Source organism: Nocardia sp. NPDC059236 (genome assembly GCF_042754085.1).
Taxonomy (GTDB): domain Bacteria; phylum Actinomycetota; class Actinomycetes; order Mycobacteriales; family Mycobacteriaceae; genus Nocardia.
Genome location: NZ_JBHZAF010000003.1, coordinates 276,509 through 334,179, shown reverse-complemented (window position 1 = coordinate 334,179; position 57,671 = coordinate 276,509). Strand labels below are relative to the sequence as shown.

Here is a 57,671-nt window from a genome sequence, read left to right as displayed (position 1 = left end):
GCCCTGGGCGGCGACTCCATCGTCTCCATCCAGCTGGTGTCGCGGGCCAAGGCGCGCGGCGTGGTGTTCAGCCCGCGCGACGTGTTCGAGCAGCGCACGGTCTCCGGTCTGGCCGCCGTCGCGGAAACCGCGGACGGCCAGGGCGATTCGACCCCGCAGCTGACCGAGCTACCGGGCGGCGGCGTGGGCGTCATGCCGCTGACCCCCGTCGTGCGCTTCATGGCGGGCCGGCCGGGCGAGTTCGGCCGCTTCAACCAGACCATGGCGCTGGAGCTGCCGATCGGCATCGATCGCGCGGGCATCGCCGCCACCGTCGGTGCGGTCATCGACCGCCACGACATGCTGCGGGCGCGCCTGCGCCGGGTGCCGGACGCGGACTGGATCGTCGAAACCGCCGCTCCCGGAACGATCGACGCGGATGCGCTGATCGATCGCACCGAGTTCGACGCCGGCGTCACCGACGCGCAGCTGGTCGAGATCGCCACGGCTGCACTGGATGCCACCCTCGGCAAGCTGGATCCGGCTGCGGGACAGGTCATCCGGTTCGTGTGGCTGGAGCCGTCGGACGCCACGGCGAGCCGTGAATCGGGCACCGCTCGTGCTGGGCGTCTCGTCGTCGCCGCGCACCACCTCGTGGTCGACGGCGTCACCTGGCGAATCCTGGTGCCGGACTTCGTCGCCGCCTGGGGTCAGCTGTCCGCCGGACAGACCCCCGAACTGGTCGCGCCCGCCACCAGCATGCGCACCTGGGCGCACGCCCTCGAGCGTGAGGCCGCCACCGACGAGCGCGTCGCCGAACTCGAATTCTGGCGCACGGTCGTCGAGGGCCCGGACCCGCTGCTCACCGAGCGCGCCATGGATCCGGCCGTCGACGTCACCGCCACCATCGAGAAGCACCGCGTCGAGCTGTCGGCCGAGGCCACCAAGGCGCTGCTGACCACCGTGCCCGCGCTGTTCCACGGTGGTGTCAACGACGGCCTGCTGACCGCACTCGCCTTGGCGGTGGCCAAGTTCCGTGCCGCCAAGGGACTCGGGGAGAAGTCTGCCCTCGTCCGCCTCGAGGGCCACGGCCGTGAGGAAGAGGTCGTGCCCGGTGCCGACCTGTCCCGCACGGTCGGCTGGTTCACCGCCATCTTCCCGGTGCGCTTCGATCTGTCCGGCATCGACGTGGACGCCGCCCTCACCGGCGGGCCCGCCATGGGCCGGGCCATCAAGGCCGTCAAGGAGCAGCTGCTCGCGGTGCCGGACAAGGGCATCGGCTACGGCCTGCTGCGCTACATGAACTCCGACTCCGCCTCACAGCTGCCCAAGCAGCTGCCGGGCCAGGTCAGCTTCAACTACCTGGGCCGCGTCAACGAGGGCGATGTGCCGGAGGCGCTGCGCGGCTTCGGCTGGATCCCGGCTCCCGAGCTGGCGGATCTGGCCGGCGCCTACGACGGCGACATGCCCGCCATGGCCCCGATCGACATCAACGCCATCGTGGTCGGGGAGAAGCTGACCGCCAATATCGGCTACCCGAGCACGCTGATCGGTGCGCAGGAGATCGCCGAATTCGCGGCGCTGTGGACCTCGGCGCTGGAAGCCGTTGCCCGGCATGCCGATTCCGCTCAGGCGGGCGGGCACACCCCGTCCGACTTCGGTCTGGTGCGCGTCACCCAGCGCGATATCGACGGCTGGGAGAATCAGTACGGCGCGCTGAACCAGGTGTGGCCGCTGTCCGCGCTGCAGGCCGGTTTGCTGTTCCACGCGCAGCTGGCCGCCACCTCGGTCGACGTGTACACCGCGCAGGCGGTGCTCACCCTCGAGGGCCGTGTCGACGCCGACCGGCTGCGGTCGGCCGCGCAGGCGCTCATCGAACGCCACGAAATCCTGCGCACCGCCTACGTGAACGACGCGTCGGGTGTTCCGGTGCAGGTGGTCATCGACGGCGTGCAGGTGGCGTGGACCAACCACGACCTGACCGATATCGCCGACGAGGACGCCCGCGCGGCACGTGCGGCCGAGATCATCGCCGCCGACCGCGTACAGCGCTTCGACCTGACCGCGCCGCCGCTCATCCGCTACACGCTGGTGCGGACCGCCGCGAACAGCTACCAGCTGGCCGTGGCCAACCATCACATCCTGCTCGACGGCTGGTCCATGCCGCTGCTCATGCAGGACCTGCTGGTGCTGTACGCCACGCACTCCGACACCGCGGTGCTGCCGCCGGTGCGCTCCTACCGCTACTTCCTGGAATGGGTTGCGCAGCAGGACCGTCCGGCCTCGCTGGCGGCGTGGCAGCGGTCGCTGCACGGCGTCTCCGAGCCGACCCTGCTCACCCGCCCCGACGCGGGCCGCGAGATCACCGCCCTGTCCGGCGAGTACTTCTTCGACCTGGACGAGGCCGCGACCGCGCGCCTGACCGCGCTGGCCGCCGACCTCGGCGTCACCCCGAACACCGTGCTCCAGGTCGCCTGGGGCATCCTGCTCGGCCGCCTCACCGGCCGCGAGGACGTGCTCTTCGGCACCACGGTGTCCGGTCGCCCGGCCCAGCTGTCCGGCGTCGAGTCCATGGTGGGTCTGTTCATCAACACCGTGCCGGTGCGGGTCGCCTTCGACCCGGCCGAGCCGGCGAGCGCGCTGCTCACCCGCACCCAGGGCGAGCAGGCCGACCTGCTCGACCACCACTACGTGGGCCTGGCCGACATCCAGACGGCCGCGGGCATCGGCGGACTCTTCGACACCCTGGTCGTCTTCGAGTCCTATCCCGTCGACGCCGAGGGCATCCGGTCCCAGGCCGCCGATATCGACGGCATGGCCGTCACCGGCCTGGACGCCGCGGACGCCACCCACTACCCGCTGACCCTCATCGCCCAGCTCGACACCCGCCTGCGCATCCGCGCCGGCTACCTGCGCGACCTGTTCGACGAGGACACCGTCCACCGCATCGCCGACCGCCTGGTGCGCGTGCTGACCGCCATCACCACGGAACCCGCTGCGGCCGTGGGCGATATCGAACTGCTGGACGCACCCGAACGCGAGCTGGTCGTCGAGCGCTGGAACGACACCGCCTTCGACGTCGAGGCCGTGCTCACCGAGCACAAGGCCGAGGCCGCGACCCTGGTCGCGATGTTCGAGGCGCAGGTGGAGCGGACGCCCGACGCGACCGCGCTCAGCTTCGAGGGGTCGAGTCTGTCCTACGCCGAGTTCGCCGACCAGGTGCACCGCCTGGCGCGCTGGCTCATCGAGCGTGGTGTCGGAGCGGAATCGTTCGTGGCCCTGGGTATGCGGCGTTCCATCGACCTGGTCGTCGGCATGTACGCCGTCACCGTGGCTGGTGCCGCCTACGTGCCGCTGGATCCGGATCACCCGGCTGAGCGCATCGAGTACATCCTCGAGACCGCCGACCCGGTGACCGTGCTGACCTCCGGCGAGGACCTGCCGATCGATACCGCGCAGGTTCGCATCGACATGCTGGAACTGGCCAGCTACTCGGCCGCTCCGCTCACCGATGCGGATCGCCGTGCGCCGCTGCGGGAGTCGAACAACGCGTACGTGATCTTCACGTCCGGTTCGACTGGTCGCCCGAAGGGCGTGGCGGTGCCGCACTCGGCGATCGTGAACCGCCTCGTCTGGATGCAGGCGGCCTACGGGCTGACCGCCGACGACGTCGTCCTGCAGAAGACTCCGGCCACCTTCGACGTGTCGGTGTGGGAGTTCTTCTGGCCCTTGCAGATCGGCGCGACGCTGGTCGTGGCCAAGCCCGAAGGCCACCGCGACCCGGCGTATCTCGCGGATCTCATTGCCCGCGAAGGTGTGACGGTCACCCACTTCGTGCCGTCCATGCTCGCGGTGTTCGTGGCCGAGGAGGCCGCCGCGCGCTGCACCAGCCTGCGCAAGGTCTTCGCCTCCGGTGAGGCGCTGTCGCCCAAGCCCGCGCACAAGCTGCGTGAACTCACGGGCGCGGAGCTGCACAACCTGTACGGCCCGACCGAGGCCGCGGTCGACGTCACCTTCCACCAGGTCGTGGACGCGGACATCGATACCGTGCCGATCGGCCGCCCGGTGTTCAACACCGAGGTGTACGTGCTGGATTCGCGTCTGCGGCCGGTTCCGGTGGGTGTCGCGGGTGAGCTGTACCTGGCGGGCGATCAGCTCGCGACCGGGTATGTCGCGCGCCCGGACATCACGTCGGATCGCTTCGTGGCCAACCCCTTCGGGGACGGCGAGCGCATGTACCGCACCGGTGACCTGGTCACCTGGACCGCGGACGGCGAGCTGGAGTACATCGGCCGCACCGACTTCCAGGTGAAGCTGCGCGGTCTGCGCATCGAGCTCGGCGAGATCGAATCCGCGCTCACCGCACTGGATTCCATCGCGCAGTCGGTAGTCGTGGTGCGCAGCGACGTGCACACCGGCGATCAGCTGGTCGCCTATGTCATCCCGGCGGCGGGCCACACCGTGGACGTCGAGAAGGTGCGCCTGGAGATCGGCGAGAGCCTGCCCGCGTACATGGTGCCGTCGGTCGTGATGGCGCTCGACGAGTTCCCGCTCAATGCCTCCGGCAAGCTGGACCGCAAGGCGCTGCCCGCACCGGTGTTCGAGGCCGCGGTGTTCCGCGCTCCCGTCACCCCGGTCGAGCAGATCGTGGCCGGCGTGTTCGCCGAGATCCTCGGCCTGGAGCGGGTCGGCCTGGACGACGACTTCTTCGCGCTCGGCGGCAACTCGCTCATCGCCACCCAGGTGGCGGCGCGCCTGTCGGCCGCGCTGGACACCCACCTGGGTGTGCGCGAGATCTTCGAGGCGTCGACCGTGGCCGCACTGGCGGCGCGCGCCGAAACCCATTCCGGCGCGGGCACTCGCCAGGCGCTGATCGCGCAGCAGCGGCCGGAGCGGCTGCCGCTCTCGCTGGCTCAGCAGCGCATGTGGTTCCTCAACCGGTTCGATCCCGAATCGGCCGTGGACAATATCCCGGCGGCCGTGCGCCTGTCGGGTCTGGTGGACCGCCAGGCCCTGCAGATCGCCGTCGCCGACGTGCTGGCGCGGCACGAGTCGCTGCGCACCCGCTACCCGGAGATCGACGGCCAGGCGTTCCAGGAGATCGTCCCCACCGCACAGGTCATTCCGGACCTGACGCCGGTCGAGGTCTCCGAAGCCGAGCTGCCGCAGGCGCTCTCGGAGCTGGTGCTGAGCGGCTTCGACGTCACCGTGGACGTGCCGTTCCGGGCCCGGCTGTTCGAGGTCAGCCCCACCGAGCACGTGCTCGCGCTGGTGGTGCACCACATCTCGGCCGACGGCTTCTCCATGGGCCCGCTCACCCGGGATGTCATGACCGCCTACGGCGCTCGCGTCGAGGGCGGCGAGCCCGGCTGGCAGCCGCTGGATGTCCAGTACGCGGACTACGCGCTGTGGCAGCGCGCGGTGCTCGGCGACGAGACCGACGCCGAATCCGTGATCTCCCAGCAGATCTCGTACTGGCGCGACTCGCTGCGCGGCCTGCCCGACCAGCTGGACCTGCCCGCCGACCGGCCGCGTCCGGCCGTCGCGTCGGGCCGTGGTGCGACGCACGTCTTCACCGTCGATCCCGACACCCACGCCAAGCTGACCGAACTGGCCCGCACCCGCGGCGCCACGCTGTTCATGGTCATGCACTCCGCCCTGGCGGCGCTGCTGTCGCGGCTGTCGGGTGAGGCGGACATCGTGATCGGCACCCCGGTCGCCGGTCGTGGTGAACGCGCCCTCGACGACCTCATCGGCATGTTCGTCAACACCCTGGTGCTGCGCACCGAGGTGGACGGCGGCGCCGGCTTCACCGAGCTCCTGGACACGGTGCGCGCCACCGACATCCAGGCCTTCGGCCACGCCGACCTGCCCTTCGAGCGCCTGGTCGAGATTCTCAACCCGGCCCGTTCGCAGGCGCGGCACCCGCTGTTCCAGGTCATGCTGTCGTTCCAGAACACCGGCATCACCGAACTGGAACTGCCCGGCCTGACCGTGAGCGCCGTCGATCTCCCGATCGATACCGCCAAGTTCGACCTGCAGCTGGTCCTCACCGAGCAGCTCGGCACCAGCGATGTCGCGGGCAACGGCCACGGCGCGACCCCGTCCGGCATCACCGCCGAACTCATCTACGCCACCGACCTGTTCGACGCGGCCACCATGGAGCGTTTCGCCGACCGGTTCGACCGGCTGCTGAAGGCCATTGCCGCACAGCCGGAACGGGCCATCGGCGATATCGACCTGCTGATCTCCGGCGAGCGCACCCGGGTGCTGCGCGACTGGAACCGCACCACCGCCGACGTCTACTCGGTGCTGGCGGAACTGACCTCGGGCACCCTGTCGGGCGAGACCACCGCCGAGGGCGAGATCGTGCGCAGCGCCTCCGGCGACGCGGGCGAGACCCTGGTCGCGCTGTTCGAGGCCCAGGCCGAGCGGACCCCCGAGGCGACCGCGGTCAGCTTCGAAGGGACAGGTCTGTCCTACGCCGAGTTCGCCGGACGGGTGCATCAGCTGGCCCGCAAGCTCATCGAGGCCGGGGTCGGCCCGGAGAGCCTGGTGGGCTTGGGCATTCGCCGTTCGGTGGACCTGGTGGTCGCGATGTACGCGATCGTCGAGGCCGGTGGCGCGTACGTGCCGCTGGACCTGGACCAGCCCGCCGACCGCATCGACTACGTGCTCGAGACCGCTCGGCCGGTGTGCGTGCTCACCACCGAGCGGGACGGATTCACCCACGCGAGCGTCCCGGCCGTCGCGGTCGACACCGTCGACCTGTCGGGTTACTCCGACGCCGTGCTGACCGACGCGGATCGCAGTGCGCCGCTGCGGGCTTCGAACACCGCCTACGTGATCTTCACCTCGGGTTCGACCGGTCGCCCGAAGGGTGTGGCGGTGCCGCACTCGGCGATCGCGAACCGCCTGGTGTGGATGCAGGCCGAGTACGGCCTGACCGCCGCCGACGTGGTGCTGCAGAAGACTCCGGTCACCTTCGACGTGTCGGTGTGGGAGTTCTTCTGGCCCTTGCAGATCGGCGCGAAGCTGGTCGTGGCCAAGCCCGACGGGCACCGGGATCCGGTGTACCTGGCCGAGACCATTGCCCGCGAAGGCGTCACGACCGCGCACTTCGTGCCGTCGATGATGGCCGTGTTCGTCTCGGAACCGGCCGCCGCGGACTGCACGAGCCTGCGCCTGGTCTTCGCTTCCGGTGAGGCGCTGCCCGCGACCACCGCCCAGCAGCTGCGCCGGGTCACCGGCGCCGCCCTGCACAACCTGTACGGCCCGACCGAGGCGGCCGTCGACGTCACCTATCACCAGGTCACCGACGCCGACACCGAGACCGTGCCGATCGGCCGCCCGGTGTTCAACACCCAGGTGTACGTGCTGGATTCGCGCCTGCACCCGGTCGCGCCGGGCATGGCGGGCGAGCTCTACCTGGCGGGCGTGCAGCTGGCGCGCGGCTACGTGGCGCGCCCCGACCTGTCGTCGGATCGCTTCGTGGCCAACCCGTTCACGCCGGGCAAGCGCATGTACCGCACCGGTGACCTGGTCACCTGGACCGCGGACGGCGAGCTGGAGTACATCGGCCGCACCGACTTCCAGGTCAAGCTGCGCGGTCTGCGCATCGAGCTCGGCGAGATCGAGGCCGCGCTGACCGCCCACGAGTCGGTCGCCCAGGCCGTCGTGGTGCTGCGTTCCGATGCCCGCACCGGTGACCAGCTGGTCGCATACGTGGTTCCGGCGCAATCGGCTTCGACCGAACCGGTCGCCCTCGGCGCGGACGCCCTCGACGTGGAGGCCGTGCGCGAGCACCTGGCCGCGCAGCTGCCGTCCTACATGGTCCCCGCCGCCTTCGTGGCCCTGGGCGCGTTCCCGCTCAGTGCCAACGGCAAGCTGGACCGCCGCGCGCTGCCCGAGCCGGAGTTCGCCGCCCGCGAATTCCGTGCCGCCGCAACGCGTGCCGAGGAGATCGTGGCCGGCGTCTTCGCCGAGGTGCTCGGACTGGCGAGCCCGGTCGGCGCGGACGACGACTTCTTCGAGCTGGGCGGCAACTCGCTGATCGCCACCCAGGTCGTCGCGCGACTGGGCGCGGCGCTCGACACCCGCATTCCCGTCCGCGCTCTGTTCGACGCCCCGAGCGTGGCCGCCCTGGCCGCGCGGGTGGAAGCGCAGGCGGGCACCGGTGGCCGCCGCGCGCTGGTGGCCCAGGCCCGGCCGGACGAGATCCCGCTGTCGCTGGCCCAGCAGCGCATGTGGTTCCTCAACCGCTTCGACACCGCCTCGGCCGTCAACAACATCCCGCTCGCGGTGCGCCTGACCGGCGACCTCGACGTGGACGCCCTGCTGGCCGCCGTCGGCGACGTGCTGGAGCGGCACGAGGTGCTGCGCACCGTCTACCCGGAGAACGCCGAAGGCCGTGGCGTGCAGGTCATCCTGCCCGCCGACCAGGTCCGCCTGGACTCGGCCGCCAATGCCGGCATCCACGGCGGCGGCACCGGCCTGGCCCCGGTCGAGGTGGCCGAGGCCGACCTGCGCGAGCGCATCGTCGAGCTGGTCCTCACCGGCTTCGACGTGACCGCCGCGGCCCCCGTACGCGCCGGACTGTTCCGGGTCTCGGATGCCGGGCAGCCCACGCACGTACTGGTTTTCGTGGTGCACCACATCTCCGGCGACGGCTGGTCGGTGCGCCCGCTGGCCCGCGACGTCATGGTCGCCTACGCGGCCCGCGCCACTGGTGAAGCGCCGCATTGGGCGCCGCTGCCGGTGCAGTACGCCGACTTCGCGCTGTGGCAGCGCGAAACCCTCGGCGACGAGGACGACGCGGACTCGCTGATCGCCCAGCAGGTCTCCTACTGGAGCAGCGAACTGGCCGGGCTGCCGGACCAGATCGACCTGCCCTCGGATCGCCCGCGCCCGGCGGTGGCGTCCAATGCCGGTGGGGTGCACGAGTTCTCGATCGACGCCGACCTCTTGGCCGGACTCAACGGCCTGGCCCGTGAGCACGGCGCCTCGCTGTTCATGGTCGTGCACGCGGCCTTCGCGGCCCTGCTGGCGCGCCTGTCCGGCGGCGAGGACATCGCCATCGGCACCGCGGTCGCGGGCCGTGGCGAGCAGGTGCTCGACGATGCCATCGGCATGTTCGTCAACACCCTGGTGCTGCGCACGGCCGTCGACTCGGGGGAGAAGTTCGCCGAGCTGCTGGCCCGCACCAAGGACACCGATCTGGCCGCCTTCGGCCACGCCGATCTGCCCTTCGAGCGCCTGGTCGAGATCCTCAACCCGGCGCGCTCGCAGGCGCGGCACCCGCTGTTCCAGGTCATGCTGTCGTTCCAGAACACCGGCGCGGCGACCTTCGCCCTGCCCGGGCTGGAAGTGGCGGGCGTGCCGCTGGACGTGGTCACTGCCAAGTTCGACCTGCACCTCAACCTGCGCTCCGCCTCCCCGCGCTTCGAGCGGGCCGACGGCGACGGCATGACCGCCGAATTCGCCTACGCCACCGACATGTTCGACCCGGCCACCATCGCCGCCTTCGGTGAGCGCCTGGTGCGCCTGCTGTCGGCCGTGGTCGCCGAGCCGACCGCGCTGGTCGGCGATATCGAGCTGCTGGACGCGGCCGAGCGCCGCCAGGTGCTGCGCACCTGGAACGCCACCGAGTACGACGTCAAGCGGGTCGCCCTGGGCGGCAAGAAGATCGAGGCCGAGGTCACCCTCGCGTCGATGTTCCAGACCCAGCTGAAGCAGACCCCCGACCTCACCGCGCTGGTGTTCGAGGGGACGAGTCTGTCCTACGGCGAGTTCGCCGCTCGCGTGCACAAGCTGGCCCGCCACCTCATCGCCGAGGGCGTCGGACCGGACACCTATGTCGCCCTGGGCATGCGCCGCTCCTTCGAGCTGCTGGTCGGCATGTACGCCGTCACGGTCGCCGGTGGCGCGTACGTGCCGCTGGACCCGGACCACCCGGCCGAGCGCAACCAGTACGTGCTCGACACCGCACAGCCGGTGTGCGTGCTCAGCACCCGCGGGGACCGGTTCGAAACCACCACGCGCACGCTGCTGATCGACGAGCTGGACCTGTCGGGCTACTCCGACGCCCCGATCACCGACGCCGACCGCACCGCCCCGCTGCGTGGCGACAATGTCGCGTACGTGATCTTCACGTCGGGTTCGACCGGCCGCCCGAAGGGTGTGGCGGTGAGCCACACGGCCATCGTCAACCGCCTGGTGTGGATGCAGACCGAGTACGGCCTGTTCGACGACGATGTCGTACTGCAGAAGACTCCGGCCACCTTCGACGTGTCGGTGTGGGAGTTCTTCTGGCCCCTGCAGATCGGCGCGGCCCTGGTCATCGCCAAGCCGGACGGTCACCGCGATCCGGGCTACCTGGCCGACCTGATCATCGAGACCGGTGTCACCACCGCGCACTTCGTGCCGTCGATGATGTCGGTGTTCGTGGCGGAGGAGAAGGCCGCCGAATGTGTTTCGCTGCAGCAGGTCTTCGCCTCCGGTGAGGCGCTGCCCGCGCCGACCGCGCAGAAGCTGCGCGAGCTCACCGGTGCGCGCCTGCACAACCTGTACGGCCCGACCGAGGCGGCCGTCGACGTCACCTACCACGAGGTGGAGGACACCGACACGCTGTCGGTGCCGATCGGCGCGCCGGTCTTCAACACCCGTGTGTACGTGCTGGATTCGCGCCTGCACCCGGTCGCCCCGGGTGTCGCGGGTGAGCTGTACCTGTCGGGCGTCCAGCTGGCGCGCGGCTACGTCGCCCGCCCGGAGCTGACCGCCGATCGCTTCGTCGCGGACCCGTTCCACGACGGCGAGCGCATGTACCGCACCGGCGACCTCGTCAAGTGGACCGGTCGCGGCGAGCTGGAGTACCTGGGCCGCACCGACTTCCAGGTGAAGCTGCGCGGTCTGCGCATCGAGCTCGGCGAGATCGAGGCCGCGCTCACCGCCATCGACGCCATCGCCCAGTCGGTGGTCGTGGTCCGCAGCGACGAGCGGCTCGGTGAGCAGCTGGTCGGCTATGTCATCCCGACCGCCGGCCACAGCGTCGACCTCGACGCCGTGCGCGCCGAGCTCCAGGACGGCCTGCCCGGCTACATGGTCCCGACCTCCTTCGTGGTACTGGACGCCTTCCCGCTCAATGCCTCCGGCAAGCTGGATCGCAAGCGGCTGCCCGCGCCGGTGTTCGAGGCCAAGGTCTTCCGCGCCCCGTCCACCCCGATCGAGGAGATCGTGGCGGGCATCTTCTCCGACGTGCTCGGCGTCGGACGGGTCGGCCTGGACGACGACTTCTTCGAGCTCGGCGGCAACTCGCTGATCGCCACCCAGGTCACCGCCCGCCTCGGCGCGGCCCTGGACACCCAGCTCGCGGTGCGCGATCTGTTCGAGGCGTCCACGGTCGCGGCGCTGGCCGCGCGGGTGGAGCGCAATGCCGGTTCCGGCCGGCGTCCGAGCCTGGTCGCCGGCGAGCGGCCCGCGCACCTGCCGCTGTCCCCGGCGCAGCAGCGCTACTGGTTCCTCAACCAGTTCGACACCAGCACCTCGGCGGTCGACAATATTCCGCTCGCGGTCCGCTTCACCGGCGCGCTCGACCTCTACGCCATGAAGCAGGCCATCGGCGACGTGATCGCCCGCCACGAGGTGCTGCGCACCGTGTACCCGCGCTCGGCCGCGGGCCCGCACCAGGTCGTGCTGCCCGCCTCGCAGACCGATCTGTCGCTGGTGCCGGAGGAGGTGACCGAGGGCGAACTGCTCGGCAAGGTCATCGAATTCGCCATGACCACCTTCGACGTCACCGTCGAGGTGCCGCTCGCGGTCAAGATGTTCCGTATCGCGGACAGTGAGACCACCCAGCACGTGCTGGCCTTCACCGTCCACCACGTCTCCGCCGACGGCTCCTCCATGGGCCCGATGGCGCGCGACATCATGGCCGCCTATGTGGCCCGGGTGAACGGCGATGTGCCGCAGTGGGCTCCGCTGCCGGTGCAGTACGCCGACTACGCGCTGTGGCAGCGCGAGGTGCTCGGCCGCGAGGACGACGCGGAATCGCTTGCCGCCAAGCAGGTCTCGTACTGGACCCGGGCGCTGACCGGGCTGCCGGACCAGCTGGAGCTGCCCACCGACCGGCCGCGCCCCCCGGCGCAGTCGTTCCACGGCAAGGCGCTGCGCTTCGATATCGACGCCGAGCGTCACGCCAAGCTGCACGAGCTGGCGCGGGCCAACAACGCCTCGCTGTTCATGGTCGTGCACGCCGCCCTGGCGGTGCTGCTGGCCCGCCTGTCCGGCACCGACGACATCGCGGTCGGCACCCCGATCGCGGGTCGCGGTGAACGCGAACTCGACGACATGATCGGCATGTTCGTGAACACCCTGGTGTTCCGGACCCAGGTCGACGGCGCCGCGAGCTTCGCCGACCTGCTCTCCGAGGTGCGCGAGCGCGACCTGGAAGCCTTCGCCAACGCCGACGTGCCGTTCGAGCGCCTGGTCGAGGTGCTCAACCCGGTCCGCTCCACCGCGCGCAACCCGCTGTTCCAGGTGGGCCTCTCGTTCCAGAACCTGGCCGAGACCGCCTTCGAGCTGCCGGGCCTGCACGTGGCCGCGGTCGAATTCGACTCGCAGCTGGCCAAGACCGACCTGCACGTCACGCTCTACGACCGGTACACCGAGGACGGCACCCCGGCCGAGATCCTCACCGAATTCGGTTACGCCACCGACCTGTTCGACGAATCGACCGTGCGGTCCTTCGCCGACCGGTTCGTGCGGGTGCTGGACGCCATCCTGGCCGACACCACCGTCGCGGTCGGCGACCTCGACCTGCTGGACGAGGACGAGAACGCGCGAATCCTGCAGCGGTGGAACAACACCGCGCAGGACCTGGAGTCGGTCATGGACGGCGGTTCCGAGGCCACCCTGGTCTCGCTGCTCGACCGGTCGGTGTCCGACGACCCGAAGGCCGTCGCCATCGTCGCCGACACCGCCGAGGGCACCGAGCAGCTGACCTACGCCGAGCTCGACGTCCGCGTGAACCAGCTCGCCCGCGAGCTCATCGCGCGCGGCATCGGCGCGGAAGACCGGGTGGCCCTGGCCATTCGACGGTCCACCGACCTGGTGGTCGCCATGTACGCGGTCGCCAAGTCCGGTGCCGCCTATGTGCCGATCGATCCGGATCAGCCCGCCGAGCGTGTCGGCTACATCCTGGAGACGGCCGCGCCCAAGGCCGTGCTCACCACGGCGGCAGTCGGGTTCGAATCCGAGCTGGCCGAGGTGCTGCGCATCGACGAGCTGGACCTGTCCGGCCACTCGGCCAAGCCGATCACGGCCGCCGAGCGGGTGCGCGAGCTGACGGCCGCGAACACCGCGTACGTCATCTTCACCTCCGGTTCCACCGGCCGCCCCAAGGGTGTGGCGCTGCCGCACGGCGCGGTCGTGAACCAGTTGCTGTGGAAGGTCACCGAATTCGGCCTCGACCCGGCCGACGCGGTGCTGCTCAAGACCGCCGCCACCTTCGACCTCTCGGTCTGGGAGTTCTGGTCCGCCGCCGCCTGCGGTGGCCGCATGGTCATCGCCGCGCCGGACGGCCACAAGGACCCGGCGTACCTGAACGAGCTCATGGCCCGCGAATGGGTGACCACCCTACACGTGGTGCCGTCCATGCTGGACGCGCTGCTCGCCGACGGGCTGCCGGATTCGCTGTGGCGCATCCTGGCCATCGGTGAGGCGCTGCCCGGCCCGCTGGCGCAGCGCGTGCTGCGGGAGCGGCCGCGCACCGAGCTGTTCAACCTGTACGGCCCGACCGAGGCCGCGGTGTCCATCACCAACCACCGGGTCACCACCCGCGACGAGCTGTCGGTGTCCATCGGCTCGCCCGAGTGGAACTCCCAGGTGTACGTGCTGGATGCGCGCCTGCGGCCGGTGCCGGTGGGCGTCTCCGGCGAGCTGTACCTGGCCGGCGCGCAGCTGGCGCGCGGCTACCACGGCCGACCGGACCTCACCTCCGACCGGTTCGTGGCGAACCCGTTCGCCGACAACGGTTCCCGCATGTACCGCACCGGTGACCTGGTGGCCTGGCAGGAGAACGGGGAGCTGGAGTACCGGGGCCGCACCGACTTCCAGGTGAAGATCCGCGGTTTCCGCATCGAGCTCGGCGATATCGAATCCGCGCTGCTGCGCCTGGATTCCGTCGCCTCGGCGGCCGTGGTCGCGCACACCGATCCGGTGCTCGGCGACCGCCTGGTGGCCTACATCGTCGGCAGCGACGGCGACCCCGACAAGCAGCAGCTGCAGTCGGCGCTGGCCGCCGAACTGCCGTCGTACATGATTCCGTCGGTCTTCATGCCGCTGACCGCGTTGCCGCTCAACGCCAACGGCAAGCTGGACCGTAAGGAGCTGCCGCAGCCCACCTTCGAGAAGGCGGTCTTCCGCGCCCCCGTCAGCCCGATCGAGCAGATCGTGGCGGGAGTGTTCGCCGAGGTGCTGCGTGTCGAATCCGGCCGCATCGGCCTGGACGACGACTTCTTCGCGTGGGGCGGCAACTCGCTGCTCGCCACCCAGGTGGCCGCGCGTCTCGGCGAGGCGCTCAACACCCGGGTGCCGGTGCGACTGATGTTCGAGGCGTCCACCGTGGCCGCGCTCGCGGCCCGCGTGGAACGCGACGCCGGCGCCGGTGGCCGCAAGGCGCTCACCGCCGGACCGCGGCCGGACAACATTCCGCTGTCGCTGGCCCAGCAGCGCATGTGGTTCCTCAACCGCTTCGACACCGCCTCGGCCGCCTACAACGTGCCGGTCGCGGTGCGGCTGTCGGGCCTGCTGGACGAGGACGCGCTGCGTGCCGCCATCGCGGATGTGGTTGCCCGCCACGAGATCCTGCGGACCATCTACCCGCAGACCGAGGACGGGCCGGTGCAGGTCATCCTGCCGCCGGCGCAGGCCGTGCCGGAGCTCGAGGTGCGCACCGTCACCGCCGACGAGGTGGTGGGCGCGGTGGTCGAGCTGACCACCACCGCCTTCGACGTGACCGTCGAGGTGCCGATCAAGGTGGCGCTGTTCAAGATCGAGGGTGAGGTCCCGGCTCCCGCGGCCGAGTCCGGTGCCGCGACGCGCGGGCAGTCGGAAGCCGCGGCGCACGCGGCGGCCTACACCTTCGACTTCGCCGATATCGAGCCCACCGGCCAGTTCCCGGTCGTGGACCCGAACGGCCCCGCGCCCGCGGAATACGTGCTGGCCCTGGTGATCCACCACATCTCCGGTGACGGTTCCTCGGTGGCCCCGCTGACCCGCGACCTGATGACCGCCTACGCGGCGCGCTCCATCAAGCAGAAGCCGGGCTGGACCCCGCTGGCGGTGCAGTACGCGGACTACTCCATCTGGCAGCGCGAACTGCTGGGCAGCGAGGACGATTCGGAATCGCTGGCGTCGAAGCAGGTCGCCTACTGGGCGCAGGCGCTCGCCGGCCTGCCGGATCAGCTGGACCTTCCGGCCGACCGGCCGCGTCCGGCGGTGCAGACCTTCGCGGGCGGCAAGATCGACGTCCGCATCGACGCCGAATTGCACACGGCGCTGGTCGAATTGGCCCGCACCGAGGGCGCGACGCTGTTCATGGTCGTGCACACCGCGCTGGCCGTGCTGCTGTCGCGCCTGTCGGGCTCCGACGACATCGCCATCGGCACCCCGATGGCCGGTCGTGGCGAGGCCGTCCTGGACGACCTCATCGGTATGTTCGTCAACACCCTGGTGTTCCGCACGCTGGTCGACGGCGGGCAGCCGTTCGCCGAGCTGCTGGCGCGCCAGCGCGAGACCGACATCCAGGCCTACGCCAATGCCGACGTGCCGTTCGAGCGCCTGGTCGAGGTGCTCAACCCGGCCCGCTCGACCGCGCGGCACCCGCTGTTCCAGGTGGGTCTGTCCTTCCAGAACCTGACCCGCTCCACCCTGGAGCTGCCGGGCCTGAGCGTGTCCGGCCTGGACGTCGACACCGAGCTGTCGCAGTTCGACCTGCACCTGATCGTCTCCGACATCTACGGCGAAGACGGTGCGGCCCAGGGCATCACCGGCATCCTGACCTACGCCACCGATATCTTCGACCGCGGCACCGTGCGCGACTTCGCGGATCGGTTCGTGCACCTGCTGCGCGAGATCGTGACCGCACCCCGCACCGCGGTCGGCGAGATCGAGCTGCTGGCCGGGGCCGAGCGGACCGAGATCCTGGAGCGGCGCAATACCACCGCGCACCAGGTGGATTCGGCCGCGACGCTGGTGTCCATGCTCGATGCGACGGTGGCGGCCAAGCCGACCGCCATCGCGCTCATCGGACCGGACAGCGAGACGCTGACCTACGCCGAACTCGGCGCCCGGGTCAACGGCCTTGCCCGCCACCTGATCTCGCTGGGAGTGGGCCCGGAGGCGCGGGTCGCGCTGGCGCTGCGGCGCTCCGTCGACCTGGTCGTGGCCATGTACGCGGTCTCGGTCGCCGGTGGCGCGTACGTGCCGGTGGACCCGGACCAGCCGGCCGAGCGGACCGGGTACATCCTGGAAACCGCCGCGCCGGTGTGCGTGCTGACCAATGCCGCGGCCGAGTTCACGACCGATATCGCGCCGCTGGTGCGGATGGACGGGCTCGCGCTGTCGGGTGCGAACCCCGGCCCGGTCACCGATGCCGAGCGGGTCGCCCCGCTGCGGCCCGAGCACACCGCCTACGTCATCTTCACCTCTGGCTCCACCGGTCGCCCGAAGGGCGTGGCGCTGCCGCACGCGGCCATCGCCAACCAGTTGCAGTGGAAGAGCGCGGAATTCGAGCTCGGCGCGGACGACGCGGTGCTGCTCAAGACCGCCGCCACCTTCGACCTGTCGGTCTGGGAGTTCTGGTCGGCCGCCGTGTCCGGTGGCCGCCTGGTGATCGCCGCGGCCGACGGGCACCGGGATCCGGCGTACCTCAACGAGCTGATGGCGCGCGAGCGGGTCACCACCCTGCACGTGGTGCCGTCCATGCTGGACGCGCTGCTCACCGCGGCCGAAGGGACGCTGAACGATTCTCTGCGGCGGGTCCTCGCCATCGGTGAGGCGCTGCCCGCGACAGTGGCGCAGCGCTTCCGCGCGGGCAATCCGGACGCCGGGCTGTTCAACCTGTACGGCCCGACCGAGGCCGCGGTGTCCATCACCAGCCACCGGGTCACCGATGCCGATCAGGGTTCGGTGTCCATCGGTGCGCCGGAATGGAATTCGCGGGTCTACGTGCTCGACGCGCGCCTGAACCCGGTGCCCGACGGCGTCTCCGGCGAGCTCTACCTCGCCGGTGCGCAGCTGGCCCGCGGCTACTTCGCGCGTCCGGACCTGACCGCGGATCGCTTCGTGGCCAACCCGTTCGCCGTCGGCGAGCGTATGTACCGCACCGGTGACCTCGTCGCCTGGTCCGGCAACGGCGAGCTGGAGTACCGGGGCCGCACCGACTTCCAGGTGAAGATCCGTGGTTTCCGTATCGAGCTCGGCGAGATCGAGGCGGCGCTGCTGGCACTGCCGGAGATCGCCCAGACCGCGGTGCTGGCCAAGCAGGATGCCAAGACGGGTGACCGGCTGGTGGCCTACCTGGTGCCATCCGGCTCGGGTGTCGATGTGCCGCTGGTGAAGTCGGCGCTGTCGGCGGCGCTGCCGTCGTACATGGTGCCGTCGGCCTTCGTGGTGCTGGATGCCCTGCCGCTCAATGTGAACGGCAAGCTGGACCGGAAGGCGCTGCCGGAGCCCGAGTTCGAGACCACCGCCTTCCGGGCGCCGTCCACCCCGATCGAGGAGATCGTGGCGGGCGTCATCGCGGAGGTCCTGGGCGCCGAGCGCGTGGGCGCGGACGACGACTTCTTCGCCCTCGGCGGCAACTCGCTGCTAGCCACCCAGGTCGCCGCGCGCATCGGCGCGGCCCTGGACGCGCGGGTGCCGGTGCGCGCCGTGTTCGAGGCGTCGACCGTCGCCGGGCTGGCCGCCAAGGTCGAGCAGCACGCCGGCGCGGGAGACCGCAAGGCGCTCACGGCCGCACCGCGGCCCGACACTGTGCCGCTGTCGCTGGCACAGCAGCGCATGTGGTTCCTCAACCAGTTCGACACCGCGTCGGCCGCGTACAACGTCCCCGTGGCGGTGCGCCTGACCGGTGCGCTGGATGTGGAGGCGCTGCAGCAGGCCGTCGCCGACGTGATCGGCCGCCACGAGACGCTGCGCACCGTCTACCCGCAGGTGGACGGTGCGGCCTCGCAGGTGATCGTGCCCGTGGCGCAGGCGGTTCCGGATCTGACGCCGGTCGTCGTTTCGGCCGAGTCGGTGACCGAGCGGATCGCCGCGCTGGTCACCACCGGCTTCGACGTGACCGCGGAAGTGCCGTTGCACGCCAAGCTGTTCCGAGTAGAAGGCGTCGAAACGGAGTCCATTGGCGGCACCGCCGCCGTCGAGCATGTTCTGGTCTTCGTCACCCACCACATCGCCGCCGACGGCTGGTCCATGGGCCCGCTCACCCGCGACGTCATGGTGGCCTACGCCGCCCGGGCCGCCGGTGTCGCGCCCGGCTGGGCGCCGCTGCCGGTGCAGTACGCGGACTTCTCGATCTGGCAGCGCGAGGTGCTCGGCTCCGAGGACGACGCGACCAGCCTGATCGCCGCGCAGGCCGAATTCTGGCGCACCGCACTGGCGGATCTGCCCGACGAGCTGAACCTGCCCTCGGATCGCCCGCGCCCCACCGCGCAGTCCTTCCGCGGCGGCCGGGTGCTGTTCCCGATCGGCAAGGACCTGCACCGCGGACTCCAGCAGATCGCGCGCACCAACAACGCGACCATGTTCATGGTCGTGCACACCGCCCTCGCGGTGTTCCTGGCGCGCCTGTCCGGCACCTCCGACATCGCCATCGGCGCGCCCATCGCGGGCCGCGGCGAGGCCGAGCTGGACAACCTGATCGGCATGTTCGTCAACACCCTGGTGCTGCGCACCGAGGTGAGCGGACAGGCCGGCTTCACCGAGCTGCTGGCCAAGGCCAAGGACAGTGACCTGCAGTCGTTCGCGCACGCGGACATTCCGTTCGAGCGGCTGGTCGAGCTGCTCAACCCGGAGCGGTCCACCGCGCGGCACCCCCTGTTCCAGGTGGCGCTGTCGTTCGAGAACCTGCCCGACAGCTCCTTCGAGCTGCCCGCGCTGCGGGCCGCGGCGGTCGACTTCGAGAACGAGATCGCCAAGTTCGACCTCATGCTCACCCTGACCGAGGCTCCGGCCGACGCGGACGCGGGCATGTACGCCGAATTCGGTTACGCCCGTGACCTGTTCGACCAGGAGACGGTGGAGGGCTTCGCGGAGCGGTTCCTCCGCCTGCTGGGCGAGATCATCGCCGCGCCGCGCACCGCGGTCGGCGACCTGGAGATCCTGGCCGCCGACGAGCGCGCCGACCTGATCTCCCGCACGGGCGGTCCGGCCATCGAACCGCGCGTGCTGCCCGAGCTGCTGGCCGAGGCCGTCGCCAACAACCCGGTCGGCGAGGCGGTCGTGTTCCAGGGCCAGGCCCTGGGCTACGCCGAACTCGACGCGGCCTCCTCGCGCCTGGCGCGTGTGCTCATCGAGCGCGGCGCCGGACCGGAAACCCGTGTCGCCGTGGCCATCCGGCGTTCCTTCGAATCGGTGCTGGCCATCTGGGCCGTCGCCAAGTCGGGTGCGGCCTTCGTGCCGGTCGATCCGTCCTACCCGGCGGACCGCATCGCGCACATGGTCAACGACTCCGGCGCGGTGCTCGGCCTCACGGTCGACACCGAGCTCGAGGGGCTGCCGCCGGTCAAGAGCCTGGCCGGCTGGATCTCGCTCGACGATCCCATGGTGCAGGCCGAGATCGCCTCGCACTTCGCCGAACCCGTCACCGACGCGGAGCGGTGGGCGCCGGTCCGGCCGGACCACGTGGCCTACGTGATCTACACCTCGGGTACCACGGGCATGCCGAAGGGCGTCGTGGTGACGCACTCTGGTCTCGCCAACTTCGCGACCGAGCAGATCGTGCGCTACCACCTCGACTCCGGTTCGCGGGCACTGCATTTCGCCTCGCCGTCGTTCGACGCGTCGGTGCTGGAGTACCTGCTCGCCATCGGCGCGGGCGGCACCCTCGTGGTGGTCCCGCCGGGCGTCTACGGCGGCGAGGAACTGGCCGAGCTGATCAAGCGCGAGCGGGCCACGCACGCCTTCATCACCCCGGCCGCGCTCGCCACCCTCGACCCGAAGGGCCTGGACTCGCTGCGGGTGCTCGTCGCCGGTGGTGAGGCCGTGCCGGCCGATCTGGTCGAGAAGTGGGCGATTCCGTTGGAGAACCGCACGATTCGTGCGTTCCACAACGGCTACGGCCCGACCGAGACCACGATCATGACCAACATCAGCGATGCGCTGGTGCCGGGCGATCTGGTCACCATCGGCGGTCCGATCCGCGGTATGCAGGCCCTCATCCTGGACGCGCGCCTGCGTCCGGTGCCGGTGGGCGTCGCGGGTGAGCTGTACCTGTCGGGTATCCAGCTCTCGCGCGGCTACCACGACCGCCCGGGCCTGTCGGCCGAGCGGTTCGTCGCCAACCCGTTCGTGGCCGGCGAGCGCATGTACCGCTCCGGTGACGTGGTCCGCTGGACCCCCACCGGCGAGGTGGAATACGTGGGCCGCAACGACTTCCAGGTGAAGGTGCGCGGCTTCCGCATCGAGCTCGGTGAGATCGACGCCGCGCTGGCCTCGCACGAGACGGTCGACTTCGCGGTCACGGTCGGTCACAAGACCGAGGCCGGGGCCACCATCCTGGCGGCCTACGTGCTGCCGGTGGCGGGCCGGACCGTCGACATCCCGGCGCTGACCGAGCATGTCGCGGGCCGCCTGCCGGAATACATGGTGCCGACGGCCATCACGATCCTGGACGCCATCCCGCTGACCCCGGTCGGCAAGCTGGATCGCCGGGCGCTGCCCGAGCCGGTGTTCACCGCGCGGGACTTCCGCGCGCCGGTCACCGAACTGGAAGCGACCATCGCCGAGGTCTTCGCCGACGTGCTCGGCGTCGACCAGGTGGGTGCGGATGACTCGTTCTTCGCGCTCGGCGGCGACTCGATCCTGTCCATCCAGCTGGTCTCACGGGCCAAGGCGCGCGGCATCGTGTTCTCGCCGCGCGATGTGTTCGAGAAGCGGACCGTCGCGGGGCTGGCCGAGGTCGCCACGCTGGGCGGGGACACCGCACAGCAGAAGCTGGCGGAACTGCCGGGCGGCGGGGTCGGCGACATTCCGCTGACGCCGATCATGCACGCGATCCTGTCGAGTGGGTCGTCGTACGAACGGTTCTCGCAGACCATGCCGCTGCGACTGCCGGACGGCATCACGCGGACGGTGCTGGTCGGGGCCATCGGCGCGCTGTTCGACCACCATGATGTGCTGCGGTCGCGACTGCGCGGCAGTGCCCATCCGAAGAACGCAACGGAGGGCTTCGAATTCGAGGCGCTGCCGCGCGGGGCCGTCGACGTCGACGCGCTGGTGCACCGGGTCGAGCTGGCCGCGGACATCTCCGACGAGGAGCTGACCCGGGTCGGCAGCATCGAATTCGATGCGGCGCTGGGCCGTCTGGATCCGGCGAATGCCGCCATGGTGCAGTTCGTCTGGTTCGCCTTCGCCCCCGAGGGTTCCGACGAGGCACGCGTCCGCCGGGACGTGCTGCTCATCGTCGCGCACCACATGGTGGTCGACGGCGTCTCCTGGCGCATCCTGATTCCGGACCTGGGCCTGGCCTGGTCGCAGGTGGCGTTCGAGCAGCCGCTGGCGCTGCCCGAGACCGGCACCTCCATGCGGCGCTGGGCGCACGCCCTGGTCGAGGAGTCGCGCAGCGAGGCGCGGGTCGCGGAACTGCCGTTCTGGCAGCGGGTTACCGAGACGCCGGATCCGCTGCTCGGGTCGCGGGCGTTCGACCCGAAGGTCGACACCTTCGCCACCGTCGAGCGGATCGAGGTCACGGTGCCGGCATCGGTCACCGAGGCCGTGCTCACCGCCGTCCCGGGCCTGTACCGGGGTGGCGTCAACGACGGTCTGCTGTCGGCGCTGGCCCTGGCGGTCGCGCGCTGGCGCGGGGAGACCACCGGCGGCTCGGCGCTGATCAAGCTCGAGGGCCACGGCCGTGAAGAGGACATCGTTCCGGGCGCGGATCTTTCGCGCACGGTCGGCTGGTTCACCGCCGCCTTCCCGGTGCGACTGGACCTGAACGACGCGGATCTCGCCGATGCCTTCGAGGGCGGAAACGCCCTGGGCGACATCGTGAAATCGGTCAAGGAACAGCTGCTGGCGCTGCCCGACAAGGGTCTGGGCTGGGGTCTGCTGCGCTACCTCAACCCCGAAACCGCCACGCAGCTGCGCGATGTCGGCCAGATCAGCTTCAACTACCTGGGCCGGATGTCCGCGGGCGAGGTGCCCGAGGGCATGGCCGAACTGGGCTGGGTGCCGGTCGACGACCTGGGCCGCCTCGACGGCGACATGGACGCGGACATGCCCGCCAACGCCACGCTCGACATCAACGCCATCGTCACCGACGGCGCGGACGGCCCGGAGCTGGGCGCGGCCTTCTCCTACCCGAGTGGGCTGCTCGAGCGCGAACGGGTGCAGGAGTTCGCCGACCTGTTCGTGGCGGCACTGACCGCGCTGGCCGCGCACGCCAAGCGGCCGGAGGCGGGCGGCTTCACGCCGTCCGACCTGCCGCTGGTGCGGGTGGAGCAGTCCGACATCGAGGTGTGGGAGCAGACGTACCCGGCGCTGTCCGACGTGTGGCCGCTCTCGCCGCTGCAGTCGGGTCTGCTGTTCCACGCGCTGCTCACCCAGAACACGGTGGACGTCTACACCATTCAGACCGTGCTCGACCTGAGCGGTGTGGTGGACGTGGATCGGCTGAAGGTGGCCGCGCAGGCCATCCTGGACCGGTACCCGAGCCTGCGGACCGCGTTCGTCACCGACGCCGACGGTCAGGCCCACCAGGTGGTGCTGGACAAGGTCGAGGCGCCGTTCACGGTCATCGATCTCACGGATCTGCCGGAGGCCGAACGCAATCCGCGCATGCGGGAGATGATCGAGGCCGATCGCGCCGATCACTTCGATCTGTCCGCGGCGCCGCTCATGCGGTTCAACGTGTTCCGGATCAGCGACGACCTGGTGCACCTGGTCATCACCACCCACCACATCCTGGTGGACGGCTGGTCCATGCCGCTGCTCATGCAGGACCTGCTGGTGCTGTACGCGGTGCGCGGCGACATGTCGGTGCTGCCGCGGGTGCCGTCGTTCCGGAACTACCTGGCCTGGCTGGCCGGACGGAACCGGGACGAATCGCTTGCCGCCTGGCAGCGCGCCCTCGCCGGAGTGAGCGAGCCGACCCAGCTCGCGCCCGCCGCGACCCGCGACGAGAACTACGAAATCGGCCGCTACACACTGGATATCGACGCCGACCGCACCCGCGCGCTCACCAAGCGCGCCGGGGAGCTCAATGTCACGCTGAACACGCTGATCCAGACCTCGTGGGCGGTGCTGATCGGCCGCCTGACCGGGCGCAGTGACGTGGTGTTCGGCGCGACCGTCTCCGGTCGCCCGGGTGATCTGCCCGGTGTCGAGTCCATGGTGGGTCTGTTCATCAACACGGTGCCGGTGCGCATCCGGGTCGATGACCGGCTGACCATCGCGGGGCTGCTGCAGCGGGTTCAGCACGATCAGGCCGATCTGCTCGAACACCACCACATCGGGCTCACCGAGATCCAGCGATTGGCCGGCGCCGGAGCGGAATTCGACACCATCATGGCGTTCGAGTCCTACCCGGTGGACAAGGACGCCATCGCCGCGGCCAGCTCCATAGACGGCATGTCCGTCAGCGGTGTGGGCATCAACGACAACACCCACTACCCGATGAGCCTGGTCATCATGGCGGGCGAGACCATCGACATCTCCATGCGCTACCTGGGCAGCCGGTTCACCGCCGACGAGGTCGCCATCCTCGCCGCGCGCTTCAACCGGATCCTGGACGCGCTGGTCGGGGACGCCGAGGGCCTGGTCGGTGACATCGACATCCTCGATGCCACCGAGCGCGCCCGCATCCTCGCCGAAAGCGCCGTCACCCCCGCCGATTCCGCGGCGGACGCGGCGCGCGTCGGCACCGCGACCGTGGCCAATGTGCTGGCCGAAGTGGTCGAAGAGGACCCGCAGGCGCCCGCTCTGCTGTCCGACGGCCAGGAGATCGCGTACGCCGTCCTGGACCGCCGCAGCTCCCAGCTGGCGCGCCTGCTCATCGAGCGAGGTGCGGGCCCTGGCGACGTCGTCGCCGTGGCCCTCCCGCACACGGTGGACGCGGTGGTCGCGGTCTGGGCGATCCACAAGGCCGGTGCCGCGGTGCTCTTCGCCGACGGCCTCTCCTTCGGCGACATCCTCGCCGCCGGAGCCGGTTTCGGCATCGCTCAGGAACCGGCTGCCAGCTCGGTCCGCTGGCTGGTCCCGTCGGACCCGAAGGTCCAGTCCGACCTGGCCACCCGCCCCGCGCACCCGGTCTCCTACACCGACCGCGTTCGCCCCCTGTCCGAGTCCGATCCCGCCTTCGTCTACCGCGACGCCGACACCTGGGCCACCCTCACCCAGTCCGAGGCCCTCGACCGCGCAGCCACCCTGCGCGCCGACAACGACGTCGACTACGAGTCCACGACGTACACCACCGCCTCCACCGACCAACCCGCGATCGACGAATTCCTGGCCTCCGCCACCGCAGGCGCCCTCTCCGTCCTCCCCACCGGCAACACCCCTGCCGACCTGGAAGACGGCGAAGTCACCCACTGGTTCACAACCCCGGCCGACCCAACAGCCGAAGCAGGCGAGGACATCCACCTCATCAACTAACCTCGCCCCGCCGGTGACGAACACCCCGTTCGTCACCGGCGCCAAGCGCTGGCCGAGGCGAAGGAATTGCCCGGGGTCGCGATCCGTACGGTCTTCGGTGACCTGAACGTGGAACAGGTCAACGCTGTCGGACCTGCTGTCCTGAATCGTTGGCTGGATCGGACGCTCGAGGTGGATTCCGCCGAGCAGATCTTCGACTGATTCAAGATCAGGGAGCTCTGGGTGTGGCGGGTGGTCGGGATGCGGTGACGAATCGATATTGCGGCGGCGGGGCTCGCCGACCCGGTGCCGAGCCGACCCTAGGCATCGGATGCCTACCGAGTGGGCTGTCGCGGGTCGGTGCGGCGCGGGGAATAACAAATTGTCGTGATGTGGAGGGCCCCTCTTTATCGGAAAACTCGATGTCATGAGCGACACCGGCATCCGCCCCTTCCGCATCGACATCCCGCAGGCCGACCTCGACGACCTGAACCAGCGCCTGATTCGCACCCGGTGGATCGACGAGGTCCCGGGCACGGGCTGGGAACGCGGCGTCCCCACCTCCTACCTGTGTGAACTCGCCACCTACTGGGCCGAGAAGTTCGATTGGCGCGCCATCGAAGCCAGCCTGAACGCCCACCCGCAGTTCTCCACCACCATCGACGGGCAGCACCTGCACTTCCTCCACATCCGCTCCGAACGGCAGGACGCGACCCCGCTGCTGCTCATCCACGGCTGGCCCGGCACCCCCGCCGACTTCCTGGACATGATCGGCCCGCTGACCGATCCGGCCGCCCACGGCGAGGCCGACGCCCCGGCCTTCCACCTGGTCATCCCGACCCTGCCGGGGCACGGCTGCTCCGGGCCGCTGACCGAAACCGGTTGGGACGACGGGAAAGTCGCTGCCGCGCTGGCCGAGCTCATGACCCGGCTCGGGTATGCGCGGTTCGGGGTGCACGGCGGCGACCACGGCGCATTCGTCGCGCCGCGCGTGGCCCGCGATTTCAGCGACCGCGTGATCGGGGTGCACGTCAACGCGCTGGTCACCTTCCCCACGGGCGACCCGGCCGACATGGCCGCGCTCACCGCGGCGGAACAGCAGCGGCTGGCGGCGATGAAGCAGTTCCAGGACGACGGCTCCGCCTACATGAACCTGGCCGGGTCACGGCCGAACACGATCGCGCAGCTGCTGGCGGATTCGCCTGCGGGACAGCTGGGTTGGATCGTGGAGAAGTACAAGGAGTGGACCGACGCCGGCCACGAGCTGCCCGAGGACGCGATCGATCGGGACAAGATCCTGACCACCGTGGCGATCTACTGGCTCACCGACACCGCCCGCAGTGTCGCCAACTACTACTACGAACGCTTCCACGACTACACGATGTTCGCCCCGAAGCCGAAGGGCACGGTCCCGACCGGCGTCGCGGTGTTCACCACCGCGGACTTCGCCATCCGCCGCTTCGCGGAGAAGGCCCACAACATCGTGCACTGGTCGGAGTTCTACTCCGGCGGCCACTTCCCCGCCTTGGAAGTCCCCGACCTGCTCACCGGCGACATCCGCGAATTCTTCACCACCCTCACCCGCTGATCGGAGCGCGCCGCAACTCGCCGGTGACGAACGAACAAATGTTCGTCACCGGCGAGTCGCCGTCGGGGTCGAGCTACCGTTCAGCCTTGTTGGCGGTGGTGTGCAACCAGATTGGGGAAAAGGGGGTGTTTGCCTTGGCGATGCCGGTACTCGAGCCAGACAATTCGTCTATGCATGTGCCTGCTTCCGATCGTTGGACCGCGGCCGATCTCGATCACCTTCCCGAGAACGGACTCCGGTACGAGGTCGTGTATGGGCAGCTTGTCGTGAATGCCGCGGCGAAACCCATCCATCAGCTGATGGTGTCCCAGCTGGGGCGGATACTCGATTCGGCGCTACGGGACGGGCTCTTCATGATCCCCGGGGTCGGGGTGCTCATCGGCGACGACGAGCCGATCCCGGACCTGCTGGTGTGTGCGGGCCCGGTTCCCTGGGACGAGCGGGGGATACCTGCGGCGCAGGTCGTACTGGCGGTGGAGGTCGTCTCGCGCTCGACCGCCGCCATGGATGGCCGGATGAAACCGGACCTCTACGCAGACGGCGGGATCCCGAACTTCTGGCGGATCGAGACCAATCGCTTCAAGGGGCAGTTGTCCAGCGAAGAGCTCCCGGTCCTGTTCGCGTACGCGCTGACGGAGAGCGGCGAATACGAATTGGTCGCTCGGTGCCCGGCCGGCCGGGTTGCCGCCCTGAACCTCCCCGTCGACATCGCCTTCGACCCCGCATTGCTGCGGCCGTAGCGCGCTCTGATGCGCGAGCGCCGGATTCGAGCTCCCGGTTGCGGTGGAGTGCGGGTTGAGCGATATGTCTGGCAGTGGAGCAGCATGCTTATCGTGAAAGGGCGGTAGGTGGGGGCTCCGAGGAGGGCATATGACTGTCGATGGGCAACTGGCGCTCGAGCTGGACGGGCTCTACAAGAAGTTCGGCGGGCCCTGGGTGGTCGAGGGGGTGAGCCTGGCGGTGCCGCCAGGATCGTTCTTCGGGTTGGTGGGGCCGAACGGGGCGGGGAAGACGACGACGTTGTCGATGGCGGTGGGGTTGTTGCGGCCGGATCATGGGGCGGCCCGGATCTTCGGGCACGAGGTGTGGGCGGATCCGGTGCGGGCGAAGACCGTGGTGGGGGTGTTGCCGGATGGGTTGGCATTGCCGGAGCGGCTCACCGGGCGGGAGTTGTTGAATTTCACCGGGTTGCTGCGCGGGATGGACAAGGCGACCGTGGTCGGGCGGGCGGACGAGCTGCTGCACGTGCTCGAGCTGGATGGCGCGGAAAACACTGTGGTGGTTGATTATTCGGCAGGTATGCGGAAGAAGATCGGCCTCGCCACCGCTCTGCTGCACGCACCGAAACTGCTGGTGCTGGATGAGCCGTTCGAGGCGGTGGATCCGGTGTCGGCGGGAACAATTCGAACGATCCTGCAGCGGTTCGTGGCCGCGGGCGGATCGGTGGTGCTGTCGAGTCATGTGATGGCACTGGTGGAATCCATCTGCGACCGGGTCGCCGTGATCAACCGGGGACGGGTGGTGGCGGGCGGGACGCTCACCGAGGTGCGCGGCGAGGGCACCCTGGAGGAGGCCTTCGTGCGGCTGGTGGGCGGACGCGTGGGCGGCGAGGAGGGGCTGTCGTGGTTGGCGTCCTGATCCGCATGCGGTTGCGTATCACCGCGCGGCACATGCGGGAAGGCCGTGCGGCACTGAACTTCTGGACCGGCAGCATCTTCGGCCTGATCGCCGCGGTGGCCACCGCGCTCATCATCGCCCGCGCGCACGAGACCGTGCACGGGGGAGTGACGGTGGCCGCGGCGATCTTCGCGGCCTGGACCCTCGGCTGGATCTGCGGCCCGGTGCTCACCGGCAGCAGCGACGAGACCCTGCAACCCGAGCAATTCCGCCTGCTGCCCTTGACGACTCGGCAACTGGCCTATGGGCTCGGCGCGGCGGCCTTCGTCGGGCCGGCACCCATCGTGAACCTGATCGCGTTCGGCGGCCTGATCCTGCTCGCCGCGCCGATCGGCCTGGGCGCCACCGCGATCGCGGCGCTCGGCGCGGTCCTGCAACTGGTATTCGTGGTCCTGCTGTCGCGGGTCGTGGTGGCCTGGCTCGGCGCGGCCATGCGGTCCCGGCGCGGCAAGGACCTGGGCGTGCTCTTCGCCGCCCTCATCGGCCTGGCGTATTACCCACTGAACCTGCTGGTTTCGGCCGTCGGCCCGAAACTGGAGGGCGACCACAGCGGTCTGTCGGTGACGCTGCGCGCGGTCCCGTCGGGCTGGGCGCCCTACGCCGTCGAGGCCGCGGCCCGCGGCAATTACCTGCTCGCCCTGCTGCCCCTGCTGGGCCTGGCGCTGCTGTCGCTGATCCTGTGGCAGTCCTGGGCGGTCCTGCTGGAACGCCGCCTCACCACCCCGGCCGCACCCGCCGGCCAGGTGGTCGACACCGGTGGCGGTCTGCTCGACCGTTACATCCCCGCCACCGCGGTCGGCGCCGTCGTCGCCAAGGAGCTGCGCACCTGGTGGCGCGACGGCCGTCGCCGGGCCGCCCTGCTGCCGCTGCTGCTCATCGGTTTCGTGCTGCCGATCTTCCTGTCGCTCCGCACCGGCGGTAGCGGAACCATCCCGTTCTCGGGCGCTTTCGTGGTGTGGCTGGCCACCATGTCCAGCACCAACCTGTACGGATTCGACGGCACCGCGATCTGGCAAACACTGGTGACGCCCGGCGCGCCACGCGCGGATGTACGCGGCCGCGCCTATGCCTGGCTGCTCCTGGTCACCCCGCCGTCGGTGCTCGCCACCCTCATCCTGCCCGGCGCGCTCGGCCGGCCGTACCTGTACGTCTGGGCGCTGTCGACGCTGCCGGTGCTGGTCGGCGTCGGTGCGGGGGCCGTGGTGTTCCTGTCCACGCATGCCGCCTTCGCCCTGCCCCCGCAGCGCGGCAACCCGTTCGCGGGCTCGGGCAATCCCGGCTGCCTGAAGATCCTCATGCAGTTCGCCGTGGGCCTGGTGCAGTTGCTGACGGCGGCCCCGGTCCTCGCAATACTGGGAATCGGTGTGGCACTCCACAACTCGCTGCTCCAGTGGGCGGCACTGCCGATCGGCGTACTGCTCGGCGCGCTGGGAGCCGCACTCGGAATCCGCTGGGCGACCACCCGGTTGGAAGCCCGTGGACCCGAGCTGCTCGCCGAGGTCAAACCGCGCTGAACGGCGTGTGCGGCTGGGCCCGGATGTGGCGGATGACCTGTGGGCCAGTGGATTACGGCAGGATCAGGCCGCCGGACCGCGCCTGTCCTGGCCCGCCCGGCCGCTCACCGGAAGGCCGGCGGCAGCGCGGTGAGATCCACCGCCTCCGCCATGGCCCGGGCCCCGTCGTCATTGAGATGCATGCCGTCGCCGCTGTCGAACTCGGGCCGGATGAAGTCCGGATCCGCCGGATTCTCCACGGCCGCGGCCACGTCGAAGACGGCGTCGAACACCGTGGTGGTGCGCAGCCACTCGTTCACCGCGCGCCGCACCGGAGTGCCCTCGGCCACCGCCAGACCCGGGTAGATGGCCCCGCCGAACGGTCCGACGGTGTTGGCGTAGATCGGCAGTCTGGCCGCGTGCGCCCGCTCGGCCAGCGCGGTGAAGCCGGCGATGAGCGCCCCGGCGGTCGCGGTGCCGGCCAGGATCAGGTCATTGATGCCGAAGTTGGCCCACACGGCCGCGACCCCCGGCACCGACGGCACGTCCCGCTCGAACCGGGACAGCCCGTGCTCGCCGATCTCGTCGGTGAGCAGCCGGTTGCCGCCGATGCCCTGATTGACCGCCCACCCGATGGCCAGCCGCTGGTTCAGCACATCCACCGACCGTCGGTTCGCGCCGTGGGTCGAGCCGACGCCTTCGAACCACGAGTCGCCGAAGGCCACCAGCACCGGAACCTCGGAGTCGACAGCGACGTCGATTCCGGTGAGGAGGAACCGCGCCGCGGTCTCCTCGGCATCGGCCGGAGCAGCGTCGCCCGTGCGATCGCCGGCACTGATCCAACTGCTCTCGACCGGGAACTGCGCGAACGCGGGCAGCGCCGGTTCGGGCAGGTACACGCTCAGCGCGAGTTCGGTTCCCGCCTCGACGGCCAGGTCCACCGGGTCGCTGACGATATCGGCCCCGGCCGGGATCCGGATGGACGCGGACCCAGCGAACCGCACCGCGGTATCGGTCTCGGGCACGATCTCGGCACCCGTCTTGCGCACGGCGATCCGCGCCGCGCCGATCACGAGTTCGTCCGTGCCGTAGCGATTGGTCAGGCGCACACGCAGCCGTGATCCGCCGCCGGCCACCCGCACCACCTGCCGCACGGTCTCGCCGGCGAAGGCCCGCGGCTCCGCGAGCTTGATCTCCTCGGCCGGATTCACCAGCGGCGCACGGAATCCCGCCACCCAGCGCTCGGTCGTCATCGGAACCTCCATGTAGTTGCATTGCGGAATATTGCGTTAGCAACAAGATATCGAAAATGTTCCGCATGTCAACTATCCGCACTGAAAATGTCTGGTCTAGGCTGGTCACCGTGGATCCCAATCTCTTCGACGACCCCCGGCTGACCGCGATCGGCCTGCTCTACGAGGCTCACGACGGGCTCATCGCCCGGCTCGAGGAGACCTGGAAGCGCAATGGCCTCTCGGGACTCGACCTGAATGCCCTGCTGCGCCTGAGCCGTTCATCCGGCCGCAAGCTGCGCATGACGGATCTCGCCACCCAGACCAGCCTGTCCACCTCCGGCGTCACCCGGCTGGTGGACCGCCTGGAGCGCAACGGCTTCGTCCGCCGCGAGGCCGATCCCGCCGACCGGCGCAGCTCGTACGCGGTGCTCACCGCCGCCGGGGCCACCCGCGTGGCGCGCGTGCTGCCCGCGTACCTCGACGGCGTGGACCGCTGGTTCACCGGCCTGCTCAGCCCCGAGCAACTCGACCAGCTCACCGCGAGCCTGCGCATCATTCGCGACGCCACCAATCCCGACGCGACGCACGTCTCGGAATGAGTGGTGGAAATCAGGGCCATCGCCGCCGTTCCGGCGGCCCAGCCGGTAGTTTTCGTACCGCAGGGTGTCTTTCTCAGCGGGTAGGAAAGTGAGAGCGGGTATGACAACGGAACGTGCGCTGGTGATCGGCGGCGGCGGGGTGGCCGGGATCTCCTGGGCGACGGGCATTCTCGCCGGGCTGGCGGATGCGGGCGCCGACGTGACCGGGGCGGATCTGCTGCTCGGCACCTCCGCCGGATCCAATGTGGCCGCCCAGGTGGGCAGCGGGCTCGAACTCGCGGAACTGGTTCGGCGGCAGGTGGATCCGGCGGTACAGAGCCGCGAGATCGTGCCCTCGATGGAGAAGTTCGCCGGGCTCTGGGAGACGCTGGCCGCCATCATCGAGGAACTGCAGATGGATTCGGTCGAGCGCCGGCAGCGCATCGGCGCGCTCGCGCTGCAGGCGGAGTCGGTCCCGGAGCCGGAGCGGCGGGCCGTCATCGAGACCCGGCTACCGGTGCACGAATGGTCCGATCGGGATGTCCGGATCACCGCGGTGAACGCCGAGACGGGCGAGCTGCGGGTCTTCGACAAGGATTCCGGTGTCGCACTGGTCGACGCGGTGACCGCCAGCTCCGCGGTGCCCATGGTGTGGCCCTGCGCCACGGTCGACGGCGCGCGCTACACCGATGGCGGCGTCCGGACGTCGGTCAACGCCGATCTCGCCATCGGCTACGCCCGGGTGCTGGTGATCGCGTCCATGCCGGACGCGGAACTCGAGGCCCAGGTGGCGGGCCTGGTCGCGGCCGGCGCCCGGGTCGAGGTGATCGCCCCGGACGAGGCGGCCACCGCGGCCTTCGGCCTCAACCCGCTCGACACCGCCACCCGGGTACCGTCACTGGAAGCCGGTCGCGCGCAGGGCAAGGCGGACGCGGACCGCGTCCTGGCGCTCTGGCAGAACTGACGGACCGTCAGCTCACCGCCCCGGCCGCCAGCGCCGCGCGCCAGCCGCCGTATTCGCTGATGTCCTTGGCGGATTCGGCGGCCGCGCCGGTGCAGCCGAACCCGGTGTGCCAGGTGCCGTCGGCGAGTTCGACCGCGCCCAGCTGCATGGGGGCGGGCAGGGCCGCGAGGAAGCGGCCGAGGGCGGCGGGCGAGAGCAGCCAGCGTTCCCCGGCCACCGCGACACCGGATTCCATTGCGGGGACCCGGGTTACGGCCGGTTTGGGCGGCACCGTGTCCAGCGCGCCCAGGCGGTAGTGCGGAGCGGTCTCGACCGGGCCGCACCAGCGCGCGCCCAGGTCGGACAGCTGGTGTTCGAGGGGCTGGCCGCGCAGGTGCGCGCCGAAGACGACCAGATCGTGCGCGGCCGCGGCCATCACGGGCCAGCATGGCTCGCCCGGGTCGAGCGGGGCGCCGGTGACAAGGGCCGCGATATCGAGCGCGACAGCATCCTCGAAGGCGCGGGCCAGCACGGTCACGCCGAAATGCGGCTCATCCGTGGGGATTGCGACCGCGCAGAGGTCGAAGAGATTGCAGAAGTTGGTGTAGGTGCCGAGCCGGGCATTCACGGCAATGGGATCGGCGGCGACCTCGGCAATGGTCGGGTGGGCCGGTGCGGTCGGGGTCAGCAGCGCGTCCGCCCCCGCGAGGCTCGCCATGGCGGTCGCGCGCAGGCGTTCGAGCGCGGCCAGATCGGTGACCAGTCGATGCGCGGGTAGCTGGCGGGCGGCACGGATGATGGATCCGACCGTGGGATCAGCCGATTCGGGGTGCGCGTCGAGAAATTCGCCCACCGCCGCATAGCGTTCGGCGACCAGCGCGCCGTCGTACAGCAGTCGGGCGGCGGCCAGGAAAGGCTCCGGATCGACTTCCATGATGGTCGCGCCCCGATCGCGCAGTGTCGCGACCGTCCGCTCGAAGGCGCTGTGCCACTGCGGATCCAGCTCCGGCAGCGTGCTGAACACCGCGATCACCGGCTGCGGCGGCGCGGCCAGCCGGGCGTCGGCGGGCCACGGCCGGCCCGGCGCACCCGCGGCCATGACGCCCATGGCCCGACTTGCCAGGCGCAGATCGGCGGCGAAGATCGTCACACAGTCATAGGAGCGGCAGGCGGGGACGACGCCCTCGGTGGAGATCACGCCGACGGTGGGCTTGATACCGGCCAGGCCGTGGAACGCGGCCGGAACGCGCCCGGACCCGGCCGTGTCGGTGCCGATGGCGATATCCGCCTCCCCGGTCGCGACCGCGACCGCCGACCCGGAACTCGAACCGCCCGAGACATATCCGGGTCGCAGCGCGTTCTCGACGACGCCGTAGGGCGAGCGGGTGCCGACCAATCCGGTGGCGAACTGATCGAGATTGGTCTTGCCGACCACCACCGCACCGGCCGCGCGCAGCGCGGCGACCGCGCGCGCGTCCCGATCCGGCGTATACGCGAAGTCGGGACAGGCGGCGGTCGTCGGCAGGCCCGCGACATCCACACTGTCCTTGACGGCGAGGCGCAGTCCGGCCAGAGCGCCTGCGGCGGTCGCGATTTCGGCGTCCACCTCGGCGTCCGGGCGGTGGTGGATCCACACGGTCATGGGGTCTCCTAGATCTGGGATGGGGCGAACAGGCCGAGGCGCTCAGGGTGTTTCAGCGAGTTCGCCCGCCTCGCGCCAGGAATTGCGTTCGGCGGCGAAGGCGTCGGCCTGCCGGGCACGGAACTCGTCGATGGATGCGGCATTGTCCGACAGGAACTTCCGGTAGTCGACGAGACGGAACTCACCGTCCTCGGCCGGCAACTCGCCGCGGCCCGCCGCGGTGTCGGCGCGCAGGTCGAGCAGCTCCTCGGCGCTCACCGGATACCAGCTGATGCGGTCGAAATACCGCAGCAGCCACGGGTCTTCGCCGACACCGCTGGAGCGGTGGTTCCACACCTGGGTGGTGCGCCCGACGAACTGGTAGCCGCCGGGACCCTCCATGCCGTAGATACAGAGGTAGGCGCCGCCGATGCCGACCGCGTTCTCCGGCGTCCAGGTACGGGCCGGGTTGTATTTGGTGGTGACCAGCCGATGCCGCGGATCGGTCGGCGTGGCCACCGGCGCGCCCAGGTACACGTCGCCCAGACCGAGGACCAGGTATTCGGCCGCGAACACGGTGTCGAAAACCTCGTCCATGGAGGCCAATCCGTTCATTCGGCGGATGAACTCGATATTCCATGGGCACCACGGGGCATCCGCGCGCACGCCGTGCATATAGCGGGTGATGGCCTCGCGGGTGGATGGGTCGTCCCATGACAGCGGCAGCCGCACGGTGCGGCTGGGGACCACCAGCTCGTCGGCGGGCGGCAGCTCGGCCTCCACCTCGGAGAGCAGGCCCAGCAGGGTACGGGTGGGCAGCCGGCCGGGATCATGGCGCACCTGCAGCGATCGCACGCCCGGGGTGAGTTCGGTGATCCCCGGTTCGGACCGTTCCAGCAGCGCCTGGTGCAGGGCGTGCACGCGGGCGCGCAGCTCCAGATCCAGTGTCATGTCCCCGTATTCGACGAGCAGGCCGTCATTGCCCGCGCGCCGATAGGTGACCGCGGTGTCCGCGCCGTCGCGGCGGGCCAGGACGCCGTCGTCACCGTCGCCGCCCGTGGACAGCACGACCGGCCAGGCGGCCCGGCGCTCGGCCCCGAGCTCGCGCAGCGAGGCCGCGTGGTCGGAGCGGACCGGGACGAAGCGCACGCGGTCGCCCGGCGTGAGCTGACCCAGCTTCCAGCGCTCGGCCGCCACCACGGTGACCGGGCAGACGAAGCCGCCCAGGCTGGGGCCGTCGGGGCCGAGCAGGATCGGGGTGTCGCCCGTGAAGTCCAGCGCGCCAACGGAATACGCGTTGTCGTGGATGTTGGACGGGTGCAGTCCCGCCTCGCCGCCGTCCCGCCGCGCCCACTGGGGTTTCGGGCCGATGAGCCGCACCCCGGTCCGATCGGAGTTGAAGTGCACCTCGTAGTCGGTGCCGATGATGGTGTCGAAATCGCTGCGGGTGAAGAACTCCGGTGCGCCGTGCGGTCCCTCGGTGACCGCCAGCTCCCAGCGCCGGGTCAGCACGGGCTGATCGTCGCCGGTCACCCCGGCCGTCACCCGCCCGGGCGCCCCGAGCGCGAACTCATCGCCCGCCGCCAGCGCCCGGCCGGTACCGCCGCCGAACTTGCCGAGGGTGAAAGTCGCACGGCTGCCCAGGTATTCGGGCACCTCGATACCGCCGGCCACCAGCAGGTAGCACCGCATTCCCGGCCCGCGCACCATGCCGATGTCCAGCACGCCGCCCGCCGGCACCAGCACACTGCGCCACTGTCGCACCGCGCGGCCGTTCACGCTCACGGGCACCGGCGCACCGGTGACGCACACCCAGGTGGCGGCGTCGAAGCGCAGGGCCGGTCCGCCCAGGGTGCACTCCAGCCCGGCCGCGCCCTCCGGATTGCCGAGTGCTCGATTGCCCAGCCGGAAAGACAGGTCGTCCATCGGGCCGGACGGCGGCACCCCGACATGCCAGTAGCCCACCCGGCCCGGCCAATCCTGCACGGTCGTCTGCATGCCCGGCCGGATCACCTGGAATGTCGCGGCCGGGGACGAGTGCTCGGGTGCGGTCAGGTCCGGCAGCACGGCGGTCATCGGGTCACCACCATGCGCACCGGGGTGGGGTCGAAGCCATTGCAGGGGTTGTTGATCTGCGGGCAGTTGGAGACCAGCACCAGGGTGTCGTTCTCGGCGCGCAGCGTGATCTTCTTGCCCGGCCCCGAGAGCCCGTCCACGATGCCGAGCGTGCCGTCCGCCTCGACGGGAACGTTCATGAACCAGTTGATGTTCGAGACCAGATCACGCTTGCCCAGCCCCCACTTCAGACCCTCGGCCAGGAAGTTCTCCACACAGGCGTGCTGGTGGCGGGTGTGGTGGCCGTAGCGCAGGGTGTTGGACTCCTGCGAGCACGCCCCGGCCACGGTGTCGTGATTGCCGACCTCGTCGGCGACCACCGTCATGAGCGGGGTGCCCGCTTCGGTCAGCAGGACGCTGCCGGTGGTCAGGAAGATATTGCGCTGGGCCGTGATCGTCGCCTGCGCGCTGTACCGGTCGGGGTGATCGGCGGCGTTGTAGAGCAGGCAGTCCACCGCCTGATTGCCGTGCAGATCGATGATGTCCAGCTGGTCTCCCGCGCGCACCACGGCCGACCAGGGGGCGCGGGCGGGGACGGTCTCGTCGAGTACGACGGTGCGGGCGGTGGTGATCATGCGCGGGCCTCCAGAGTGCGTGCGTGCCAGTCCTGTTCGGTGTTCTCCACCGCGCGCAGGTATTCCGGGTCGGTACCGTGGGCGAGCGCGAGCTCTTCCGGGGCGGACCACGCCACGAGGTCGAGCTCGGTCGGGGGAGTGGGGTCGAGCGGGTGTTCGGCATTGGCGACCAGCAGGGTCACCGGCAGCTGCACGAGCAGGTCGACCGCCGCGCCCGCCGCCGCGCCGCCGGTGATCGTCAGCGCGCCATCGGATTCCACGCGCACGCCCCGGAAGAACGACACCGTCGGGCCGATATCCCGCGGCTCGAGCCCCTGCTTGACCCCGGCCAGCCGCAGGCCCTGGCGCGCAGCGGGCGACGGACCGCACAGGGTGTCGTGACGGCCGGAGGAGTCCGCGATCACCGTGGCCAGCACCCGCCCCTGATCGGAGAGCAGCGGGTGGCCGACGCCCAGATACGCCTGCCACGGCACCTTCACCGTGTCGGCGACATTCAGCCGTTCCCAAGGCGATTCGGCTCGCAGCAGCAGCAGATGCGCACACGCCGCGCCGGACGGATCCGACAGCCGCACCCGGGTACCACGCGCGAGCGCCATATTCGCGTATCCACCCGCCGGAATCCGCTGGGCGAACGTGATTTTCGCGATGTCGACGTCCGCGGGGAGCTCTGGCCCGACGCGTTCGGCGGCGGCCGCCTGGGAGCGAGCATGATCCCGCGCGTCGGTGGTGTTGGCTGTGCTCATTGCTACTCCGTTTCTCGGGAATAGCCGGAGGCCCGGCCGGCGGTGCAGGCGTTGGCCGGACTCCGGCGATATCATCGGAATGTCCTGTGGATCAGGCGATTTGGGGAATGCGATCGGTGACTACGCCGCGCGCGGGGGTCACCATCCGGTGCACCACCGCGCCGACCGCCACCGTGAGCAGCACGAACAGCGGTGCGGCCCAGAGCATCCACCAGCTGCCGCCGGTCGGGGTGTAGACCGCGGCCCGCGGCCAGGCCAGGTTCACCGCCATGGCGATGCCCCAGATCACCGCGAGCGCATTGATCGCAATGCCATAGCGGCCCAGCGCGAACAGCTTCGTGCCGGCGGCGTTGCCGGCGATATCGGCGGGCCAGCCCTTGATCCGGCGCACCAGTAGCGGCACCGTGACCAGTAGGTACGCGAGGTAGAGCATGACGATGCAGACACTGGCCAGCGTCGCGAAGATGGCCCCATTGCCCAGGTTCACCACCAGCAGGCCGATACCCAGCACTCCGATCACCACGGCGGGCCACACCGGAGTGCCGAAGCGCGGATGCACCGTCGACAGCGGCTTGGCGAACGGCAGCCGCCCGTCGCGGGCCATCGAGAACAGCAGGCGCGAACCGGCCGTCTGAATCGCCAGGGTGCACACCGTGATCGCGCACGCCACGCAGGCCAGCACCACCTTGCCGGGAACGCTGGTCAGCTTGGCCTCGATCACGTACGCCAGCCCGCCACTGGCCAGCGAGCCGTCGGACAGGCTCGGTGCGGCCATGAGCGCGCCCAGCAGGATGAGCCCGCCGCCCAGCGCGGACACGGCCAGCGCCGACAGAATGGTGCGCGGCGCGACGTGCCGCGGATTCCGGGTCTCCTCGGAAAGCTCACCGGCGGAATCGAATCCGACCATGACGTAGGCGGCCATCAATCCGGAGGCCAGGAAGGCGGCCCAGTACGGCCCGGCCGCGGCCTGATCGGTGTGCGTGACCACGCCCGGCCCGCGGTCGGTGTGGGTGAAGAACACCGCGATCACCGCGATCACACCGATGATCTCGATGGTCACCCCGAGCGAGTTGATGCGCGCCATCCAGTCGATGCCCACCACATTGATGAGGGTGGTGATCACCAGCAGCACGCTGCCCAGCAGCACCGCGTTCGACGCCCCGTCTCGGGAGGTGAGATCGCTGTTCGTGCCGATGAGCTGGAATCCGGTCCAGATGGTCGGCAGCACGACCTGCAGCGCGATCGCGGCCGCCGCGGCGGTGACGATCTGGGCGATGATCATCATCCAGCCCGCGAACCAGCCGACGACCTCCCCGGCCAGCCGGCGCGACCACTGATAGATGCAGCCCGAGATCGGGTAGCGGGCGGCCAGTTCCGCGAAGTTCAGCGCCACCAGGAACTGGCCCGCGAACACGATCGGCCAGGTCCAGAAGAAGGCCGCGCCCCCGAAGGAGTAGCCGAAGCCGAAGAACTGGAAGATCGTGGTCAGGATGGAGACGAAGGAGAATCCGGCCGCGAAGGAGGCGTAGCGGCCGAGCTTGCGGTGCAGCACCGGCTGATAGCCGAAGCGCGCCAGATCGGCGCTGTCCGAGCTGGTTTCGGCGCTGGTCGTGCTGGTCTCGGCGGTGACCGGCGGGGGCTGGGGAATGATGGCGTCGGCGGAGGCAACCATGGTGGTGAGTCTTTCGCGAGGCGAATATCTATCGCTTGAAAGTTTTCCGGTCGCGATCGCGGCTCACGTGACGCCGCTGTATCGGTCGGATGGCCCGCCGTAACTTCTGCATTGCCGGTATTTCTGTCAAATGACAGGAACCTCACTGTGCAGGTCGGCCGTGCGGGTAGGCGGGCCGACTATGCGCGTAGGCAGGCCGATGGTGCGGGTAGGACAGAATGGCAGGGTGACCCAACTCGGACCCGGCCGTCCTCGACTCGAACCGCGCCGGCGCGCAGGCCAGACGCCGCGCGCCGAAATCCTCGACGCCGCCGCCGAGTTGTTCACCAGTCACGGTTACGGCAATACCTCCACCCGCGCGGTCGCCGACGCCGTCGGCATCCGGCAGGCCTCGCTGTACCACCACTTCGCCGCCAAGGACGACATTCTCGACGCCCTGCTCGCCGAAACGGTCACCACGCCACTGGAATTGGCGGGCGTGCTGGCCGGGCGGACCGAGCCCGCGGCCGTGCGGTTGTACGCGCTGGCCTGGTACGACGTCAGCCAGCTCTGTGCCAGCCGCTGGAATCTCGGCGCGCTGTACCTGCTGCCGGAACTACGCAGCGAACGCTTCGCCCGCTTCCGGGAACGCCGCGACGAGCTGCGCGGCCACTACGAGACGCTGTCCGCCGCCGTGATCGCCGAGGCCGGGTCCGTCATCGCCGCGGCCGGCGCGGGCGCGGTGGCCGGGGCCGAACTGCTGCCGTTCCGGCTGGTGGAGTCGGTCATCAATATGCGCTCCGACGAGGGCGCGGCGCCGGAGTACGCCGAGCAGCTCATTCCCGACGCCATCCTGCGGCTGCTCTGCTGGCCCGGTTCGCTGGCCGAAACCAGGTTCGCCGCACTGGAATTGGCGCGGCGACTCGCTCCGGAGTGATCCGCGTCAGGACTTGCCCTTCGAGGTGCCCCACTTGAGGCCCCAGCCGTAGGCCTGATCCACCGCCAGCTTGCCCCAGAACCGGCGGCCCTCCGGCGGGCGCACGAACCGGCCCTCGCGCCGCACCACCAGCTCGCCGTGCACGTTCTCGATCAGCGCCAGCACCATCTCGCGCGAATCATCCTGGCAGCCACCGACTTCCATCTCGATCGGCGGCGTATTGCGGGGGAACAGGGTCGCGGTGGCGTGCACGCCACGGAAGTCCTGCGCGCCCTCGTAGAGCGAGGCGAATACCAGGATGCGGCGGAAATCCGCGATGTGATCGAGGTTGATGGACAGGTTCTCGCCGGTCGCGCTGCCGCCGGTGCGATCGTCGCGATCCAGCGCGATGAACGGCGGCTTGTGCAGATCGCCGAAGGTGTCCAGCGCGCTGACGCAGCCCCTCGACCCGTCGGCCAGCTCCCAGAACGCGCACAGATCCAGGTCGAGGCCGCCGTTCGCCCGCTTGCGCCCGAACAGACCGCCCGAACTCGGCACCGACCAGTTCAGGTTGACCCGCATGATCCCGCCGGTCGCGCCCTGCTTGGTCAGCGAGACCGCCGGAGCCTCCTTGGTCAGCGAGATCTTGCCCGTATTGGGCCGGGGCGCAGGCGTCGGCGGCGGCCCGAAATTGTGCTGCTGCTGCACCGGCACCGCCTGCGGGGGAGCGATCGGCGGCGGGGCGGCCGCGGGCTGGAGCGGGGTGACCGGGGGTGGGGGTGCGAGCGGTTGCGGGGGAGCGACGGGCTGCGGTGTATTCGGCTGCGGGGCAGGCGCTTCATCGACCGAGATGCCGAAATCGGTTGCCAGCCCGGCCAGTCCGGAGTCGTAGCCCTGACCGACCGCGCGGAACTTCCAGCCGCCGTCGCGGCGATACAGCTCGCCGAGCACGAAGGCGGTCTCCGCGGTGGCGTCGGTGCGGTCGAAGCGGGCCAGCTCCACGCCGCCCATATCCACCAAACGCACGTGCAGGCCCCGGAATTGGGCGAAGGTGCCGCCGTCGGCCGAGGCCGCGAGCACGATGGCGTCGATCTGCGGTTCCACCCGGCCCAGGTGCACCGACAGGGCGTCCACGATCACCGGTCCCGTCTGCTTGCCGTGGTGGCGGACCGCGCCCGAGGCGTGCAGCGGCTGGTTGTAGAAGACGAAATCGGCGTCCGAGCGCACCCGGCCGCTCGACAGCAGCAGTGCGGAGGCGTCGGCGTCGGGAACCCCGGGTCCCGACTGCCACCCCAGTTCGATCCGAATCTCGGACACCACCACCGGAACGTTGGAACCCTTCAGCATCGACACACGATTCAAGGTATCCGATTCGGACATCCGCCGTTCAGAGGTCACCTGTCGGCAAATATTCGGCTGCCCAGCCGCCTCGACATACACTGTTGAACGGACAATTGGCGCATAGGCGGCTAACGGATAATCGGACTCTTCGGACGGCTGTTCAGCGGCGGGAGCGACGAATGACGGAAACGCAGCTCGACCTGGGTCGCAACAAATGGATCACCCTCGGTGTCCTGGCGCTGGGACTGTCCATGGTGGTGCTGGACGGCACCATCGTCGCGGTCTCCCTGCCCGTCATCATCGACCAATTGCAGTTGAATTTCACTCAGGCGCAATGGATCAACAGCATCTACGCGGTCGTGCTGGCCGCGCTGCTGATCACCAGCGGCCGCCTCGGCGACCGGCTCGGACGGCGCAGGATGTTCGCCCTGGGCGTGGTGATCTTCGTAGTCGGCAGCGTGCTCTCCGCAGCGGCGCACAGCGCCTGGCCCCTGCTCCTGGGACGCACCGTGCAGGGCATCGGCGCGGCCGGTGTCCTGCCCGGCACGCTGGCCACCATGAACGCCCTCTTCCGGGGCCGTGACCGGGTGATCGCATTCGCGGTCTGGGGCTCGGTCATCTCCGGTGTCGCCGCCATCGGCCCGCTGCTGGGCGGCTGGCTCACCACCTACTTCACCTGGCCGTGGATCTTCCTGGTGAACCTGCCGCTGGGCGCGGTGGTGCTGATCGGGCTGGTGCGGTACGTCCCGGAGACCCGCATGGGCAAGGCCGCGCCGGGCCTGGACGTGGACGGATTCCTGCTCAGCGCAGCGGGTTTCGCGCTGCTGGTGTTCGCGCTCATCGAGGGTCAGACCTACGGCTGGGGGAAGCCGCTGCGGGAATTCCCGCTCGTCGGGTGGAACTGGCCGGCGAGCGCGCCGGTCTCGCTGATCCCGATCCTGCTGGTGCTCGGGGTGGTGGCGCTGTACCTGTTCATCCGCTGGGAGCAGCACCGCCGTCTGATCGGCCGCTCGGCGCTGCTGGATCCCGCGCTGTTCCGGATCCCCAGCTTCCGCTGGGGCAATATCACCGCGTTCCTGGTGGCGCTGGGCGAATTCGGCCTGCTGTTCGTGCTGCCGCTGTTCATGGTGAACGTGCTCGGGCTGTCCACCCTCGGCGCGGGCTATGTGCTGGCCGCCATGGCGGTCGGCGCGTTCCTGGCCGCGGGGCTCGCCGAGGGGCTGGTGCGCCGGTTCGGGCCGGTGCGAGTGGTGCAGCTGGGCCTCGTCTTCGAGGCCGTCGCCGTGGTGCTGACCGCGCTGTTCGTCACCCCGCACATTTCCGGCTGGTGGCTGGCGGTGCTGCTGATCGGGTACGGCATCGGGCTGGGGATGGCCTCGGCGCAGCTGACCGGGACCGTGCTCGCCGATGTGCCGCCGGAGCATTCGGGCCAGGGATCGGCCGCCCAGTCCACGGTGCGGCAGATCGGTTCGGCCTTCGGTACCGCGGTCATCGGTGCGCTGCTGTCGGCGGCGCTGGCCCACGATCTGCCCAAACGGCTCGCACACGTGCCCGATCTGCAGAAGCCGGCCGCCGACACCCTCGCCACCGCGACCCGGCAGTCGGCCGGTGGGGCCATCAGCGGGTTGCGGGACCACCACGGCGCCGCGGCCATCGTGGACGCGCTGAGCCGGGCCTTCACCGACTCCACCCGGACCGCGCTGCTGGCCGCGGCACTGTTCCTGCTCGTCGGCCTGGCCTCGGCCGCCCTCATCCCGAACCGGCCCTACCCGGCGGCGGACGAGGACGAGGATGCTCAGAGCAGCTGACCGTCGAGGCACATCCCGGACGAGCGGGTCGACGTCTTCGGTTGCACCACACCGGGGTCGAAGGTCCACTGCGAGACCGGGCCGGCCGACTTCCACAGCAGGCCGCCGCTGGTCGGGACCGCCTCGAAGACGTCCCCGACACCGGGGATGAGCTGATCGCCGACGCAGTAGTCGTCGTAATCGGTACCGGGCTGGCGTGCCCCCGCGCTGAAGCGCCCCGCCGGATTGGCATCCGCCCCGGGATTCGGCACGGTGCTCCCGCCTGCCGCGCCGCCCCGGTACCAGTGCGGGCCGGCCGCGTCGCTGCCGCAGGTGAAGGCCGAGCCGCCCGCCACCACCTGCGACCCCTGCGGGTGCGTGCCGCCCGCCCACAGGCAGTCGGCGCCGGAGTCGAAACGGGTGTCCGCCACGGTGCCGAAGCCGAGGCCACCCGCGGCCATGACGGCCGTCGCGAGCAGAGTAAGCGGTTTGATCACTGCAATCACCCTTGATTCGGTGCGATCCGGAATCCGGACCGGCACATCTCGGGGCGCGGATCCGGTTGGCGTAGTTGCCATTCAGAAATAGCGCGGGTGGTTACAGTGCGAGGGTCAGTCGATCAGGCCGAGCGCGTGCAGCCGCCGGAAGACCAGCAGTGACCCGGGGGCGACCGCGTTCATGGCGGCGTATTCGCCGAGGGTGAACCAGCGCAGTTCGGCGATCTCCCCGGAGGGGCGCGGCTCGTCGGTGAGCTCGCCGAGGAAGCAGGTCATGTGCAGGCGGGTGCCGGGCGCGTGCCCGTAGGCCTCCGCCTCGAACACGCCCAGTTCGCTGACGCCGGTGGCGGCCACCCCGAGTTCCTCGTGAATCTCCCTGTGCAGGGCCATCTCCGGGGTCTCACCCGGATCGATCTTGCCGCCCGCCATATAGAAGACGTCCTTGCCGGTGGACCGGGTCTGCAACATGCGACGATCCCGGATATGCGCCAGTGCCGCGGTGCGAATCACCCGTCCCACCCTAGCCAGCGGCGGTAGCGCGGGAGGCGCGGGCGCCCTTGTCGTCGGGCCGGTGTCAGCAGGCCACGGTCCGCAGCCGCGCCCGGTCGCCGGCCGCGACGGCGCGCACGGCCGCGGCGATGGCGACCACCGGCGGCACCCAGCGCGCCTCGTGGGGCATGACGCTCCACGCGGTCCCGCGGCCCGGCTGCGGCAGCGGGACCCGGTCACCGTCGGTGTGCACGATCGCCCCCGCGGCGCGCAGGCTCTCGATGGCCCGCGCGGCCTTGGCCACGCCGACGACCAGATGGATTTCCCGCCGCTGCGGACCCGGAACCTCGATGACCGGGCCGGAGAGGTTGTTGGCGCGCAGGTACCGGCGCACCCCGGCGGCGACGGACCCGGTGAGTTCGATGGCCGCGATCTGCTCGCCGGTGATCAAGTCGACGCCGTCGCCGGTCGTCTCGATCGTCCATCCATACTGGCGGAAGTCCTCCGCCACAACGCTCAACGCCACGATCATCACCCTCACACCTGCTGCTGTGCATCCGATCCGCCGTGGCTGTGAGGTTCCGTAGAGGACGCTGCGATCACCAGCCACACCAAGGATTCTCGGGCTGTGACCGGGGCGGATGCATCGTCCTGTGGTCGCCGGTCGCTCAGGGAGATCCCCTAGGTGTGCGGGCTCAGCGGGTGGGCGGGGCGATCTTCCAGTGCCGCTGTAGGGCATCGGCGATCTCCGGCAGGATGGTCACCGGAATCCGCCTGTGCCGCAACATGGTTCGAATCTCGTCGACCTGTTCACGCTTGCGCATGTCGTAGGCGCTGGCGATGGGCCGCTGCACCGGCGGGATGGACAGCAGCACCAGTTCCCGATGCGGCTCGTCGCCGCCGTTGAGATCCAGCGCGAGGGTCCAGCGGCCCTTCTCGTCCAGCGCGAACCGTCCGGCCACCACCCGATCCCACGCCACCGTCGAGGCACCCCACGGGGTCCGCCGCACGATCGCATCCTCGGTCAGCTCCACCCGGTCCCGCCCGAACAGCGCGACCATCAGCCCCACCGCGGCGGCCGCGCCGAAGAACAGCCCGGTGAACACTCGATTCAGCCCGAAAACCCCGACCGTGCCCGCACAGACGACGGCCACCACGAGTATCCCCGCGGCCACGTACCCGGCCATGCGCCGCCCCGGCACCACGCCCGCCCGCACCATCGTCATTCCGCCTCCCGAAACCGACTGCCGGTCACCGTACCCGCCGGTGCGCATCGCCGATGAATTCGACGCGGACGGATCGTCTTCATTCGCATGACGCAATCGACCTTCACCGCCGTCGTCAATATCGCGGTGCCCGTGACCGATCAGGACCGGACCAAGGCGCTGCTCGAGCGGCTCGGGCTGGCGACCCGCATGGACGCCGAACTGCAGCCGGGCTTCCGCTGGATAGAGATGTCGCTGCCCGGCGGGATGGCCTCCTTGGCGCTGGTGCGCGCGTCCGCGGAACTGCCCGCGGGCATCGACACCGGGATCCGGCTCGCGACCACGGATGCCCGTGCCGCCCATGCCACGCTCGCCGGCCTCGGCCTCACCGTCGGCGCGCTGCTGGACTGGGATTCCGCGCCGCTCATGTTCGCCTTCCGGGACCCCGACGACAACCGCTTCTACGTCATGCAGATGGACTCCTGAGGGGGTCGAAACCGGAGGATTCCCAGCCGATCTCGACATCGGCACCCTTGTCGACCTACCGTGCCTCTACCACCGCCTACCGGTGGTCCCGCAGCACCCGAAGGAGCGACCGATGCCGCACACCGTCGACCTCGAGCGCCGACTGGCCGACTCGATCGAGGAGCACGGAGTCCCCGGCGCGCAAGTGGCGGTGCTGGTCGGCGGCGAGATCTGGGACGCGACGGCCGGGGTGCTGAACACCGCGACAGGTGTTGCGGCGACCACGGATTCGGTGTTCCAGATCGGCTCGGTCACCAAGGCGTGGACCGCGACGCTGATCATGCAGCTTGCCGCCGAGGGGCTGATCGAGCTGGACGCCCCGGTGCGCCGGTACCTGCCCGAGTTCCAGGTGCGCGACGCGGCGGCCGCGGCGGTCATCACGGTCCGGCAGTTGCTCGGCCACACCTCGGGCATCGACGGCGACCTGTTCCTCGACACGGGGCGCGGCGCGGACGCGGTGGAGAAGTTCGTGCCCGCCATCGCGGACGCCGGGCAGGTGCACCGGCCCGGCGACATGTTCTCCTACTGCAACAGCGGCTACGTGCTGCTCGGCCGAATACTGGAAGTGTTGCGCGGCAAGTCTTTCGACGCGGTGTTGCGGGAGTGGCTGGTGACCCCGCTCGGGCTGACCCGGGTGGCCGCCGACGCCGACGAGGCCATCCTGTTCCGCGCCGCGGTAGGGCATATCGGATCCGCGCCGGGCGCCGGCCCGGAACCCACGCCGGTCTGGGCGCTCCCGGCCTCCAATGCTCCGGCCGGCGCGCGGCTGGCGATGTCCGCGCGCGATCTGCTGGGATTCGCCCGGCTGCACCTGTCCGGCGGTCGCACCATGGAGGGCGTCCCCGTCCTCCCGGAGACCGCGGTACAGGCGATGACCCGGCCGCACGTCGAGGTGCCCGATATCGGCTACGGCACCCACTGGGGCCTGGGCTGGCAGCTGTTCGATCCCGCCGGAACCGGATTGTTCGGGCACGACGGCAGCACCATCGGTCAGAACGCCTTCCTGCGCATCGCGCCCGCCGCCGGCGTCGCAATCGCCTTGCTGGCCAATGGTGGTGACGCGTTCGCGCTCTACCAGGATCTGGTCGGAGACCTGCTGTGGGTGCACGCGGGTATCCGGTTGCCCGCCCGGCCCGTGCCGCCCGCCCGGCCCGAACCGGTGAATGCGGCGCGGGTCAGCGGACGGTACCGCTCGGTCATGTACGAGCACGCCATCGACGTCGACCCCGACGGCCGGGCCTGGCTGTCCACGATTCCCCTGACGGCGGAAGCGGCCCTGGTCTCCGCCCCGGACCGCATGGAACTTCTGCATCTCCGCTCCGACGCCCTGATCGCGGCGCGCCCCGTCCGTGGCCGCCACGCCGTGTACGGCCTGATCAACGGAGACGGTGACCCCGCTGCCCGCTACCTGCACACCAGCCGCGCGATGCCCCGTCAGCCCTGACGCGATACCCGGCCGGCCCGAGGGTCAGTTCAGCTCGGCGGCGGAGGCCACGACGACACCGTAGAGGTCGGCGATGGTGGCCAGGGCGCTGTCGTGCAGCTGTCCCGCGGTCACCTCGCCGACGGCCGACTTCAGGGGGCGGGTGGCGCAGGCATCGGCCACGACGGTGGGGTGGTTGCCGCGCAGGAAGGCGCCCTCGGTGGTGAAGGTGACGCACATGTGGGTCATGAAGCCGGCGATGATCAGTTTCTTGTTGCCCGCGGCGTCCACCTGGGCGGCCAGGTCGGTGTCGTGGAAGGCGTTCGGAACCTGTTTGACGACAACGGGTTCGCCGTCGACCGGGGCCACGGCGGGGTGGATCGCGCCGATGCCGGCGGTGATGTCGTAGGGGGTGCCGGGGCCGCCGTCGTTGACGATGTGGATGATCGCCGAGCCGGCCCGGCGGGCGCGGGCCAGCAGGTCGGCGGCGGCGTCGAGGGCGGGCTGCCAGCCGGTCAGCTCCATCACGCCGCGGGTGTAGGTGTTCTGGTAGTCGACGAGGATCAGGGTCGCGTCGGCCAGGGTGGCCGGGGTCTGATCGAAGCCGCTGAGGTCACGCAGGGTCTGCGCGGGCATGGAGATCCTCCTGGGTTTGCACATCCGAACCGCCCTGTGCGGTGGACGTTTTCCACGCTATGGGCCGGCGGGAGTGTCGGAAATGTCATGTAGCCTGCAGATTCGGACATGCCGAGGGAGGGAGGAACCGTGGCTGCACCGGCGCGATTCGTCGTCATCGTGCTGTTCGACCGGGTCGATCTGCTGGATGTGACCGGGCCGCCGGAGGTTTTCGCGCTGCTCCAGCGAGAGATGAACGGGGACACCGGGTATCAGGTGGCGCTGGCCGCCGAGACCCTCGACCCCGTCACCACCTCCGCCGGAGTCCGAGTGCTGCCCGACATCACCTTCGCCGACCTCGCCGGGCGCGCGATCGACACGCTGGTGGTGCCCGGCTCGGTGGAGGTGGACGGCGACGGCCGGGTGCGCGCGCTCAGCGACCCGCGGGTGGTGGCGTGGGTGGCGAAGCTGGCCGCCGACAGCCGCCGCGTCGCCTCGGTCTGCGTCGGCGCGCATATTCTCGCCGACACCGGGCTGCTGGACGGCAAGCGCGCCACCACCCACTGGTCCACCGCACAGCAGCTCGCGGCGGAACATCCGGCCGTCACCGTGGACGCCGATCCGATCTTCATTCGCGACCAGAACGTCTGGACCGGTGCGGGACTCACCGCCTGCCTGGACCTGGCCCTGGCACTGGTCGCCGACGATTTCGGCGACGCCCTCGCACTGCGCGTCGCGCGGCAGCTGGTCATGTTCCTGAAAAGGCCCAGCGGGCAGAGTCAGTTCAGCGTGTCACTCGAACCCATCTCGACCACGCGCCGGATCGACGACCTGCGCCACTACATCGCCCGCCATCTCGCCGAGCCGTTGACGGTCGCGGATCTGGCGGCGCAGGCCCATGTCAGCGAACGGCAGCTGACCCGCATCTTCAAGACCGATCTCGGCGCCACCCCGGCGGCCTATATCGAGTCCGCCCGAGTCGAATTCGCGCGCAATCAGCTCGAAACGACCGATCACACGCTCGAACGGGTGGCGACCCTGAGCGGTTTCAACACCACCGACACCCTCACCCGGGCCTTCCGGCGCGTACTGGACACCACGCCGACGGAGTATCGAAACCGCTTCCGGCTCACCTAGTCTCGCCTCGGATCAGCTGGTCACGCCTCGAGCGGGACCGCCGCCTCGGCCGTGTACACCAGGAACGTCAGGCTCTCCTGGAAGTACAGCTGCACCGTCTCGGCATCGTGCGAGAGATAGCCGATGGACAGATCCTGGCCGATCTGCAGATCGAAATCGCCGCCGCGCGTGGACAGGACGAATGCGCCGTCGATGGCCGGCGCCCAGATGATGTCACCGTCGATGAGCCGCTCGATATGGGTGCGGATCGGGTGCCCGTGATCGGAGGTCTCGCTCACCGCGGTGTACAGATCCGCCGACAGCAGCACCGAGTACGGCCCGTCCACACCCGCCAGCCGCAGCTTGCTCAGCGCCTGCGCCACCGCCTCCGGGGCCAGGCGCGGGTCGCCGGGCAGCTTCACCGGCTCGCAGGAGGTGGAGGCCCGGACACCGATGATCCCGGCCGCCGGATAGCCCTCGAAAATGGCGCGGTCCTCGGCGAAGGCGATCTTCTTGGCCGCGGTCTTCACCGGATCCAGATCGGCGTCGTGCGCGCCGCGCTCGATATTGTCCAGCTCCTCGCGGGAGAGCGTGAACGGCACCCGCAGCTCCACCAGCGGCAGCGCCACGCGCTGGCGGGCCTGTACACCGTCACCGGGGGAGGTGATGGTGGAGGTGCGGCCCAGTCCGGCGGCGGAGTAGTCGGTGCCGTGCGGGCCGGACAGATCGACCACGCGGCGACCGGCGATGTGCCGCTTGAAGGTTCGCGTCGCCTCCTCCTCGATGGCCGACCAGGCCTCCGAGGTGATGGGCGCGAGTTCGCGATGCAGGTTGTTCATGCGTCAGCTCCGTTCGGTTCAACGATTCCGTAGCGCCGGTTCAACGATTGCGTAAGGCTCCGATGCCCAGGGACCCGTCCCCGGACGCAACGCCATTGCCGTCGGGGGATTCCCGCTGGGTGGCCGCCGCCGGCGCGGGTGCGTCCGGCAGCGCGTCGAAGAATCCCGCGGGCGGGGCGAAGAACGAGGTGCCGGTGACCGCGGTGGAGAAATCCAGGATGCGGTCGTAGGCGGCGTCGGCCGTGCCCAGGAACATGCGGACCAGCATGTTCTCGGTAATGGCCGGGTCGTCGGCGTAGGCGATGTAGTAGGTGCCGAATTCGCCGTCCTGGATCGAGCCGAACGGCATATTGGCACGCACGATATTGCCGATCTCGTCCTGATCGTTCACGGCCACATGCGAATTCGCGGGCTTGTCGGCGTCGGACAGTTCGAAGTCGTCGAGTTTCGTTCGCCCGATGACCTTTTCCTGCTCGGTGGTGGACAGCGCCTTCCACGAGCCCAGATCGTGCAGGTACTTCTGCACGATGACATAACTGCCACCGGCGAACTCGGGATCCTCGTCGCCGACCAGCGCGGCGGTGGCGGCGAGCTGTCCCTCCGGATTCTCGGTGCCGTCCACGAATCCGAGCAGATCACGCTGCTCGAAATAACGGAAGCCGACCGTCTGATCCACGATGGTGGCCGCGCCGGACAGCCGCTCGGCGATCTTCATCGCCAATTCGAAACAGGCGTCCTGGGTTTCGGCCTTGAGGTGGAACAGCAGGTCGCCCGGCGTGGCGGGGGCCTGGTGCCGCTCACCGATGAAACCCGGAAACTCGTGCAGCTGTGTGGGTTTCGGCCCGGAGAAGAGGCGGTCCCAGGCGGCGGACCCGATGCTGGTGATGCACGCGAGGCCGGATCCGGGCACCCGGAATCCGACGGAGCGGCGCAACCCGGGCAGATTTGCGAGCAAATCCCGCGCCACCGACTCGCCACCCTCGTCGATGGTGACGACGAGGAAGATCGCGGCCGGTGTGAGCGGGTCGAGGATCGGCTGTGGCTCACCCATGGGCACCACCTTATGTGCTGCGGCCGACCGCCGACCCGTCCGGTATGCCCGCGTCCCCCGGGCTACTTGGCGACGGTCAGCAGAAATGCCACGTCATCGATGGCTTTCACGCTGTGGCGGGCGTTGGGGATCACAATCAGGTCACCCGCCGAGCCCTTCCACTCGTTGGTGCCGCTGATCACCACCAGCACCCCGCTCAGCACCACGAGGGTCGCCTCGCCCGGATTCTCGTGCTCGGCCAGCGTCTGTCCGGCCGTCATCGCGATGACCGTCTGGCGCAGGGTATGGGTGTGGCCGCCATAGATGGTCAACGAACTGCGCCCGCTCGAGGCGGTGGCCGCCAGCTTCAGTTGCTGGCGGGCAACCGCGGTCAGCGATTTCTTGTCCATGGACTGCCTTTCGCCGGAATATCGCTGAGTATGCCGGACGCACCCGGGCCGATCGGCGGTTTCGGGGCGGTGTTTGCAGGAATTGCCGGACTAGGAATACAGGCGTTACCGCAAGCCCGGGGCGGCGCGGCGATAACGGCGGAAGCGATACCGCAGACCCGTCGACGACTCGCGCCAGTCGGCCGCATCCGTCTGCCACGCGCGATCGATGGCCGGCGCCAGCGTGTCGCCGTCGATGTCGGCGTCGATCTCGGTGACCATCAGCTCGGTCGCGAAAGGCATTGCGGCACGGTAGATCTCGCCGCCGCCCATGATCCACACCGACTTCTCGCCGGTCATGTGCAGGGCCTCGGCCAGCGAGCCCGCCCGCTCCGCCCCGGCGTCGGACCAGTCCGGCTGCCGGGTCACGACGATATTGCGGCGGCCGTCGAGCGGACGGAAGCGCACCGGCAGCGAATCCCAGGTCTTGCGGCCCATGATCACCGGATGCCCGAAGGTGACGTCCTTGAAATGCGCCATGTCCTCGGGCACGCGCCACGGAATCGTGTTGTCCCGCCCGATGATTCCCCGCGGCGTCTGGGCCCAGATCAGCCCGATGGTCCGGTTCATACCGCGACCGGCGCCTTGATGGCCGGATGATGCTGATAGCCCTGGATTTCCACGTCCTCGTACGCGTAGTCGAACAGCGTGGGCGCGGGCCGCAGGTGCAGCTGCGGGAACGGGTAGGGCTCGCGGGTCAGCTGCTCGCGCACCTGGGCCAGGTGATTGTCGTAGATGTGCACATCGCCGCCGGTCCAGATGAAGTCACCGGGCAGCAGCTCGGTCTGCTGGGCCACCATGTGGGTCAGCAGCGCGTAGCTGGCGATATTGAACGGCACGCCCAGGAACAGGTCCGCGCTGCGCTGATACAGCTGGCACGACAGCTTGCCGTCGGCCACATAGAACTGGAAGAAGGCGTGGCACGGGGCCAGCGCCATTTTGTTCAACTCGGCCACGTTCCACGCCGAGACGATGATGCGCCGCGAATCCGGATCGGTGCGCAGCGTCTGCAGCACCTGCGAGATCTGATCGATGTGGGTGCCGTCCGGGGTCGGCCAGGACCGCCACTGCACGCCGTAGACCGGGCCCAATTCGCCCTGCGCGTCGGCCCATTCGTCCCAGATGGTGACGCCGTGCTCCTGCAGCCACCGCACATTGGAGTCACCGCGCAGGAACCACAGCAACTCGTAGACGATCGACTTGAGGTGCACCTTCTTGGTGGTGATCAGGGGAAAGCCCTGCGACAGGTCATAGCGCAGCTGATGCCCGAAAATGCTGCGGGTGCCGGTTCCGGTCCGATCCGCCTTGGGGGTGCCGGATTCCAGCACCAGTCGGAGCAGGTCCTCGTACTGGGTATCTCGGGCGCTCTCCACGCCTGGCAAGCTTACGCACCGTGCGGAAGTTGTTTGTGATCGGAATCGGGGCGGGGGACCCGGACCAGGTGACGGTGCAGGCCATCAAGGCCATGTGCCAGGTAAACGTGTTTTTTCTCATCGGCAAGGGGGCCGAGAAGCAGGAGCTCACGGACGTGCGGTCGGCCATCCTGGCCGAGTACGCGCGCCAGCCGCACTCGATAGTAGAGATCATCGACCCGCCGCGCGACCGGGGCGTGCCCGCCAGCGGCGCGGACGCCGTCTACCAGGGCGCGGTCGCGGACTGGCACGAGGCGCGGGCCGAGCTGCTGGAGCGGGCCTTCGCCGAAACCGACGGGGTGGGCGGCATTCTCGTGTGGGGCGACCCGTCGCTGTACGACAGCACGCTGCGGATCGTCGAGCGGGTGCTCGAACGCGAGCGCATCCAGTTCGAGTACGAGGTGATTCCGGGCATCACCAGCGCGCAGGCGCTGGCCGCCGCGCACCGCATCGTGCTGCACGAGATCGGCGAGCCGCTGCACATCACCACCGGGCGGCGGCTGCGCGAGGAGGGGCTGGTCCCGGGGCAGTCCACGCTGGTGATGCTGGACGGCGAGTGCTCGTTCACGCAGGTGCCGGGCGACGACGTCTACATCTGGTGGGGCGCGTACCTGGGCATGCCCGACGAGGTGATCGTGGAGGGCCCGCTGCGCGTGGTCGAGGGCCGCATCGCCCGCCGGCGGGCGGCCCTGCGCGAGGCCAAGGGCTGGATCATGGATATCTACCTGCTGCGGCAGGCGGGCGCCGCGCGCTGAATCCGCCGGGTGTCGGGGTGTGCGGTTAGGGTGGACGACGGAAATGGTCGCCCATTGGAGGAGATCCGTTGCCCGAACTACCGGAGATTGTGGCGCTCGAGCAGTTCCTGGCCGAGCATGCGGTGGGGGCGGTGGTCGGGCGGGTCGACGTGGCGGCCCTGAGCGTGCTGAAGACCTTCGATCCGCCGGTGACCGCGCTGTCGGGGCGCGACGTGACCGGGGTGGGGCACTGGGGCAAGCACCTCGGAATGGATTGCGACGGGCTGTGGTTGATCACGCACCTGTCGCGCGGCGGCTGGCTGCGGTGGATCGACGAGCCCGGGGTCGATCCGCCCAAGCCCGGCAAGGGACCGCTGGCCCTGCGCGTGCATTTCTTCACTCCTGAAGGCGCCACCCCCGCTTTCGATCTCACCGAGGCCGGTACCAAGAAGCGGCTGGCCGTGTGGATCACCGGCGATCCGCTCTCGGTGCCCGGCATCGCGCGGCTGGGGCCCGACGCCCTGGCCGTGAGCGAACCGGAATTCGCCGAGATCCTGCGCGGCACCTCGCAGCGCGTGAAGAACGCGCTCACCGATCAGAGCCTGCTGGCCGGCATCGGCAATGCCTACTCCGACGAAATCCTGCACACGGCAAGGCTTTCGCCGTTCGCCAGCTCCGGCTCGCTGGACGCCGGACAGGTGGCGCGCCTGTACGCGGCCATGCGTGCCACGCTGTCCGACGCCATCCTGCGCTCGGTGGGGCAGGACGCCGCCCGCCTCAAGGGCGAGAAGCGTTCCGGCTTCCAGGTGCACGCCCGCACCGGCCTGCCGTGCCCGGTGTGCGGCGACACCGTTCGAGAGGTCTCCTACGCGGACAAGTCGTTCCAGTACTGCCCGACCTGCCAGACCGGCGGCAAGATCCTGGCCGACCGCCGCATGTCCCGGCTGCTGAAGTAGCCCCTAGACCACGGCCACCACATCGGTGCGGCGGTCCAGCACGTGCGCCGGAATCTCCACTCCCGCTTCCAGATCCGCGGCCGGGATCGGGGCGTCGAAGACCTGACGCAGCGGCAGGACGCCGGCCCAGACGCCACCGGTGTCGATATCGGCCTGCTCGTCGCGCGGGCCGCCGGTGCGGACCTTGACCGAGGCCTCGGTGAGGTCGAGGGCCAGGACCATGGTCGCGGCCATCTCCTTCTTGTTCGGCGAGCGGACCGCGTCCCACGCGCCGGGTGCGGCCTGTTCGACGATGACGCGCAGCGCGCGCATGCACTCGTCCGGGTCGGTCAGCTCGACCGGCCGGGCGTGGATGACCGCCGAGCGGTAGTTCATGGAGAAGTGCATGGCGGAGCGCGCGTAGACGATGCCGTCCACGTGCGTCACGGTCAGCGCGACGTCGCCGGTCAGGGCGGCCCGCAGATTGCCGGAGCCGGTGGAGCCGTGCAGGTACAGCGTGTCGCCGTCGCGGCCGTAGATGGTCGGGACGACCACCGGGCTGCCGTTCAGGACGACGCCCAGATGGCAGATGAGCCCGGCGTCGAGGACCGCGTCCAGTTCGGCGCGGTCGGTGCGACCCCGCTCCCTGGACCGGGTGAGGCTGCTGCGCGGGGTGGGTGACAATGGGGTCCGGTTCGAAGCTGTCTCACGCATAGGACCAGTTTCGAAGGGGAAATGGCATTCCTTAATAGCCAATTCTCCGCAAGATCTACAGACCACTTCGGGGGATCCGTGCCGTTCACGCTCGCACATCCGGCCGCTGTGCTGCCCATACGTCGGGTCCTCTGGTTTCCAGGACTTGTCGCGGGGAGCATCGCGCCCGACATTCCGTACTACCTGCGGATCGGTGTGGACGGCGAGCTGACGCATGCTGGTCTACGCAATCACCAGCGCTGCAATGGGTTTCGTGGTGTATGCGTTCGTTTCCGCGGCAGCTTCGGCCGCCAGGGGACATCGTTGATCGCACTGTCGTGCGCGGAGTGGCATTCTGATATCCACCAGTTGCCGGATGATCAGGAGGCCACTTGCGGGTGAATCGGCTGGTCGACGATGATCTACCGTTCATCGTCGAACGGGACAGCGGCGTGCCGCTGGCTGTTCAGGTGGCCGACGGACTGCGCCGGGCCGCGACCACCGGTGCGCTGCGCGGCGGTGATCGGCTGCCTTCCTCCCGTGAGCTGGCCAGTCGGCTGGGGGTGAGCCGGACCGTCGTCACCGCCGCTTACGACCAGTTGCACGCCGAGGGCTGGCTGGACGGGCGGCACGGCTCGGGCACCTACCTGACGGCCGCGCCCGCACCGGTGGGCGCGCAGACCGGCGGGCCCGAACTGCCCGAACCGCTGGCGGGACTGCTGGATCTCGGCGCGGGCGCGCCGTCCATCGAGGCCATCGACCCGGCCGCCTGGCGGCGGGCGTGGCGGGCCGCCTCGGATCGAATGCCGTTGATCCGCAAGGACCGGCGCGGCGAGACCGACTATCGGGAGGCCGTCGCCGAACACCTGCTGCGGCATCGCGGGCTGGGCGCGGGCAGTGGGACCGCGGTGCTGGCCACCGCCGGAACCAGCGCGGCCGCAGGCGAACTCGCGGCGGCGCTGCTGCGGCCCGGCGACGTGGTGGCCATCGAGGATCCCGGCTATCAGCGGGCGGCCGGGGCGTTCCGGGCGGCGGGCATGCGGCCGGTCCCGGTGCCCGTGGACGCCGAGGGCCTGCGGGTGGAGCTGCTGCCCGAGGATGCGGGCCTGGTGTATTGCACTCCCGCGCACCAGTTTCCGCTCGGCGCGCGCATGCCCGCCGCCCGCCGGGTCGAGCTCATCGAATTCGCCCGCCGCACCGGCGCACTCGTGGTCGAGGACGACTACGACGGCGAATTGCGGTACGACACCGCGCCGCTGCCACTGCTGGCCACCCTGGCCCCCGATGTGGTCGTGCATCTGGGCACCACCAGCAAGATCCTCACGCCCACCCTCGGCATCGGCTGGCTGGTGGCGGATCCGGCCGTCGCCGCGGCAGTGCTCGCCCATCGCGAACTCACCGGCACGGGCCCGGCCCCGGCGGGTCAGCAGGTGGTGGCCGAACTGGCCCGGCACGGTGACCTGGCCCGCCATCTGCGCCGCCTGCGCCGCGACATGCCGGCCCGCCGCGCCCTGGTGGTGGACGAGCTGCGCGGCCGCGGCCTGGACGTGCGCGGCGACGACGCCGGATCACACGTCTTCGTCCCGCTCGCCACCCCGGAGCAGGAGGACCGCGCGGTGGCCGCCGCCCGTGAGCTCGGCGTCCACCTCGACGCGCTGGCCCGCCACCATCTGGGCGCCCGGCACACCTTCGGCATCGCCCTCGGATATGCCGCGCTGCCTGCGGCGGAGCTGCCACGCGCGGTTCGGTCGGCGGGGGCGGCGCTGGCCCGGGTCGTAGAGTGGTCCGCATGACCGAAAAGGACATCCACGCGCGCATCAAGGAACTCGTGGATCGTGAGCACGAGCTCCGGGCCAAGACCACCGGTGGCGAACTCGACCCCGAGGCCGAGCGCCGCCAGCTGGCCGAGATCGAGGTCCAGCTCGACCAGTGCTGGGACCTGCTGCGTCAGCGCCGCGCCCGCATGGACCAGGGGCGCAACCCCGACGAGGCCCAGGTCAACCCCGCCCGCCAGGTCGAGGGCTACCTGCAGTAATCGCCATCCGCCGTCCGGCCGTTCCCGCCCGGCCGGCGGGTCGGCCGTTCCCGCCACCTTCGGGGTCCGTGATCCGAGACTCTGGGAGCCCCCGAGAGTTGGGACTACCCTTTGTGAATGGTGGCAACGACAGACATCACGACCGCGGACGGCACGGTTCGCGGACTCCGGGGCCGCCGCGTTTCACGCTGGCGGTCCATTCCTTTCGCCGCGGCTCCGGTCGGGGAGTTCCGTTTCCGGGCACCGCAGCCGGTGCAACCGTGGAGCGGGGTGCGCGACGCCACCGACTTCGGTTATGCCGCAATGCAACACCGGAACGGCGCGCGGATCGGGCCGCGGCAGGCGCAGCCGACCGGCGAGGATTGCCTCACGCTGAACGTGACCGCGCCGAACGCGCCGTCGGCCACGCCCCGCCCGGTCATGGTGTTCATCCACGGTGGTGGCTACATGATCGGAACCTCCGCGCTGCGGCTGTATTCCGGCGCCCGGCTGGCGCTCCGCGGCGATGTCATCGTGGTGTCGGTCAACTACCGGCTCGGCGCCTTCGGCTACGTCGACTTCGGTGAATACTCCACGCCCG

At 70.1% G+C, this 57,671-nt stretch carries 37 protein-coding genes (2 of these 37 running past the window's edge); 19 read left to right on the top strand and 18 right to left on the bottom strand.

The genetic code is table 11. The annotated features are described in order from the left end of the window. The 6 genes from ACFXIV_RS10685 to ACFXIV_RS10660 all read left to right on the top strand — a co-directional run. Window positions 1-24,852 carry the 3' portion of a non-ribosomal peptide synthase/polyketide synthase gene (locus ACFXIV_RS10685; protein WP_379397230.1) on the top strand. It extends 19,356 nt beyond the left edge of the window, so 24,852 of the gene's 44,208 nt are visible here — the last part of the coding sequence; its start codon lies beyond the left edge, outside the window; it ends in the stop codon at window positions 24,850-24,852. A 66-nt stretch (window positions 24,853-24,918) separates the two neighbouring features. Next, window positions 24,919-25,053, top strand: coding sequence for a hypothetical protein (locus tag ACFXIV_RS10680; protein ID WP_379397232.1), 135 nt, complete (start codon window positions 24,919-24,921; stop codon window positions 25,051-25,053). 205 nt (window positions 25,054-25,258) lie between these two features. Then, window positions 25,259-26,419, top strand: coding sequence for an epoxide hydrolase family protein (locus tag ACFXIV_RS10675; protein WP_379397234.1), 1,161 nt, complete (start codon window positions 25,259-25,261; stop codon window positions 26,417-26,419). Between the two features lie 38 nt (window positions 26,420-26,457). After that, window positions 26,458-27,159, top strand: coding sequence for a Uma2 family endonuclease (locus ACFXIV_RS10670; protein ID WP_379397236.1), 702 nt, complete (start codon window positions 26,458-26,460; stop codon window positions 27,157-27,159). Window positions 27,160-27,289: 130 nt separating this feature from the next. After that, complete coding sequence (locus tag ACFXIV_RS10665) at window positions 27,290-28,057, top strand: ABC transporter ATP-binding protein (protein ID WP_379397238.1); 768 nt, start codon at window positions 27,290-27,292, stop codon at window positions 28,055-28,057. Continuing rightward, complete coding sequence (locus tag ACFXIV_RS10660) at window positions 28,042-29,610, top strand: hypothetical protein (RefSeq protein ID WP_379397240.1); 1,569 nt, start codon at window positions 28,042-28,044, stop codon at window positions 29,608-29,610. The genes ACFXIV_RS10665 and ACFXIV_RS10660 overlap by 16 nt, the downstream gene beginning before the upstream one ends. A gap of 104 nt (window positions 29,611-29,714) precedes the next feature. Here ACFXIV_RS10660 and ACFXIV_RS10655 read toward each other — a convergent pair whose 3' ends face one another. After that, on the bottom strand, window positions 29,715-30,842 hold the full coding sequence (locus ACFXIV_RS10655; RefSeq protein ID WP_379397242.1) for a GDSL-type esterase/lipase family protein: 1,128 nt from the start codon (window positions 30,840-30,842) through the stop codon (window positions 29,715-29,717). A 110-nt stretch (window positions 30,843-30,952) separates the two neighbouring features. Between ACFXIV_RS10655 and ACFXIV_RS10650 the strand changes: the two genes are divergently transcribed. Together ACFXIV_RS10650 and ACFXIV_RS10645 are read left to right on the top strand one after the other, a co-directional pair. Further along, window positions 30,953-31,423, top strand: a complete 471-nt coding sequence (locus tag ACFXIV_RS10650; RefSeq protein WP_379397244.1) for a MarR family winged helix-turn-helix transcriptional regulator — start codon at window positions 30,953-30,955, stop codon at window positions 31,421-31,423. Between the two features lie 100 nt (window positions 31,424-31,523). Beyond that, window positions 31,524-32,366 (top strand): patatin-like phospholipase family protein, encoded by an 843-nt coding sequence (locus ACFXIV_RS10645; protein ID WP_379397246.1) that lies wholly within the window; start codon window positions 31,524-31,526, stop codon window positions 32,364-32,366. A gap of 7 nt (window positions 32,367-32,373) precedes the next feature. Here ACFXIV_RS10645 and atzF read toward each other — a convergent pair whose 3' ends face one another. The 5 genes from atzF to ACFXIV_RS10620 all read right to left on the bottom strand — a co-directional run bounded on the left by atzF (window position 32,374) and on the right by ACFXIV_RS10620 (window position 39,071). After that, window positions 32,374-33,987 (bottom strand): allophanate hydrolase, encoded by a 1,614-nt coding sequence (gene atzF / locus ACFXIV_RS10640; protein WP_379397248.1) that lies wholly within the window; start codon window positions 33,985-33,987, stop codon window positions 32,374-32,376. Window positions 33,988-34,029: 42 nt separating this feature from the next. After that, entirely contained in the window at window positions 34,030-35,964 is a 1,935-nt protein-coding gene (locus ACFXIV_RS10635; protein ID WP_379397726.1) for a 5-oxoprolinase/urea amidolyase family protein, read from the bottom strand. 74 nt (window positions 35,965-36,038) lie between these two features. Next, window positions 36,039-36,656: an urea amidolyase associated protein UAAP2 gene (locus ACFXIV_RS10630; RefSeq protein WP_379397250.1), complete on the bottom strand. Its 618-nt coding sequence runs from the start codon at window positions 36,654-36,656 to the stop codon at window positions 36,039-36,041. Further along, complete coding sequence (locus ACFXIV_RS10625) at window positions 36,653-37,399, bottom strand: DUF1989 domain-containing protein (RefSeq protein WP_379397252.1); 747 nt, start codon at window positions 37,397-37,399, stop codon at window positions 36,653-36,655. The genes ACFXIV_RS10630 and ACFXIV_RS10625 overlap by 4 nt, the downstream gene beginning before the upstream one ends. Window positions 37,400-37,490: 91 nt before the next feature. Then, entirely contained in the window at window positions 37,491-39,071 is a 1,581-nt protein-coding gene (locus tag ACFXIV_RS10620; RefSeq protein WP_379397254.1) for an amino acid permease, read from the bottom strand. Between the two features lie 226 nt (window positions 39,072-39,297). Between ACFXIV_RS10620 and ACFXIV_RS10615 the strand changes: the two genes are divergently transcribed. Then, window positions 39,298-39,987 carry a helix-turn-helix domain-containing protein gene (locus ACFXIV_RS10615; protein ID WP_379397256.1) on the top strand — a complete coding sequence of 230 codons (690 nt, stop codon included), beginning with the start codon at window positions 39,298-39,300 and terminating at the stop codon, window positions 39,985-39,987. A gap of 6 nt (window positions 39,988-39,993) precedes the next feature. On the opposite strand, the gene ACFXIV_RS10610 is transcribed toward ACFXIV_RS10615, so the two are convergent. Continuing rightward, window positions 39,994-41,313, bottom strand: coding sequence for a TerD family protein (locus ACFXIV_RS10610; RefSeq protein ID WP_379397258.1), 1,320 nt, complete (start codon window positions 41,311-41,313; stop codon window positions 39,994-39,996). Window positions 41,314-41,486: 173 nt separating this feature from the next. On the opposite strand from ACFXIV_RS10610, the gene ACFXIV_RS10605 reads away from it, so the two are divergent. Then, complete coding sequence (locus ACFXIV_RS10605) at window positions 41,487-43,115, top strand: MFS transporter (protein WP_379397260.1); 1,629 nt, start codon at window positions 41,487-41,489, stop codon at window positions 43,113-43,115. Here the strand turns inward: ACFXIV_RS10605 and ACFXIV_RS10600 are convergent. The 4 genes from ACFXIV_RS10600 to ACFXIV_RS10585 all read right to left on the bottom strand — a co-directional run bounded on the left by ACFXIV_RS10600 (window position 43,103) and on the right by ACFXIV_RS10585 (window position 45,306). Next, the gene (locus tag ACFXIV_RS10600; protein WP_379397262.1) at window positions 43,103-43,591 is read right to left on the bottom strand and encodes a hypothetical protein; all 489 of its coding nucleotides are present in this window, start codon (window positions 43,589-43,591) and stop codon (window positions 43,103-43,105) included. The genes ACFXIV_RS10605 and ACFXIV_RS10600 overlap by 13 nt on opposite strands. 114 nt (window positions 43,592-43,705) lie before the next feature. Beyond that, window positions 43,706-44,101 (bottom strand): NUDIX domain-containing protein, encoded by a 396-nt coding sequence (locus ACFXIV_RS10595; protein WP_379397264.1) that lies wholly within the window; start codon window positions 44,099-44,101, stop codon window positions 43,706-43,708. Between the two features lie 64 nt (window positions 44,102-44,165). Continuing rightward, complete coding sequence (locus ACFXIV_RS10590; protein ID WP_379397265.1) at window positions 44,166-44,612, bottom strand: hypothetical protein; 447 nt, start codon at window positions 44,610-44,612, stop codon at window positions 44,166-44,168. A gap of 163 nt (window positions 44,613-44,775) precedes the next feature. Then, a complete protein-coding gene (locus ACFXIV_RS10585) occupies window positions 44,776-45,306 on the bottom strand; it encodes a hypothetical protein (RefSeq protein ID WP_379397267.1) in 531 nt (176 codons plus the stop codon). A gap of 87 nt (window positions 45,307-45,393) precedes the next feature. Between ACFXIV_RS10585 and ACFXIV_RS10580 the strand changes: the two genes are divergently transcribed. Beyond that, complete coding sequence (locus ACFXIV_RS10580; RefSeq protein WP_379397269.1) at window positions 45,394-45,771, top strand: glyoxalase; 378 nt, start codon at window positions 45,394-45,396, stop codon at window positions 45,769-45,771. 112 nt (window positions 45,772-45,883) lie between these two features. Continuing rightward, window positions 45,884-47,254 carry a serine hydrolase domain-containing protein gene (locus ACFXIV_RS10575; protein ID WP_379397271.1) on the top strand — a complete coding sequence of 457 codons (1,371 nt, stop codon included), beginning with the start codon at window positions 45,884-45,886 and terminating at the stop codon, window positions 47,252-47,254. 24 nt (window positions 47,255-47,278) lie between these two features. Here the strand turns inward: ACFXIV_RS10575 and ACFXIV_RS10570 are convergent, their stop codons facing one another. Beyond that, the gene (locus ACFXIV_RS10570) at window positions 47,279-47,869 is read right to left on the bottom strand and encodes an isochorismatase family protein (protein ID WP_379397273.1); all 591 of its coding nucleotides are present in this window, start codon (window positions 47,867-47,869) and stop codon (window positions 47,279-47,281) included. A 129-nt stretch (window positions 47,870-47,998) separates the two neighbouring features. Here ACFXIV_RS10570 and ACFXIV_RS10565 point away from each other — a divergent pair, with 129 nt between their 5' ends. Next, window positions 47,999-48,985 carry a GlxA family transcriptional regulator gene (locus ACFXIV_RS10565; protein ID WP_379397275.1) on the top strand — a complete coding sequence of 329 codons (987 nt, stop codon included), beginning with the start codon at window positions 47,999-48,001 and terminating at the stop codon, window positions 48,983-48,985. A gap of 20 nt (window positions 48,986-49,005) precedes the next feature. Here the strand turns inward: ACFXIV_RS10565 and ACFXIV_RS10560 are convergent, their stop codons facing one another. The 5 genes from ACFXIV_RS10560 to ACFXIV_RS10540 all read right to left on the bottom strand — a co-directional run bounded on the left by ACFXIV_RS10560 (window position 49,006) and on the right by ACFXIV_RS10540 (window position 52,655). Next, window positions 49,006-49,803, bottom strand: coding sequence for a family 1 encapsulin nanocompartment shell protein (locus ACFXIV_RS10560; protein WP_379397277.1), 798 nt, complete (start codon window positions 49,801-49,803; stop codon window positions 49,006-49,008). Window positions 49,804-49,843: 40 nt separating this feature from the next. Next, window positions 49,844-50,854 carry a Dyp-type peroxidase gene (locus ACFXIV_RS10555; RefSeq protein WP_379397278.1) on the bottom strand — a complete coding sequence of 337 codons (1,011 nt, stop codon included), beginning with the start codon at window positions 50,852-50,854 and terminating at the stop codon, window positions 49,844-49,846. Between the two features lie 62 nt (window positions 50,855-50,916). Next, window positions 50,917-51,243 carry a cupin domain-containing protein gene (locus ACFXIV_RS10550; protein WP_354836345.1) on the bottom strand — a complete coding sequence of 109 codons (327 nt, stop codon included), beginning with the start codon at window positions 51,241-51,243 and terminating at the stop codon, window positions 50,917-50,919. 105 nt (window positions 51,244-51,348) lie between these two features. Further along, window positions 51,349-51,852, bottom strand: a complete 504-nt coding sequence (locus ACFXIV_RS10545) for a dihydrofolate reductase (RefSeq protein WP_379397281.1) — start codon at window positions 51,850-51,852, stop codon at window positions 51,349-51,351. Beyond that, window positions 51,849-52,655, bottom strand: a complete 807-nt coding sequence (locus ACFXIV_RS10540; RefSeq protein ID WP_379397283.1) for a thymidylate synthase — start codon at window positions 52,653-52,655, stop codon at window positions 51,849-51,851. Before ACFXIV_RS10540 ends, ACFXIV_RS10545 begins: the two co-directional genes overlap by 4 nt. Window positions 52,656-52,675: 20 nt before the next feature. On the opposite strand from ACFXIV_RS10540, the gene cobF reads away from it, so the two are divergent. Both cobF and ACFXIV_RS10530 read left to right on the top strand, forming a co-directional pair. Next, window positions 52,676-53,449, top strand: coding sequence for a precorrin-6A synthase (deacetylating) (gene cobF, locus ACFXIV_RS10535; protein WP_379397285.1), 774 nt, complete (start codon window positions 52,676-52,678; stop codon window positions 53,447-53,449). 68 nt (window positions 53,450-53,517) lie between these two features. Continuing rightward, window positions 53,518-54,384 (top strand): Fpg/Nei family DNA glycosylase, encoded by an 867-nt coding sequence (locus ACFXIV_RS10530; protein WP_379397287.1) that lies wholly within the window; start codon window positions 53,518-53,520, stop codon window positions 54,382-54,384. A 3-nt stretch (window positions 54,385-54,387) separates the two neighbouring features. Here the strand turns inward: ACFXIV_RS10530 and ACFXIV_RS10525 are convergent, their stop codons facing one another. After that, the gene (locus ACFXIV_RS10525; RefSeq protein WP_379397289.1) at window positions 54,388-55,077 is read right to left on the bottom strand and encodes a pyridoxamine 5'-phosphate oxidase family protein; all 690 of its coding nucleotides are present in this window, start codon (window positions 55,075-55,077) and stop codon (window positions 54,388-54,390) included. A gap of 21 nt (window positions 55,078-55,098) precedes the next feature. Between ACFXIV_RS10525 and ACFXIV_RS10520 the strand changes: the two genes are divergently transcribed. The 4 genes from ACFXIV_RS10520 to ACFXIV_RS10505 all read left to right on the top strand — a co-directional run. Next, a complete protein-coding gene (locus ACFXIV_RS10520) occupies window positions 55,099-55,458 on the top strand; it encodes a DUF4184 family protein (protein ID WP_379421239.1) in 360 nt (119 codons plus the stop codon). Next, entirely contained in the window at window positions 55,455-56,849 is a 1,395-nt protein-coding gene (locus ACFXIV_RS10515; RefSeq protein ID WP_379397293.1) for a PLP-dependent aminotransferase family protein, read from the top strand. Before ACFXIV_RS10520 ends, ACFXIV_RS10515 begins: the two co-directional genes overlap by 4 nt. After that, window positions 56,846-57,091, top strand: a complete 246-nt coding sequence (locus ACFXIV_RS10510) for a DUF2630 family protein (RefSeq protein ID WP_354836333.1) — start codon at window positions 56,846-56,848, stop codon at window positions 57,089-57,091. Before ACFXIV_RS10515 ends, ACFXIV_RS10510 begins: the two co-directional genes overlap by 4 nt. Before the next feature lie 117 nt (window positions 57,092-57,208). After that, window positions 57,209-57,671, top strand: the 5' portion of a protein-coding gene (locus ACFXIV_RS10505; RefSeq protein WP_379397295.1) for a carboxylesterase/lipase family protein. The gene runs 1,151 nt beyond the window's last position; only the first 463 of its 1,614 coding nucleotides appear in the window; it begins with the start codon at window positions 57,209-57,211; its stop codon lies off the right edge, out of view.

Coding starts and splice junctions, on each gene's coding strand:
- ACFXIV_RS10675 (WP_379397234.1), top strand. CDS start 25,259: ATGAGCGACACCGGCATCCGCCCCTTCCGCATCGACATCCCGCAGGCC.
- ACFXIV_RS10670 (WP_379397236.1), top strand. CDS start 26,458: ATGTTCGTCACCGGCGAGTCGCCGTCGGGGTCGAGCTACCGTTCAGCC.
- ACFXIV_RS10665 (WP_379397238.1), top strand. CDS start 27,290: ATGACTGTCGATGGGCAACTGGCGCTCGAGCTGGACGGGCTCTACAAG.
- ACFXIV_RS10655 (WP_379397242.1), bottom strand. CDS start 30,842: ATGACGACCGAGCGCTGGGTGGCGGGATTCCGTGCGCCGCTGGTGAAT.
- ACFXIV_RS10645 (WP_379397246.1), top strand. CDS start 31,524: ATGACAACGGAACGTGCGCTGGTGATCGGCGGCGGCGGGGTGGCCGGG.
- atzF (WP_379397248.1), bottom strand. CDS start 33,987: ATGACCGTGTGGATCCACCACCGCCCGGACGCCGAGGTGGACGCCGAA.
- ACFXIV_RS10635 (WP_379397726.1), bottom strand. CDS start 35,964: ATGCAGACGACCGTGCAGGATTGGCCGGGCCGGGTGGGCTACTGGCAT.
- ACFXIV_RS10630 (WP_379397250.1), bottom strand. CDS start 36,656: ATGATCACCACCGCCCGCACCGTCGTACTCGACGAGACCGTCCCCGCC.
- ACFXIV_RS10625 (WP_379397252.1), bottom strand. CDS start 37,399: ATGAGCACAGCCAACACCACCGACGCGCGGGATCATGCTCGCTCCCAG.
- ACFXIV_RS10620 (WP_379397254.1), bottom strand. CDS start 39,071: ATGGTTGCCTCCGCCGACGCCATCATTCCCCAGCCCCCGCCGGTCACC.
- ACFXIV_RS10610 (WP_379397258.1), bottom strand. CDS start 41,313: ATGCTGAAGGGTTCCAACGTTCCGGTGGTGGTGTCCGAGATTCGGATC.
- ACFXIV_RS10605 (WP_379397260.1), top strand. CDS start 41,487: ATGACGGAAACGCAGCTCGACCTGGGTCGCAACAAATGGATCACCCTC.
- ACFXIV_RS10590 (WP_379397265.1), bottom strand. CDS start 44,612: ATGATCGTGGCGTTGAGCGTTGTGGCGGAGGACTTCCGCCAGTATGGA.
- ACFXIV_RS10585 (WP_379397267.1), bottom strand. CDS start 45,306: ATGACGATGGTGCGGGCGGGCGTGGTGCCGGGGCGGCGCATGGCCGGG.
- ACFXIV_RS10580 (WP_379397269.1), top strand. CDS start 45,394: ATGACGCAATCGACCTTCACCGCCGTCGTCAATATCGCGGTGCCCGTG.
- ACFXIV_RS10575 (WP_379397271.1), top strand. CDS start 45,884: ATGCCGCACACCGTCGACCTCGAGCGCCGACTGGCCGACTCGATCGAG.
- ACFXIV_RS10570 (WP_379397273.1), bottom strand. CDS start 47,869: ATGCCCGCGCAGACCCTGCGTGACCTCAGCGGCTTCGATCAGACCCCG.
- ACFXIV_RS10560 (WP_379397277.1), bottom strand. CDS start 49,803: ATGAACAACCTGCATCGCGAACTCGCGCCCATCACCTCGGAGGCCTGG.
- ACFXIV_RS10555 (WP_379397278.1), bottom strand. CDS start 50,854: ATGGGTGAGCCACAGCCGATCCTCGACCCGCTCACACCGGCCGCGATC.
- ACFXIV_RS10550 (WP_354836345.1), bottom strand. CDS start 51,243: ATGGACAAGAAATCGCTGACCGCGGTTGCCCGCCAGCAACTGAAGCTG.
- ACFXIV_RS10545 (WP_379397281.1), bottom strand. CDS start 51,852: ATGAACCGGACCATCGGGCTGATCTGGGCCCAGACGCCGCGGGGAATC.
- ACFXIV_RS10525 (WP_379397289.1), bottom strand. CDS start 55,077: ATGCGTGAGACAGCTTCGAACCGGACCCCATTGTCACCCACCCCGCGC.
- ACFXIV_RS10520 (WP_379421239.1), top strand. CDS start 55,099: ATGGCATTCCTTAATAGCCAATTCTCCGCAAGATCTACAGACCACTTC.
- ACFXIV_RS10510 (WP_354836333.1), top strand. CDS start 56,846: ATGACCGAAAAGGACATCCACGCGCGCATCAAGGAACTCGTGGATCGT.